This window comes from Robertmurraya sp. DFI.2.37 (genome assembly GCF_029211245.1).
Taxonomy (GTDB): domain Bacteria; phylum Bacillota; class Bacilli; order Bacillales; family Cytobacillaceae; genus Robertmurraya; species Robertmurraya methanolica_A.
In genome coordinates this window covers 1-56,484 of sequence record NZ_JARGEJ010000023.1, presented here as the reverse complement: position 1 = coordinate 56,484, position 56,484 = coordinate 1, and the positions used below count along the sequence as shown (strand labels likewise).

The window sequence follows — 56,484 nt, the reverse complement described above, 5'->3', positions numbered from 1 at the left end:
TATGGATCAACGGAGATTATCAGCTGCTTCAACCGAAAACGAAAAACTCATTCCGGAAGATTGGGCTGGATGATGAAACTTTTAATGTATTGGTTAAACTCATTGAATTGAACCGGCGCTTACGTGAGGAACACGGGAATCCAAATATCGAACCTTTCTTGTTTCCAAGACCGTCTGACCTGAAACCGATGCGGAGTGCATACCCGAATGAAACGCTGCATTCAACCTGTAAAAGATTTAAGATAAAAAATATTAAAGTACACGGTTTAAGGCACACACACGCCTCTATGCTGTTTGCAGCTGGTGCAAGGATGAAAGACATTCAGAAACGGTTGGGCCATTCGAGGATTAGTACAACGATGGATATTTACACGCATATTTCGGAAAAAGCAGATGGAGAACTTAGCAAAAAATTGGTGAGTTTTCTAAATAACGAAGATAATGAAAATCAAGACGAGAGGATCTGAAATTTTTTCATGAATAATTCCAGTCAGATTCCAGTCACGGGGCCATATTCAAGCAAAATAAAAGGCCCATTTGGGAACCTCTTGAAAAGTCCAAATGGGCCAAACCCTTGATATATATGGGTTATTAACGCTTTGAGAATTGTGGCGCGCGACGTGCACCTTTAAGACCGTACTTCTTACGTTCTTTCATACGAGCGTCACGAGTTAATAGTCCAGCACGCTTAAGAGTTGGACGGAATTCTGGGTCAGCTTGAAGTAACGCACGAGCGATACCATGGCGGATTGCGCCAGCTTGACCAGTGTAGCCGCCACCTTTAACGTTAACTAGAACATCATAGCTACCAAGCGTTTCAGTAGCGTTTAATGGTTGCTTCACTACTTCACGTAGTGCTTCGAATGGAATGTAATCTGTAATATCACGATCGTTAACAGTAATTTTACCATTGCCTGGAACTAAACGAACTCTTGCAACGGAACTCTTACGACGACCAGTACCAATATATTGAACCTGTGCCATTTATAAATCCTCCCTTAATTATCCGCGAAGTTCCCAAACTTCAGGTTTTTGTGCTTCATGTGGATGCTCTGCTCCAGCATAAACGTGTAATTTCTTGAACATTTGACGACCTAAAGAATTCTTTGGAAGCATACCTTTAATTGCAAGCTCAAGCATTCTTTCAGGGTAGTTTGTACGCATTTCAAGCGCCGTTCTAGTTTTTAATCCACCTGGGTGCATAGAATGACGGTAGTAGATTTTGTCAGTAAGCTTCTTACCAGTCAATTCGATTTGAGAAGCATTAATAATAATGACATGATCACCAGTGTCAACATGTGGTGTGAAAGTTGGTTTATGTTTACCACGTAGAATAGACGCTACTTCAGAAGTAAGACGACCTAAAGTCTTGCCTGCAGCATCTACTACGTACCATTTACGTTCGATATTGTTAGCGTTAGCCATAAACGTTGTACGCATGAGTTACCCTCCTAAAATTGTTCATTTTCAAAATTCATTTTCATATTCGTATATTCTTTATCACAATAAGTTCCGGGGCTTATCGTGGGATTAAAATACATACCATATTATGATAAAACACTGTACCCCATATGTCAAGAAATTATTTGACACCAGGACAAGTTGTTATACATTAATCATACATCACTTTCCACAAGTACAGTCCTTGTGGCGGCGCGGTCTTGCCTGCATAAATTCGGTCTCTTTTTGCAAGGACAACAGGAACCTCCGCCACTGCCATTTTCCCTGCTCCAACCTGTAGCAGCGTCCCTACCAAAATTCTAACCATATTGTAAAGGAAACCATTCCCAACAAAACGGAAAACAAGAAGCCCGTCTTCCTCCGTTACTTCAATTTCATACATTTCCCTCACTTTATCTTCAACCTCTGTTTTAGCTGAGCAAAAGCTCGAAAAATCATGAACGCCGAGCAAATGGCAACTGGCAGCCTTAATGGCTGTTATATCAATGGAATAGGGATAATGATAAACAAAATTACGGCGAAAAGGATCATGTGCTTGCTCTGTATAGACAAAATAACGGTATTCTTTTGCCGTCACATCAAAACGGGCATGGAAAGTAGACGCAACCTCTGTTACAGCAAGGATCGCGATATCGTCCGGAAGGAGCGTCTGTAGAGCGACACCCCATTTTTCCTCTGGGATCTGCAGCGGAGTGTCAAAATGAATGACCTGACCTCTGGCATGGACTCCAGCATCAGTGCGTCCTGATGCATACACCTTCACTTCCTGCCCTTTATGAAGCTTTTGTAATGCTTGTTCTAGCTCCCCTTGTACAGTACGCTTATTCGGCTGGATTTGATAACCTGAAAATGCTGAACCATCATAGGCAAGCTTACATTTTAACCTCTGCATATTTTTCCCTTCTCCCTATGATCTGAAAAAGAATAGCGCTACCGCGAGTACTGCAAGCAATACCAGCATTAGTGTGTCGACCAGTCCCCAACGGAGCTGACGGTACTTGGTGCGGCCCTCGCCTCCACGATAGCCTCTTGCTTCCATCGCAATCGCCAATTCCTCTGCCCGTTTAAAGGAACCGATAAACAACGGGATTAACAATGGGATAATTGCTTTGATTCGTTCCTTTACCGGCCCCCCAGAAAATTCCACTCCACGAGCTGTCTGGGCCTTCATAATCTTATCCGTTTCCTGCATCAGCGTAGGAATAAAGCGCAAGGAAATGGACATCATAAGCGCTAATTCATGAACAGGAAATTTTATCTTTTTCAACGGGTCAAGTAAAATTTCAATCCCGTCTGTAATCTCAATTGGGGTCGTCGTTAATGTTAATAGAGAAGTCATTAAGATTAACAGAAAGAATCTCAAAGAAATAAAGATCCCCTTCTTCAAGCCCTCTTCATAAATCATAACCCAACCCCATTGAAAAATGATCTCACCCTCCTTCGTGAAAAAAAGATGAAGGATTAAGGTAAATAAAACGAGCCATAATACTAGCTTCAATCCCCCGAGCAAAAAGCGGATCGGGACTTTTGAAGATAGAACCATAAATAATGTATAGACTATCAATAGGCCATACGTAATGGCATTATTAGCAATAAACACAACACACACAAATGCAAACACAAGAATGAGCTTTGATCTTGGATCCATTCGATGCAAGGGAGATTCCGCCGGGATATAACGACCAAAAATCATTTTATCCATCATAATAGTTGTCCCCCTTTAAACAGCTTTTCAATTTCCCCTGTCAGCTCTTCAATGGTTAAGCAAGTTTTACCTAGCTTTGTCTGAAAAGCTTTCTCCACCTTCTGCTGAAATCGAACGACTTCAGGGACGTCTAACCCAAGCTCAAGCAGCCCTTCAGGGGAATGAAAGATTTCTTGCGGTGTACCTTTTTTATATACTTGACCTTGATGCATAATCACAATTTGGTCCGCATATAAAGAAGCATCCTCCATGCTATGGGTCACAAGAACAGTGGATAAGTTTCGTTCTTTATGGAGCTGATAAAACATCTCCATAATTTCCTTTCGTCCGCGTGGATCTAGACCTGCAGTGGGCTCATCTAGGACGATCACATCGGGCTCCATCGCCAGTACCCCAGCGATTGCGACACGTCTCATTTGTCCACCTGAGAGATCAAATGGTGATTTTTGGAGAATTTCTTCTGATAATCCAACCTGCCTAATTGCTTCTTTGGCACGGATCTTTGCTGCTTCCTCAGCAACACCAAAATTCATCGGCCCAAAACAAATATCCTTTTCTACGGTTTCTTCAAAAAGCTGATGTTCTGGAAACTGAAAAACAATCCCGACTCTTTTTCGAATTTCTTTCAAATTCTTTTGCTTTTTCGCATTGGTCACTTCTCGCTCACCAATGACGACCTTTCCTTTTGTGGGCTTTAAAATCGCGTTTAAATGCTGAAGGATAGTCGATTTCCCAGAACCCGTATGGCCGATTATCGCAAGGTAAGTCCCCGACGGAATGTCAATGGAGACATTCTCAATAGCCAAACGTTCAAAGGGAGAGTTTGCTTGATAACGATATTCTACTTGCTGGAGTGAGATGTCCATAATTGTGCCACCAACGCTTCCTCTGATAAATAACTTTTGCTAACAGGAATGCCTTTTTCCCTCAGCATTTTGCTCATTTTCACTGGAAATGGTATATCTAAACCAAGCTTAACCAATTCCTCATCCAATTGAAAAATTTCCTCAGGCGTACCTTCACGATATAGTTGTCCACGATTTAAGACAATCATCCGATCTGCCTTCGCCGCCTCTTCTAAATCATGGGTAATGGAGATCACAGTCATATCGTGATCCTCCTTCAGTTCTCGAATAACATTGAGGACCTCTTCTCTTCCTCGTGGATCTAGCATCGAAGTTGCTTCATCTAATACAATAATTTGCGGGCGGAGCGCAATAACACTAGCAATGGCTACGCGCTGCTTTTGACCGCCTGACAACTGATGGGGCTCCTGTTGCAGAAATGCTTCCATTTGCACCTGCTTTAAAGAGCCTTCTACCCTCTCTACCATTACTTCCCGGGGAATACCGTTATTCTCTAAACCAAAGGCGACGTCATCCTGAACAGTTGTACCAACAAATTGATTATCTGGATTTTGAAAAACCATCCCGATCAATTTTCTTGTTTCCCAAACCGTATCTTCCGTCAATTCCAAATCTCCTATTTGAATTCTTCCTTTTTCAGGATATTGGAGACCATTTAATAGCTTCGCAAGTGTTGATTTTCCCGAACCATTATGTCCCACGATTGCAAGCCATTCACCGTCGTATATTTGTAAGGATACGTCCTTAAGAGCATATTCCTCTTGTCCTTCATATTTAAAATGCACATTCTCGATTGATACTAATGGTTTTTTCATAATATCCTCCTCTCAGCTCCGCTTCACTTCTCTATTCTTTTCTAAACTCTAACGAAATCTACTATACCATTTTTTAAATAAGGATTGGGTATTGAGGAGAAAAAAGAGGGGCAAAATGATGTTTCGTAGTTAATGAACAAAAGCGCATGGCGCCTTCAAAACAATTAAAGTTCAAATTGTTCCTTAGTGCTCTTCACCATATAAACAATAAAGAAATCTGCGGTTGATTTATCGTTTATTAGGCTTTGTGACTATACTAGAAGTAGATAAACTCATTACGCGAATTCTATCTCAACAACAGGATAATTTCTTTAAAAAGAAAACTCGCCATTTTGGCGAGCCTTTAGTATGCGAAGACAATTTAAAAATATAAATAAGTTCACTATTTTTCAAAACAAATGTCTTCCATTGGCTCTAGTGTATTACATAAAGCCTGCACCTCTTTAAAAACCCTTTCAAAGAGGTGCGTGAGCTAGACGTGACATGTAAAGCATAATTCCCGCTCATAAGTAAGGAGGAATTAGCGTAAAATAAAGATCCAAAAGATACATGCCCATCGTAACACTCTAGTAATGGCTTAGTTCAATCTTCTCTTACAGAAAAAGGGCAATGAACAAGTTTGTTCAAACTGTCCTATGCCCTTGTTTGGTAGAAAAGCGTCAGCGCCTTTCCACACCCAACAAGCACAAGATCAGCCCACCCTTAAATGATGGATTGATTTATGGCAAAGGAACGATCAAGTTCTTCCTTTTCGAGGGTGTAGACGCTGCAGCTAAACATGAAAAAGGATATTACACTAATTCGATAATGACCATTGGAGCACCGTCTCCACGACGTGGCCCAAGCTTCATGATACGAGTATATCCACCTTGACGCTCTTGGTAACGAGTAGCGATATCAGAGAATAACTTTTGTAGTGCATCTTGGTTTTCTTCAGCATTTGCAATCTCATTGCGAACGAAAGCAGCAGCTTGACGGCGAGCATGAAGATCTCCACGTTTTCCAAGTGTAATCATTTTTTCCACAACTGAACGAAGTTCTTTCGCACGAGCTTCAGTTGTTTCAATACGCTCATTGATGATTAAATCTGTAGCTAAGTCACGTAACATTGCTTTACGCTGAGCGCTTGTGCGTCCTAACTTTCTGTATCCCATGAAAGTTTCCCTCCTTTGTTGAAGTCCTAAAGCATTGGCATATCTCACCTTTAAGGGACTAATTAGTCATCCTTACGTAAGCCTAAACCAAGCTCCTCTAATTTATGTTTTACTTCTTCAAGAGATTTACGTCCTAAATTTCGTACCTTCATCATATCTTCTTCAGTCTTATTCGCTAATTCCTGAACAGTGTTGATGCCTGCACGCTTTAAGCAGTTATATGAACGAACTGATAAATCAAGTTCCTCAATTGTCATCTCAAGAACTTTTTCTTTTTGATCTTCTTCTTTTTCAACCATGATCTCAGCATTTTGCGCTTCATCCGTTAACCCAACGAAGATATTCAAATGTTCCGTAAAGATCTTAGCTCCTAATGCAACTGCATCTTGAGGACCTGTACTTCCATCTGTCCACACATCTAAAGTTAACTTATCATAATTGGTTAATTGGCCGACACGCGTATTTTCAACTTGGAAAGCGACACGTGAAACTGGAGTATAGATTGAATCGATTGGAATGACACCGATCGGTTGATCTTCTCTCTTGTTTTGATCAGCAGGCGTATAACCTCGACCCCTTTTAGCCGTTAATCGCATACGCAAATTACCGTTTTTACCTAGGGTCGCAATGTGAAGATCCGGGTTTAAAATCTCAACATCACTATCATGAGTGATATCGGCTGCTGTTACTACACCTTCACCTTGGACATCAATCTCAAGCGTCTTCTCTTCATCAGAGTAGATTTTAAGTGCAAGCTTTTTAATGTTTAAAATGATAGATGTAACATCTTCAACGACGCCTTCAATTGTTTGAAACTCATGAAGTACCCCATCAGCTTGAATCGATGTGACAGCGGCACCTGGGAGTGACGATAATAGGATACGACGTAAGGAGTTACCCAAAGTAGTACCATATCCACGCTCAAGTGGTTCTACGACGAACTTCCCGTACTTTGCATCATCGCTGATCTCAACCGTTTCGATTTTTGGTTTTTCTATTTCGATCATCAAATTACCCTCCTTCAAAACGTCGAAATCTCAGTTAAGAGTCCTAACTGAAATTCCCCCTGTATACGTTCCCGATTGTGCACAACAACTGGATGAATGATTCTGTATTTATTTGACAAAAAATATCTTACTTTTCCCATTATAGACAGGGATTTAAAATCTATACAGAAAAATTACACACGACGACGCTTAGGTGGACGGCAACCGTTATGAGGAACTGGAGTTACGTCTCTAATTGCTGTAACCTCAAGACCTGCAGCTTGAAGAGCACGAATAGCTGCTTCACGACCTGCACCAGGACCTTTAACTGTTACCTCAAGAGTTTTCATTCCGTGTTCCATAGAAGACTTCGCTGCTGTTTCAGCTGCCATTTGAGCTGCAAAAGGAGTAGATTTACGAGAACCTTTAAATCCTAATGCACCAGCACTGGACCATGCAATTGCATTTCCATGAACGTCTGTAATAGTTACGATTGTGTTATTGAAAGTAGAACGAATGTGTGCAACACCTTGTTCAATATTCTTTTTAACACGACGTTTACGTGTATTTGTTTTACGAGCCATTTAAAGTACCTCCTTTACCGATTATTTCTTCTTGTTAGCTACAGTTTTACGTGGGCCTTTACGAGTACGAGCATTGTTCTTCGTATTTTGACCGCGAACAGGTAAACCACGACGATGACGAAGACCACGGTAGCTTCCGATTTCCATTAGACGCTTAATGTTTAAAGATACTTCACGACGAAGATCCCCTTCAACCTTTAGCTTGTCAATGATGTCACGGATTTTATTTAATTCATCTTCAGTTAAATCGCGAACGCGAGTGTTTTCAGAAACACCAGCTTCAGCTAAAACCTTTTGTGCTGTACTTTTACCAATACCATAAATGTATGTTAGAGAAATCACTACACGCTTTTCACGTGGGACGTCTACACCAGCAATACGTGCCATTATATGCGCACCTCCTTAATATTAACCTTGTTTTTGTTTATGCTTAGGGTTTTCACATATAACCATAACTTTACCGCGTCTGCGGATAACTTTACATTTTTCGCAGATCGGCTTAACAGATGGTCTAACTTTCATTATCCTAACCTCCTTGATAGTACGGAGTGCAATAGATTTATTCAGTTCTTACACTCAATCTTGTTTGTAAAAATCCAAAAGCCGATTTTTACGTTAAAGTTCTTTGTATCCGCAATTAATATAGTACGCAGGCACTTTTCTCAGCCCTTACATACAATTTCATTCCTACTAATCATGAATACGATACTAACATGGCTTGGATTAGGAACAAAGATTGAGAAAAGAGCCTCACTTATTTAAAGCGGTAAGTAATTCTTCCGCGTGTTAAATCATATGGGGATAGCTCAACAGTTACTTTGTCACCTGGTAAAATACGAATAAAATGCATGCGAATCTTACCAGAAACATGAGCTAACACTGTATGACCATTTTCTAATTCTACCTTAAACATTGCATTCGGCAAAGTTTCAAGTACTGTACCTTCAATTTCAATTACATCATCTTTCGCCATCGAACTTAGTCTCCCTTCAAAGATTTATCATATTGTGGAGAAACCTTCGCCTTCCACGCTAGTGAACAAATCTTATTGATTATTGAATTCAAACTTTTTCAATGCATATCGCAGTTTTCCATTCGTTACGTGACCGGTTTCTAATAAACTTCTTTGAACTTCTAGAGATACATAATCAATTAGCTCGAGGTGTAATAGATTCTTCTTTTTCGGCCGGTCAAATTTCTTTTTATCGCCGTCCGCTACAAAAACAAAGCGATCATCTAACAACCTTACTATTATAGCATATTGTCCTGCATCTCGCCCGTGTGAAATTAAGACTATTTGACCTAATTTTGATCGAGAAGGATAGTCCATCCTTGGATCACCTTCTTAGACTATCGTTAGAATGTCATATCCGGTTTCCGTAATTGCAATCGTATGCTCAAAATGAGCACATCTCTTGCCATCTGTTGTTACTACCGTCCAATCATCAGCCAAAGTTTTAACAAAACGACTTCCCACATTCACCATCGGTTCTACGCAAAGTACCATTCCCGGTTTTAACAATGGACCTTTATTAGGTGGACCATAATGAGGAATTTGTGGGTCCTCATGTAAGTCTTGCCCTATTCCATGCCCAACATACTCACGCACGATAGAAAAACCATTCGATTCTACATACGTCTGAACGCTATTGGAGATGTTCGATAGACGCGCACCTGGACCAGCTTCCTTAAGACCATTGTACAAAGATTGTTCTGTTACGTCTAAAAGACGTGCAGATACTTCGTCAATTTTACCAACAGGGTAAGTCCACGCCGAATCACCGTGATAGCCTTCATATTTCGCACCGATATCAATGCTAATAATATCGCCCTCTTGTAAGACACGCTTACCAGGAATACCATGAACAAGTTCTTCATTCACAGATGCGCAAATGCTTCCAGAGAAACCATTATACCCTTTAAATGAAGGATATGCATGATGAGAACGAATAAATGCTTCGGCAATTTCATCCAGCTCTTTTGTCGTTATCCCAGGAGCAATATGTTTTTTCAATTCCTGATGGGTTAATGCTACAATCCGTCCAGCTTCACGCATGATTTCAATTTCCCTAGGGGTTTTACATATAATCATGCAGTTATGCCCCCGAGGAGATGATCTATATCAACAAACACTTTATTAATATCCTGTTTGCCGTCAATATTTCTCAAGTACCCTTTTGTTTCGTAGAAATCAAGTAATGGTTTCGCCTGTTCGATGTTTACCTGAAGGCGATTATTTACCGTTTCAGCATTATCATCTGCACGTTGGTACAGTTCCCCACCACAACGATTACATACACCCGCTACGGCAGGAGGATTGAATACTAAGTGATAAGTGGCACCACAGTTTTTACAAATGCGGCGTCCTGTTAATCGCTCCATTAAAATGCTTTGATCAACCTCAATATTCAAAACGAAATCAATCTTTTTCCCCAATTCAACCAGAATGGATTCCAGAGCCTCTGCTTGAGGAACTGTTCTTGGAAAACCATCCAACAAGAATCCATTTTGACAATCTTCTTTGCTTAACCGTTCTTTCACAATTCCGATTGTTACTTCGTCTGGAACAAGCGCTCCTTGATCCATAAAAGATTTAGCTTTTAAGCCTAATTCCGTACCTTCTTTCATTGCTGCACGAAACATGTCGCCTGTTGAAATATGAGGAATGCCGTATTTTTCGACGATTTTCTCGGCTTGTGTACCTTTACCGGCACCCGGAAGACCCATTAAAACTAAATTCACGTGAATTCCTCCTTAGGCTAAAACGGTATGGGAACCAGTTAGTTGTCCCCACGACCGAATTATTTAATAAAACCTTTATAGTGACGTTTAACAAGCTGAGCTTCAAGTTGTTTCATCGTTTCAAGGGCAACCCCAATCACGATAAGCAAACTTGTTCCACCGATTTGCGCAGACTGAGGCAAACCAGCAAAATTTACGAAAAACACCGGCAATATTGCAATAGCCGCTAAGAAAATCGCACCAACAAATGTTAAACGATATAAGACACGAGTTAAATATTCCTGTGTACTCTTCCCTGGACGAATACCTGGAATATAACCACCTTGTTTCTTCAAGTTATCAGCTACCTGTTCAGGATTAACTTGAATAAAGGCATAAAAATAAGTAAACGCAATAATTAGTGCGCTATAGATTACCATTCCGATTGGCTGTGAATAATCAAAAACACTTTGAATCCACAATGTAACATTGTTTTGTTCAAAAAACTGCGCAATCGTGGTAGGTGTTACAATAAATGAAATTGCAAAGATAACCGGAATAACTCCAGCAGCATTTACTTTTAACGGTAAATGTGTGGATTGACCAGTAGGCGTACGCCCCGCCACCATACGCTTCGCGTATTGGATTGGAATTTTACGTAACGCTTGGTTAACGAAAATAACTCCAACAATAATCGCAATGACAGCAACCAAAATAAGAAGCATGGTCACGATACGAATGAATAGCGCATCTCCAGCGTTTTCGAATTGTTGAGCATAAATTTGATTTAATGTTGAAGGGATTCCTGATACGATACCTGCAAAGATGATAATCGAGATTCCGTTACCAACACCCTTGGACGTAATTTGCTCGCCAAGCCACATTAAAAACGCCGTTCCTGCCGTTAAAACCGTAGCAATTAGCAAATAGCTAGCGATACCAGGGTTGTTAATTAACATTCCGCCAGCCATGTTGTTGAAACCATACGACATCCCAAAAGCCTGAATGAACCCTAGAACGATGGTGAAATAACGTGTAAATTGAGCTAATTTACGACGTCCCACTTCTCCTTGCTTAGACCATTCCGTAAACTTCGGTACAACATCCATTTGTAGCAATTGAATGATGATCGACGCTGTAATGTACGGCATGATTCCCATCGCTAAAATCGAGAAGTTCAATAATGCACCACCGCCAAACGTATTTAGTACACCAAATACATTTAGCTGATCCTGAGCTTTTAAAACTTCAGCATCCACTCCCGGTACGGGAATAAATGTACCGATTCGGAAAACAATCAACATTAAAAGGGTGAATATGATCTTTCGTCTTATATCACCCACGCGCATAAAATTGGAGATTGTCTGAAACATTAAATCACCTCTAGGTTACCGCCGGCAGCTTCAATTGCTTCCTTAGCAGCAGAGGAGAATTTATGAGCTTTAATTGTAAGCTTTTTCTCTAACTTGCCGTTAGCAAGAATCTTGATTCCTGCTTTTTCTTTGCTTACAATCCCTGTTTCGATAAGAAGTTCTGGAGAAACGACTGTACCGTCTTCGAAACGATTTAAAGCATCAAGGTTAACGATCGCATACTCTTTACGGTTGATATTTGTAAATCCACGTTTTGGTAAACGACGGAATAAAGGTGTTTGACCACCCTCAAATCCTGGACGTACGCCACCGCCCGAACGAGCATTTTGACCTTTATGACCTTTACCAGCAGTCTTACCATTACCAGACCCAATACCGCGTCCCTTACGCTTGCGTTCGTGACGAGATCCTTCTGCAGGTTTTAATTCATGAAGTTTCATGTTGGCACCTCCTTATTTAAGAAGAATTAAATTATATTTCTTTCACTGTTACTAAGTGAGCAACTTTGTTAATCATTCCACGGATAGCAGGATTATCATTCTTCTCAACTGTTTGATGCATTTTGCGAAGGCCTAATGCTTTAACAGTTTCCTTTTGATCCTGTGGGCGACCAATAACACTGCGAGTGAGGGTAATTTCTAATTTGTTAGCCATTTGATTTCCCTCCTTATCCTAACAGTTCTTCTACTGACTTACCACGTAATTTTGCTACGTCTTCAGCACGTTTTAATTGTTTTAATCCGTCCATAGTGGCACGAACCATATTAATTGGTGTATTTGTTCCTAAAGATTTAGAAAGGATATCACCAACACCAGCTAATTCTAAAACCGCACGAACTGGTCCTCCAGCGATAACTCCTGTACCTTCAGAAGCTGGCTTAAGAAGAATTTCACCAGCGCCAAAGTGTCCGATAACTTGGTGAGGAAGAGTAGATCCTACCATAGGCACTTCGATTAAGTTTTTCTTCGCATCCTCAATTGCTTTACGGATAGCATCTGGTACCTCTTGAGCTTTACCAGTACCAAATCCAACGTGACCGTTTTTGTCTCCTACTACTACAAGAGCAGAGAAACGAAAACGACGTCCACCTTTTACAACCTTCGCTACACGATTAACTGTAACTACGCGTTCTTCAAGTTCAAGTTTGTTTGGATCAATACGACGCATCTATTGTGTCCCTCCTTTGTCTCTTAAAATTCTAACCCATTTTCACGAGCTGCATCAGCTAAAGCTTTCACACGTCCGTGATATAAATAACCTCCACGGTCAAAAACAACAGCTTTTAAACCTTTTTCTACTGCGCGTTTTGCAACTAATTCTCCGACCTTAACTGCTGCATCAACATTTCCAGTAGATTCAAGACTAACTTCTTTATCTAAAGTTGAAGCACTAACTAAAGTAACTCCATTCACATCGTCAATGAGTTGCGCATAAATGTGTTTGCTAGAACGGAACACATTTAAACGAGGACGAGCTGCAGTACCAGAAAGTTTAGAACGCACACGTGCGTGTCTTTTCTTACGGGTTGCATTTTTATCAGCCTTCGTAATCATTTAGGTCACTCCTTTCGTTTACCTACGCGGCATTACTTACCTGTTTTACCTTCTTTACGACGAACATATTCGCCTTCGTAACGAATTCCTTTACCTTTATAAGGCTCTGGCGGACGAACATCACGGATGTTAGCTGCTAATGCACCAACACGCTCTTTGTTAATTCCTTTAACAGTAACCTTAGTGTTTGAAGGAACTTCAATCTCAAGACCTTCTTCAGGCTCGATTTCAACAGGATGAGAGTAACCAACGTTCAATACAAGTTTCTTTCCTTGCTTTTGAGCACGGTAACCGACACCGATAAGCTCTAAACTTCTTTCGAATCCTTTAGAAACACCTTCTACCATGTTTGCAAGTAGGGCACGAGTTGTACCGTGAATTGTACGATGTTCTTTAGATTCAGAAGGACGAACTACGTTAATTACGTTCTCTTCCATTTTAATTTCCATATCAGGGCTGAATGAACGACTCAATTCACCTTTAGGACCTTTTACAGTTACGACGTTGCCGTTAATAGTAACGGTAACACCTGCTGGAATTTCAATTGGTTTTTTACCTACACGAGACATTTATTGCACCTCCATTCTTTAAGAAACTCTATTACCAAACGTAAGCTAATACTTCTCCGCCAACTTGTTTAGCGCGAGCTTCTTTATCTGTAAGAACGCCTTGAGAAGTAGATACTAATGCGATACCAAGTCCGTTTAGTACACGTGGTACTTCGTTCGTTTTAGCATAAACACGAAGACCAGGCTTGCTGATACGTTTTAAACCTGTGATAACACGTTCGTTGTTAGCACCGTATTTTAAGAAAATACGAATGATGCCTTGCTTGTTATCCTCGATATATTCAACATCACGAATGAAACCTTCACGCTTTAAAATTTCAGCGATCTCTTTCTTAATATTAGAAGCAGGAACCTCTAATTTTTCGTGACGAACCATATTCGCATTACGGATGCGAGTTAGCAAATCTGCAATTGGATCTGTCATGACCATTGTTTTTTACCTCCTTCCCAGAAATGGGGTTTACCAGCTAGCTTTTTTCACACCAGGAATTTGTCCTTTGTATGCTAATTCACGGAAACAAATACGGCAGAGCTTAAATTTACGGTATACAGAATGTGGACGCCCACAACGTTCGCAGCGTGTATATTCTTGTACCTTGAATTTCGGCGTGCGTTTTTGCTTCGCAATCATTGACTTTTTAGCCACGTTTTCGCCTCCCTTATTTTAGCGATTACTTTTGGAATGGCATTCCAAATTGAGTTAAAAGTTCACGAGCTTCTTCATCAGTATTAGCTGTAGTAACGATAACGATATCCATACCACGAACCTTGCTTACTTTATCATAATCAATTTCAGGGAAGATTAACTGTTCTTTTACACCTAAAGTGTAGTTACCACGACCATCAAATGACTTCTTAGAAATACCGCGGAAGTCACGTACACGTGGTAAAGATACAGAAACTAATTTATCGAAGAATTCGTACATACGCTCACCACGAAGGGTAACTTTTGCACCGATTGGCATCCCTTCACGAAGGCGGAAACCAGCGATTGATTTCTTAGCGCGAGTTACAACCGGTTTTTGACCAGTAATTGTCGCTAATTCCTCAACTGCGTTATCTAATGCTTTTGCGTTTTGTACTGCATCACCAACACCCATGTTGATAACGATTTTTTCTAGCTTAGGCACTTGCATAACTGATTTATAGTTAAACTTGCTCATTAGAGCAGGAGTGATTTCTTTTTGATACTTTTCTTTTAGGCGGTTCATTCATTGTACCTCCCTTCTTCATTTGAACTATTTATCTAGAACTTCACCGGATTTTTTTGCAACACGTACTTTTTTGCCATCTTCCACTTTGTAGCCTACGCGAGTTGGTTCACCAGACTTCGGATCGATTGGCATTACGTTTGATACATGAATAGGTGCCTCCTGGCTGATGATTCCACCGTTGGGATTCACTTGGCTAGGCTTAGAGTGTTTTTTAACAATATTAACACCTTCAACTAAGACACGGCTTTGTTTTGGGTAAGCTGCTAAAATCACACCTGATTTGCCTTTATCCTTACCAGAGATGACCATTACTTTATCACCTTTTTTTACATGCATCTGTTCGCACCTCCTTAAAGGCAATTAGTTTTAAAATTATAGTACTTCTGGAGCTAATGATACAATTTTCATAAAGTTATTATCACGGAGTTCGCGAGCAACTGGTCCGAAAATACGTGTTCCACGTGGGCTCTTGTCGTCACGGATAATTACACATGCGTTTTCGTCGAAACGAATGTATGAACCATCAGCACGACGTGCTCCGCTCTTTGTACGAACAATAACAGCCTTTACAACGTCGCCTTTTTTAACAACGCCTCCTGGTGTTGCTTGTTTCACTGTACAAACGATAACATCACCAATATTAGCAGTTTTGCGGCCTGAACCACCAAGAACTTTAATGGTAAGTACTTCACGAGCACCTGAGTTATCAGCAACTTTTAAACGTGTTTCTTGTTGAATCATTTGTGTAACCTCCCTTCGGGATGAAAACTAATTCCGAGCATTATATAATGACAGCTTTTTCTACTACTTCTACTAAACGGAAACGTTTAGTTGCGGAAAGTGGGCGAGTTTCCATAATACGTACAACATCGCCGATTTTTGCTTGGTTCTGCTCATCATGAGCTTTGTACTTTTTAGAGTACTTAACGCGTTTACCGTATAATGGATGCTTCTTGTATGTTTCAACAAGTACAGTAACTGTTTTATCCATTTTGTCTGAAACGACACGTCCAGTGTAAACTTTGCGTTGGTTGCGTTCACTCATTGTGCGAACCTCCTCTCAAAGATTATCGATTATTGACGCCGATCTCTCTTTCACGAATAACAGTTTTCATGCGAGCAATCGCTTTGCGTACTTCACGGATGCGAGCTGTGTTTTCAAGTTGTCCAGTCGCCAATTGAAAGCGCAGGTTGAAAAGCTCTTCTTTTAATGATTTAACTTTTTGTTCTATTTCGGCAGTGGTAAGGTCACGAATTTCATTAGCTTTCATTTGATTCACCACCAATTTCTTCTCGTTTTACAAACTTACATTTTACAGGAAGTTTGTGTGATGCAAGTCGTAATGCTTCACGTGCGATTTCTTCAGAAACACCTGCGATTTCAAACATTACTTTCCCAGGCTTAACAACTGCAACCCATCCTTCTGGAGCACCTTTACCGGAACCCATGCGGACTTCAAGAGGCTTAGCTGTGTAAGGCTTATGCGGGAAAATTTTAATCCAAACTTTACCGCCACGTTTCATATAACGAGTCATCGCAATACGTGCAGCTTCAATTTGACGGTTTGTAATCCAAGATGCTTCAGTTGCTTGTAAACCGAATTCACCGAAAGTTACTTCAGTACCGCCCTTCGCTTGACCGCGCATTTTTCCACGGTGTTGACGACGATATTTAACGCGTTTAGGCACTAACATATTATTTGCCTCCTTCCTCAGTTTTCTTCTTAGTTGGAAGGACTTCTCCCTTATAGATCCATACTTTTACGCCAAGCTTTCCGTAAGTTGTATCTGCTTCAGCAGTAGCGTAATCGATATCAGCACGAAGAGTATGAAGTGGAACAGTTCCTTCGCTATAGCTTTCAGAACGAGCGATGTCAGCTCCGCCAAGACGACCAGATACCATAGTTTTGATACCTTGAGCTCCAGCGCGCATTGCACGTTGAATAACTTGTTTTTGAGCACGACGGAAAGATACGCGGTTTTCTAATTGACGAGCAATGTTTTCCGCAACTAATTTCGCATCGATATCAGCTTTTTTGATTTCAAGAATGTTGATGTGTACACGTTTGCCAGTAAGTGAGTTAAGAGCTTTACGCAACGCTTCAACCTCAGTACCACCTTTACCAATAACCATTCCTGGTTTAGCAGTATGGATAGTGATGTTAACGCGGTTAGCAGCACGCTCGATTTCTACTTTAGAAACAGAAGCATCACTTAAACGCTTAGTGATATACTCACGAACCTTTAGGTCTTCGTGTAAAAGATCAGCATAGTCTTTACCTGCGTACCACTTAGACTCCCAATCACGGATGACACCGATACGCAAACCGACTGGATTTACTTTTTGACCCACTGATTATCCCTCCTTCTTTTCTGTTAATACGATTGTAATGTGGCTAGTGCGCTTGTTGATGGCACTTGCACGACCCATTGCACGTGGACGGAAACGTTTTAAAGTTGGTCCCTCGTCAACGAAAACTTCCGAAACCACAAGGCTATTAACGTCCATTTCGTAGTTATGCTCGGCATTTGCCATAGCAGAATTTAATAATTTTTCAACGATTGGAGAAGCAGCTTTTGGCGTATGTTTTAATATCGCTACTGCTTCACCTACTTGCTTTCCTCGAATTAGATCTACAACTAAACGAGCTTTACGAGGCGCAATACGGACTGTTCTTGCAACAGCTTTTGCTTGCATCTGAATGCCTCCTCTCATTAACGTCTTGTTTTCTTGTCATCACTTGCATGACCTTTGTAAGTACGAGTTGGAGCAAATTCTCCAAGCTTGTGACCGACCATGTCTTCAGTGACGTATACAGGTACATGTTTACGACCATCATAAACAGCGATTGTGTGTCCGATGAATTGTGGGAAGATCGTAGAACGGCGTGACCAAGTTTTTACCACTTGTTTGCCTTCTGTTTCATTTAGCTTTTCGATCTTGTTCATTAAATGTTCATCAACAAAAGGTCCTTTTTTTAAGCTGCGACCCATGATTGAACCTCCCTTCGCGATTGCCCTACGGCTCTTAGTTGGAACCGTAGCCCAATCCCGTTATTTTTTACGACGACGTACGATAAATTTATCTGATTTATTGTTTTTCTTACGAGTTTTCGCACCAAGAGTTGGTTTACCCCATGGTGACATTGGTGACTTACGTCCGATTGGCGCACGTCCTTCACCACCACCGTGCGGGTGATCGTTAGGGTTCATAACAGATCCACGTACAGTTGGGCGTTTGCCTAACCAGCGAGAACGACCTGCTTTACCAATGTTGATAAGTTCATGTTGCTCGTTACCAACTTGACCTACAGTTGCACGACAAGTAGCAAGAATCATACGAACCTCACCAGAGTTTAAACGAACTAGTACGTATTTGCCCTCTTTACCAAGAACTTGTGCAGACGTACCTGCAGAACGTACTAATTGTCCACCCTTACCTGGCTTTAATTCAATGTTGTGTACGACTGTACCAACAGGAATATTTGCTAAAGGTAGAGCATTTCCTACTTTAATATCTGCTTCTGGTCCAGACATTACTTCCATACCTACTTCTAAATTCTTAGGAGCTAGGATGTAACGCTTTTCTCCATCAACATAATGAATTAATGCAATGTTTGCTGAACGGTTTGGATCGTATTCGATTGTAGCAACGCGGCCTGGAATGCCATCTTTGTTACGTTTAAAATCGATGATACGATATTGACGCTTATGACCGCCACCTTGATGACGAACTGTTAACTTACCTTGGTTGTTACGGCCACCCTTGCTTTTTAAAGGAGCAAGCAATGATTTTTCCGGCTTATCTGTTGTGATTTCTGCGAAATCAGATACCGTCATACCGCGACGACCATTAGAGGTAGGTTTATACTTTTTAATCGCCATTTGTTTTCCCTCCTCTTCTTCTTTTAATCAATTAAACCTCAAAGAATTCGATTTCTTTGCTGTCTGCAGTTAATTTAACGATGGCTTTACGACGTTTATTTGTATAACCGCCAAATTTACCCATGCGCTTAAATTTACCTTTATAGTTTTGAACGTTTACTTTCTCAACTTTAACACCGAAGATTTCTTCAACAGCATCTTTAACTTGAGTTTTATTCGCTCTAACGTCAACTTCGAAAGTGTACTTTTTCTCAGTCATTAAATCAGTTGAACGTTCAGTGATAACGGGGCGCTTAATGATTTCGCGTGCATCCATTATGCAAGCACCTCCTCTACTTTTTCAACCGCTGCTTTTGTCATGATTAACTTATCATGACCTAAAACATCCAATACGTTGATTCCACTAGCAGTTACAACTGTTACACCAGGGATGTTACGAGCAGATAATGCTACGTTTTCATCTAAATCAGCTGTAACGATAAGTGCTTTAGAATCAACAGAAAGACCTTTTAGGAAACCTTTGAAGTCTTTAGTTTTTGGAGTTTCGAAAGCAAGGCTTTCTAATACTAAAATGTTTTCTTCTACTACTTTAGAAGATAATGCCGATTTAATCGCTAAGCGACGAACTTTTTTCGGTAATTTATAGCTATAGCTGCGAGGTACCGGACCAAATACAGTACCACCTCCGCGCCATTGTGGAGAACGAATCGAACCTTGACGTGCACGACCTGTTCCTTTTTGACGCCATGGCTTACGACCACCGCCAGCTACCTCAGAACGAATTTTTGTTTTATGAGTTCCTTGACGTAAAGAAGCTCTTTGAGCTACAACAGCTTCAAATAACACATGGTTATTAGGCTCAATACCAAAGATGGAATCATTAAGTTCGATTTCACCAACTTGAGATCCAGCTTGGCTAAACAATGTTACTTTTGGCATTCTTGTTTCCTCCTTTCTGCCTTAATGATTATGCTTTAACCGCACTTTTAATTTTTAATAGAGCTTTTTTAGCTCCTGGTACGTTACCTTTGATTAATAATAGGTTACGTTCAACGTCAACCTTTACAATTTCAAGGTTTTGCACAGTGATTTGCTCGCCACCCATACGACCTGGTAGTGCTTTACCTTTAAATACGCGGTTTGGAGCTACAGGACCCATTGAACCTGGGCGACGGTGATAACGAGAACCGTGTGCCATTGGTCCACGAGATTGTCCATGGCGCTTGATAGAGCCTTGGAAACCTTTACCCTTTGAGATTCCTGTTACATCTACGATATCGCCTTCAGCGAATACATCTACTTTGACTTCCTGACCAACCTCTAACTCAGCTAAACCTTCTCCGCGGAATTCACGTACGAAGCGCTTAGGAGCAGTACTTGCCTTTGCGACATGTCCTTTTTCAGGTTTGTTTGAAAGCTTTTCACGCTTGTCATCAAAACCTAATTGCACGGACACATATCCGTCAGTTTCAACAGTTTTCTTTTGAAGAACTACGTTTGGAGTTGCTTCAACAACTGTTACTGGGATAAGATCACCATTTTCAGCAAACACTTGAGTCATACCGATTTTTCTTCCTAAGATTCCTTTGGTCATTACAGTCACACCTCCTATTAATTATCATCTTTTATTTCATGTTTGAAGTTTCTAAGTTACATCCTTATAGTTCAAAATTAAAGTTTAATTTCGATATCTACGCCAGATGGTAAATCTAAACGCATTAATGAATCAACAGTTTGTGGTGTTGGATTCACAATGTCGATTAGACGCTTATGAGTACGCATCTCAAATTGCTCACGAGAGTCCTTATACTTATGCACCGCACGAAGAATTGTATAAACAGATTTTTCGGTTGGTAACGGTATCGGACCTGATACAGCAGCACCAGAACGCTTTGCTGTTTCCACAATTTTTTCTGCAGATTGATCAAGAATTCTGTGATCATATGCTTTCAAACGGATACGAATCTTTTGTTTTGCCATTATTTTCCCTCCTTTTCGCCTATTTTAAAATAGACATTCTCCGTGAAAATTTCCCACACACTCGCCATGGCAAAGCGGCCGGGTGTGTCAGCAACCTTCCACATCATCGCAGTCAAAGACCAACATTGTCTATTATACAATGAATCATAAAGGAAATGCAATATAAAATTTCATTTCTTTATCAATCACACTTGTTCTATTATATAGACTACTACTGACGTTTTCAAGTAGACGGGAAATAGTCGAACTATTAAATGAACAAGACATCTAAATTAGTTCAGTTAGGAAAATATCAATGCTTTCACACATTGCTCAAATTGAATGTGCTGTTCTTCTTATAGAAAATGTATGAGCGCTTTTGACCCGACTGAATCTGATGGAATTTTATTTCATAATGGGGATTTTAGACATCATTGTGGATGTATGGTGTTTTTTCCGTCTGGCCATAACTTTGCTAATGATAGGCTCTTGGAGAAAAATAACTTGTTTTCTTCCAAGAGCTGTACTTTAAATAACCCTACGGCAAAAAATTATTCATAGAATGTAGTAAAAGACTCGACCGGCAACCTTGATGTCCCGAAAGCTGGAGCTTGGGCTTTTCCAAGAGCTATTAGCGTTATCGGAAATACGTTTGCTGGTAATTCAAAACGCTTTGCAAACTTTTCCTTATCAAAACCACCCATTGTCACTGTATCGTATCCACGATCTTTCGCAAGTAGCATGAACTGCATAGCAAATGCACCAGCATCATAGGCAGCAATTAGTTTTCTTGTTTCTTCAGGAACATTTGGATAAAAGTTTAACGTATTTTTAATCGTGTTATTGGCAATCTCTTGAGAAACATGGCCTTCTTCTACATTTTGATTGAAAATCTTCTCTGCGTTTTTGTAAGCTTCAGAATCACCAAGAATCGCAACAATCGCAGAAGATTCTTCAATTTGAGCCTGGTTGTTTCCAATTGCACGGAGCTCTTTTTGTAATTCCTTATTTTTAATTACCATAACACGCCATGGTTGTAAATTACTTGAAGATGGAGCTTCCGAAGCGAGTCGCAACAAATTTTCAATCTCTTCTTTAGAAATGACGTATTTCGGATCATAAGAACGAACAGACTTACGCTGTTGTACAATTTGATCAAGTTGTGACATTATGAATTCCCTCCTAAACTTACTATTTATTAGCTTTTATAACTTACCATTTGTAAGTTAACGAGTCAAGGAAGAGCTCTCATGTTATAATGCAAGTATTAATAAGACTAGGAGGAACATGAATGGAATCATCTCCAAATAACAACAAGACCCTGCTCGATCATAACGGACATCCTAGCAGCATTTGCGTGAATTATCAAAAAACCATTGAATTTATCGGTCAAAAATGGGTCGGTATGATCATTTATACTTTACTTGACGGACCGAAAAGATATTATGAATTAATGGAAATGATTGAAGGAATTTCAGACAGACTTCTAACCGAAAGATTAAATGAATTAGTAAAAGAAGGACTTGTCAAAAAGCAATATTTAGATGGTTCTTTAAAAAAGGTTCAATATGAATTAACCCCAAGCGGAAAAGGATTGCAAAATATTATTTCTGCCATTCACAAATGGATCGAACAAAAAGAAACGCTGAATAATAGGTAGATAGTAGAAAATAAACAAACAAAAAAGCAGATGGATCGTCATCCATCTGCTTTTTATATTCGTTAATAATTACTCAACGATTGTAGAAACAACGCCAGAACCTACTGTACGTCCACCCTCACGGATAGAGAATCTAGTACCATCTTCAATAGCGATTGGAGAAATAAGCTCAACGTTCATTTCAATGTTATCTCCAGGCATAACCATTTCTACACCTTCTGGAAGATTAACAACACCAGTTACATCAGTTGTACGGAAGTAGAACTGAGGACGGTAGTTTGAGAAGAATGGAGTATGACGTCCACCTTCGTCTTTTGATAATACGTAAACTTCAGCTTTAAACTTTGTGTGTGGTGTAATTGAACCTGGTTTAGCAAGTACTTGACCACGTTGGATTTCTTCACGAGCAACCCCACGAAGAAGTGCGCCAATGTTGTCTCCAGCTTCAGCATAATCAAGAAGCTTACGGAACATTTCTACTCCAGTTACTGTAGTAGATTTTGGCTCTTCAGCAAGACCGATGATCTCAACTACGTCACCAACTTTAACTTGGCCACGCTCAACACGACCAGTAGCAACTGTTCCACGACCAGTGATAGAGAATACGTCCTCAACAGGCATCATGAATGGCTTATCAGTTTCACGAGTTGGATTTGGAACATATTCGTCAACAGCATTCATTAATTCAATGATTTTTTCTTCCCAAGCTGCATCTCCTTCAAGAGCTTTAAGAGCAGAACCCTTGATTACAGGAATATCATCACCAGGGAATTCATATTCTGATAATAGGTCACGAACTTCCATTTCTACTAATTCAAGAAGCTCTTCATCGTCTACCATGTCACACTTGTTCATGAAAACAACAAGGTGTGCAAGACCTACGTTACGAGAAAGCAGGATGTGCTCACGAGTTTGTGGCATTGGACCATCAGCAGCAGATACTACTAAGATACCGCCGTCCATTTGAGCAGCACCAGTGATCATGTTCTTAACATAGTCAGCATGCCCAGGGCAGTCAACGTGTGCATAGTGACGGTTAGCTGTTTCATACTCAACGTGAGAAGTGTTGATTGTGATTCCACGCTCTTTTTCTTCTGGAGCGTTATCGATTTGATCATAGCCGCGTGCTTCACCGCCACCTGCTTTTGCAAGTACAGTTGTGATAGCAGCTGTTAAAGTTGTTTTACCATGGTCAACGTGACCAATAGTTCCGATATTAACGTGTGGTTTTGAACGGTCAAATTTTTCTTTAGCCATTAGGAAAATCCTCCTTTAAAATAGAAAAGTTTAAGTATATGGATGCTGTAGGAAAAAGTTATCCCTTCTCCTACAGCTTCGTACATAAGTAGTTATACTTTAAAGACAAGTGAAAATCAATTATTCACCTTTATTTTTCTTGATGATTTCTTCTGAAATTGATTTTGGTACTTCCTCGTAGTGGTCAAAATGCATAGAGAATACTCCGCGACCTTGAGTGCTTGAACGTAAAGTTGTCGCATAACCAAACATTTCAGAAAGTGGAACCATAGCACGGACAACTTGTGCATTACCACGAGCTTCCATACCTTCAACACGTCCGCGACGGGAAGTGATATTACCCATGATATCACCCATATATTCTTCAGGGATGATAACTTCAACCTTCATCATTGGCTCTAAAATAACAGGGTTACATTTTGATGCGGCATTTTTAAGAGCCATAGAAGCGGCGATTTTAAACGCCATTTCTGAAGAGTCAACGTCATGGTATGATCCATCAAATAATCTTGCTTTAATATCTACTACTGGATAACCTGCAAGAAGTCCTCTTTCAAGAGCATCTTCAAGTCCAGCTTGAACTGCAGGGATGTATTCACGTGGAACAACACCACCAACGATGCCGTTTTCAAATTCGAAGCCTTTACCTTCTTCGTTTGGAGAGAACTCAATCCAAACGTGTCCGTATTGACCGCGACCACCTGATTGACGCGCGAACTTTCCTTCTACTTGAGCAGATGTACGGATCGTTTCGCGATAAGCAACCTGTGGCGCACCAACATTAGCTTCAACCTTGAATTCACGCTTCATACGATCTACAAGGATATCTAAGTGAAGCTCTCCCATACCAGCGATGATAACCTGACCAGTTTCCTGATCAGTATGCGCACGGAATGTCGGATCTTCTTCTTGTAGTTTTTGAAGTGCAGTCGTCATCTTATCTTGGTCTGCCTTAGATTTAGGCTCGATAGATAATTGGATAACCGGCTCTGGGAATTCCATAGATTCAAGAATAACTAAATTCTTTTCATCACAAAGAGTATCACCAGTTGTCGTATCCTTTAAACCAACTGCTGCTGCAATATCTCCAGCGTATACCATTGAAATCTCTTCACGGCTGTTCGCATGCATTTGTAGGATACGTCCTACGCGCTCACGCTTACCTTTTGTGGAGTTTTGTACATATGAACCAGAGCTTAATGTACCAGAGTATACACGGAAGAATGTTAATTTACCAACATAAGGGTCAGTCATAACTTTAAATGCAAGTGCAGAGAATGGCTCGTTGTCGTCTGAATGACGTTCAACTGCTTCATCACTATCAGGAAGTGTACCTTTGATAGAAGGAACATCTAATGGTGATGGAAGGTAATCAATAACTGCATCTAGCATTTTTTGAACACCTTTGTTTTTGAAAGCAGAACCACAGATAACTGGGTATAATTCAACATTAACAGTACCTTTACGGATAGCCGCTTTTAACTCATCCGTAGTGATTTCTTCACCACCAAGGTATTTTTCCATTAAGTCTTCGTCAAGTTCTGACACTGCTTCAATTAACTTCTCACGGTATTCCTCAGCTTGATCCATATATTCAGCAGGAATTTCACGCTCTTCAATATCCGTTCCAAGGTCATTTCCGTAGAAAGTAGCTTTCATTTCTACAAGGTCAATGATTCCCTCGAACGCATCTTCTGCTCCAATTGGTAATTGGATTGCTACAGCGTTAGCTTGTAGGCGATCATGAAGAGTTTTTAAAGAATAAAGGAAGTCCGCACCTAGCTTATCCATTTTATTAACGAATACAACACGTGGAACTCCATAAGTTGTTGCTTGACGCCAAACTGTTTCTGTTTGTGGTTCAACACCAGACTGTGCATCAAGAACAGCTACAGCACCATCTAGTACACGAAGAGAACGTTCAACTTCAACTGTGAAGTCTACGTGTCCTGGTGTATCGATGATGTTAACGCGGTGACCTTTCCATTGTGCAGTTGTTGCTGCAGATGTAATTGTGATCCCACGTTCTTGCTCTTGCTCCATCCAGTCCATTTGAGACGCACCTTCATGTGTTTCACCGATCTTATGAATACGACCAGTGTAATAGAGTACGCGCTCAGTTGTTGTTGTTTTACCAGCATCAATATGTGCCATGATACCGATATTGCGAGTATTTTCTAAGGAGAACTCTCTTGCCATTCAGTTTTTCTCCTTCCATATGAGTGTATTTTTTATTATAAAGAGATTACCAACGATAATGTGCAAATGCTTTGTTTGCTTCAGCCATTTTATGTGTATCTTCACGCTTTTTCACTGATGCACCAGTGTTGTTAGCCGCATCAAGAATTTCGTTAGCAAGACGCTCTTCCATTGTCTTTTCACCACGAAGACGTGAATAGTTTACTAACCAGCGAAGACCTAGAGTAGTGCGGCGTTCTGGGCGCACCTCTACTGGTACTTGGTAGTTAGATCCACCTACACGGCGTGCTCTAACTTCAAGAACAGGCATGATGTTCTTAAGAGCTTGATCAAATACTTCCATTGGGTCTTTGCCAGTACGTTCACGAATAATATCAAATGATGAGTAAAGGATAGATTGTGACTTACCTCTTTTACCATCAACCATCATTTTGTTGATTAAACGAGTAATTAATTTTGAATTGTAAATTGGATCTGGTAATACGTCTCTTTTTGCTACAGGACCTTTACGTGGCATATTTCTTCCTCCTTTCAAAGAAGCTTATCATTTTAAGTTTTTATTTCTTTGCTGCTTTTGGTTTCTTCGTACCGTATTTAGAACGACCTTGCATACGGTTGTTTACTCCAGCTGTATCTAGAGCTCCACGAACAATGTGGTAACGTACCCCCGGTAAGTCTTTTACACGTCCGCCGCGAATTAATACTACGCTGTGCTCTTGTAGGTTGTGTCCGATACCAGGAATGTATGCAGTTACCTCAATGCCGTTTGTTAAACGTACACGAGCGTATTTACGTAACGCTGAGTTCGGTTTCTTCGGAGTCATTGTACCAACACGAGTACAAACACCGCGTTTTTGTGGAGATGATACATCAGTTTGTGCTTTTTTGAAGCTGTTATAACCTTTGTTAAGTGCTGGTGATTTTGACTTTTCCTCTTTTGATTTACGAGGCTTGCGCACTAATTGGTTAATAGTAGGCATTTATGTTTCCTCCCTTCACTTTTTCATTTAAGCCCACACATCCAGGTGGTTCATTTTGAAACAAAAAACAAAGTCCTTGCAGTTAATCTGCAAAAACAGTTTTTAATGGGTTATCGCAACGGTAGATGCGGCAACTTCAATGCCACAAGCTTTCCCTAGTGATTTCATAGAATCAACATAGATTACCGGGGTGTTTGTTTCTTTAGCTGCACTTACGACTGAAGCTGTCACATGGGGATCAGCATCAGACGCTACTAGTACTTCTTTTACGTTTCCGTTCCTCAGCGCTTTTACCGTCTGCTTTGTTCCTACTATAAAATTTTTCGCCTGCAATACTTTTTCATAAGACATCGATCATATCCTCCAAAGTAACAGGTAATAGGAGCACCTTTGCTATATTAGCATTTTCTAAAACCAATGTCAATAAAAGTTTAAAATTTTATTAGAGATGGTTTGTCATGATTCATTTTATCACGCTGCAACTTGAATTTTTAATATCCTCAACTCGTCCACGCTCACAACCATTTCAAAACTCATTCTAAAAATGCGGTACTCACCATTTGGTAAGCACCGCATTTTTTACTTTACTCAACCGTTACAATGTCTTCTGATTCTTCGATTGCAGCAACTGGTTCCGCTTTGCGGTAGCGTTGCATACCCGTACCAGCTGGAACAAGTTTACCAATAATTACATTTTCCTTTAATCCTAGTAACTCATCACGTTTTCCTTTAATCGCAGCATCTGTAAGAACTCTTGTCGTTTCTTGGAAAGAAGCAGCGGATAAGAAGGAATCCGTTTCAAGAGAAGCTTTCGTGATACCAAGCAATACCGGACGACCGGTTGCTGGTAATTTCCCTTCAAGCAAGGCTTTTTCGTTTGCATCTGTAAATTGGTGAATATCGAGTAAGGAACCTGGTAAAACATCTGTTTCCCCTGCATCGACGACACGGATTTTGCGAAGCATTTGACGAACCATTACTTCTACGTGCTTATCGCCAATTTCAACCCCTTGCATTCGATATACCTTCTGTACTTCTTTAAGCAAGTACTCTTGAACTGCTGTTACATCTTTTACTTTGATAAGCTCTTTCGGATCGATTGAACCTTCTGTGAGTTCTTGACCACGTTCTACACGGTCATTAACAGCAACCTTTAAGCGTGCAGTATAAGGAGCCGTATACGTACGTGATTCAATTTCCCCTTGAACAACGATCTCATGTTGACGATCTCGACCTTCGTTAATGCCTACGACCACACCATCAATTTCAGATATAACCGCTTGACCCTTTGGATTACGTGCTTCAAAGATTTCTTGAATACGCGGTAGACCTTGTGTAATATCGTCTCCAGCAACCCCACCTGTGTGGAATGTACGCATTGTTAACTGTGTACCTGGCTCACCGATTGACTGAGCTGCGATAATACCAACCGCTTCACCCACTTCAACTTCTTGGCCAGTTGCAAGGTTACGTCCATAACATTTTTTACATACACCATGGCGAGTATTACATGTAAAGGCTGAACGGATCCATACCTCTTCAATATTTGCTTCCATAATCTCTACAGCTAAATCTTCTGTAATAAGGCCATTTTCAGGAACGATAACTTCGTTTGTTTCCGGATGTTTGATCGCTCTTCTCGCGTAGCGACCAATTAAACGCTCATCTAAGGATTCAATAATTTCAGTTCCATCACGTAGAGCAGAAACTAACAATCCTCTATCTGTACCACAATCATCATCACGGACGATGACATCTTGCGCTACGTCAACAAGTCGGCGTGTTAAGTAACCAGAGTCAGCCGTTTTAAGCGCCGTATCTGCAAGACCTTTACGGGCACCGTGCGTAGAGATAAAGTACTCTAATACGGTTAAACCTTCACGGAAACTTGAGATAATCGGCAACTCAATGATACGTCCAGCCGGGTTCGCCATCAATCCACGCATACCAGCTAGCTGGGTGAAGTTTGATGCGTTACCGCGGGCACCTGAGTCACTCATCATAAAGATAGGGTTCGTCTTTTCTAATGATTTCATTAGTTTTGCTTGAATATTATCTTTCGCTGCACTCCAAATGGAAATTACACGATCATAGCGTTCATCTTCCGTGATTAAACCACGTCTGAATTGCTTCATCACGTTATCTACTTTGCTTTGTGCCTCTTCGATAATTTCTTGCTTTTCTTTCAATACAACGATATCTGCTACACCAACTGTGATACCAGCTTTTGTAGAGTATTTGAAACCAAGATTCTTCATGCGGTCAAGCATTTTAGATGTCTCAGTAATTTTGAATCGCTTAAATACCTCAGCAATGATATTCCCAAGAATTTTCTTCTTGAATGGGTCTACCAACGGTAATCCTTTAATGACTTCTTTTACATCTGCACCCTTTTCTACAAAGTACTTCTTCGGAGTTTCCTCCTCTAAATTAGCTTTTGTAGGTTCATTAATATAAGGGAATGATTCTGGTAAGATCTCATTAAAAATCAATTTACCTACTGTTGTAATAAGAAGCATATTATTTTGTTCTTCTGTAAATGTTTCGTTATTTAAAGACGCTGCATGCACAGCTACACGAGTATGCAGGTGAACATAGCCATTTTGGTAAGCAATTAATGCTTCATTCGTATCCTTAAAGACCATTCCTTCACCGACAGCATTCTCTCGCTCCAGCGTAAGGTAATAGTTACCAAGAACCATATCCTGCGATGGAGTAACAACCGGTTTCCCGTCTTTAGGGTTAAGAATGTTCTGTGCTGCAAGCATGAGAAGTCTTGCTTCCGCTTGCGCTTCAGAGGATAACGGAACGTGTACCGCCATTTGGTCACCATCAAAGTCCGCATTGTATGCTGTACATACGAGTGGATGAAGGCGAATGGCACGACCTTCTACAAGCGTTGGTTCAAACGCCTGAATCCCAAGTCTGTGTAAAGTAGGGGCGCGGTTTAAAAGTACCGGATGCTCCTTAATGACATCTTCAAGCACATCCCAAATCTCAGGGGATAAACGCTCGATTTTACGCTTGGCCGATTTGATATTATGGGCTAATCCTTTTTCAACAAGCTCCTTCATCACGAAAGGCTTGAATAATTCGATCGCCATTTCCTTCGGTAATCCGCATTGATACATCTTCAAATTCGGTCCAACTACGATAACGGAACGTCCTGAATAATCAACACGCTTACCAAGAAGGTTTTGACGGAAACGTCCTTGTTTCCCTTTAAGCATATGTGAAAGAGATTTTAACGGACGGTTACCCGGTCCAGTAACTGGGCGTCCACGACGACCGTTATCAATTAATGCATCGACAGCTTCTTGGAGCATACGTTTTTCATTTTGTACGATGATGCTAGGTGCTCCTAAATCCAATAGACGCTTAAGACGGTTATTGCGGTTAATCACTCGGCGATATAGATCATTTAAATCGGATGTCGCAAAACGTCCCCCATCTAATTGAACCATCGGGCGAAGTTCCGGTGGAATAACTGGAAGCACATCTAAAATCATCCAAGATGGCTCATTTCCTGAATTACGGAATGCTTCTAACACTTCAAGTCGTTTAATCGCTCTTGTGCGACGTTGACCTTGGGCTGTTTTTAATTCTTCTTTTAAGAAATCAACTTCTTTATCGAGATCGATATCAGTCAAAAGCTTTTTTATCGATTCTGCACCCATAGAAGCTTGGAACTTGTTACCGTATTTATCACGATATGCGCGGTATTCCTTCTCAGATAAAAGTTGTTTCTTTTCTAGCGGAGTATCACCTGGTTCAGTAACCACATAAGAAGCAAAATAAATGACTTCTTCTAAAGCACGTGGAGACATGTCTAAAATTAATCCCATTCTGCTTGGGATACCTTTAAAATACCAAATATGTGAGACAGGAGCAGCTAATTCAATATGTCCCATACGCTCACGGCGAACCTTAGCTCTTGTTACTTCAACACCACAACGATCACAAACAACGCCTTTATAACGAACACGTTTGTATTTTCCGCAATGGCATTCCCAGTCTTTTTGTGGTCCAAAAATGCGTTCACAGAAAAGACCATCTTTTTCTGGTTTTAATGTACGATAGTTGATTGTTTCTGGTTTTTTAACTTCACCAAATGACCAAGAGCGAATTTTGTCGGGTGAAGCTAGACCGATCTTCATATATTCAAAATTATTGACATCCAGCAAGGGGCCTACCTCCCTTTTGATCTACAGGTTTTACCCTTTTTGCTAATCTATGATTACAATTTTCCGCAGTTTCCCCCGTAGCAACCGAGAGAAACTGCGCATTTCATGAACTCGTACAGTTTAAATTATTCTTGTATCCCGACTTTTTCGGATTCGGTTTCCTCACTGACAGGAGCGACGGTTAATGATTCTGCCTGCCCCTCTTCATCATCCTCTAAATCACGCATTTCGATTTCCTTTTCATCGCCAGAAAGGATTTTAACATCCATTCCTAAGCTTTGAAGTTCTTTCATCAATACGCGGAATGATTCAGGGACACCTGGTTCAGGAACATTTTCACCTTTGACGATCGCCTCGTATGTTTTCACACGTCCAACGACGTCATCGGATTTTACGGTTAAAATTTCTTGTAGGGTATAAGCTGCACCATAGGCCTCTAACGCCCAAACTTCCATTTCTCCAAATCTTTGTCCACCAAACTGAGCTTTACCACCAAGCGGCTGCTGAGTAACAAGTGAATAAGGACCTGTTGAACGTGCATGGAGTTTATCGTCAACCATGTGAGCAAGCTTAATCATGTACATAACCCCAACAGAAACACGATTATCGAACGGCTCACCAGAGCGTCCATCATAAAGGATCGTTTTTGCATCGCGATCCATTCCAGCTTCTTCTATCGTTGACCACACATCTTCCTCACGTGCACCATCGAATACCGGTGAAGCAACATGAATGCCTAGCTGTCTCGCAGCCATTCCTAAATGAAGCTCTAACACCTGACCGATGTTCATACGAGAAGGAACCCCTAGTGGGTTTAACATAATATCAACCGGCGTCCCATCTGGTAAATACGGCATATCCTCTTCTGGTAAAATACGAGAGATAACCCCTTTGTTACCGTGACGTCCAGCCATTTTATCGCCTTCGTGAATTTTACGTTTCTGAACGATATAAACACGAACTAACTGGTTCACACCTGGAGGAAGTTCATCACCATCTTCACGGTTGAAAACTTTCACGTCATGGACAATTCCTCCGCCACCATGTGGTACACGAAGTGACGTATCACGAACTTCACGGGCTTTCTCACCAAAGATCGCGTGTAATAAACGTTCTTCTGCAGTAAGCTCCGTTACTCCTTTAGGTGTTACTTTACCGACTAGCAAATCCCCATCTTTTACTTCCGCACCGATGCGAATAATTCCGCGCTCATCAAGATTTCTCAGCGCATCTTCCCCAACGTTTGGAATGTCACGGGTGATTTCCTCCGGCCCCAATTTTGTATCACGAGACTCTGACTCATACTCTTCAATATGAATCGAAGTATAAACATCATCTTTAACTAAACGCTCGCTCATGATGATGGCATCCTCATAGTTATAACCATCCCATGTCATGAATGCGACTAACACGTTTCGTCCAAGAGCAAGTTCTCCAAGTTCCATTGAAGGTCCATCAGCAAGGATTTCCCCTTTTGTCACACGATCGCCAACAGCGACGATCGGGCGCTGATTGTAACAAGTACCTTGGTTTGAACGGACAAACTTTAACATCCGGTATTTATCAAGGTTCCCTTTTACTTCTTGACCATCTACAACAGTAATGCGGCGAACCCAAACTTCACGCGCTTCAACATGCTCAACAATACCTTCGTGCTTACAGATAACAGCAGCTCCAGAATCCTTACCGGAGACATACTCCATCCCTGTGCCGACACGCGGTGCCTCTGGTTGCATAAGTGGAACAGCTTGTCGTTGCATGTTCGCACCCATCAAGGCACGGTTCGAGTCATCGTTTTCTAAGAACGGGATACACGCCGTTGCAGCAGATACTACCTGTTTAGGAGAAACATCCATATAATCAATGCGTTCTCTTTTTACAACCGTGTTTTCCCCACGGAAACGCGAAATAATATCTTCATCTAAGAAGGAGCCATCTTCACCTAAACGAGCATTCGCTTGGGCGACAACATAGTTATCTTCCTCATCAGCAGTTAAGTAATCAATTTGATTGGTTACTTTTCCTGTTTCAGGATCAACGCGACGGTATGGAGTTTCAATGAAACCAAAGCGGTTCACCTTTGCATAGGAAGATAAGGAGTTGATCAAGCCAATGTTTGGTCCCTCAGGTGTTTCAATTGGACACATACGACCATAGTGGGAATAGTGAACGTCACGCACTTCCATCCCTGCGCGTTCACGCGTTAAACCACCTGGTCCTAATGCAGATAGACGACGCTTATGCGTAAGCTCCGCTAATGGATTCGTCTGATCCATAAATTGAGACAACTGTGAGCTTCCAAAGAATTCTTTAATAGAAGCGATCACTGGACGAATATTGATCAGTTGTTGTGGAGTAATCGTATTCGTATCTTGAATCGACATTCTTTCACGAACAACACGTTCCATACGAGACAACCCGATGCGGAACTGGTTTTGTAAAAGCTCACCAACTGAACGAAGACGACGGTTTCCTAAGTGATCGATATCATCTGTGTCCCCTACTCCGTAGAGCAAATTAAAGAAATAACTAATAGAAGCAATGATATCTGCCGGAGAAATGTTCTTGACAGCTTCTTCTACATAAGCATTTCCAATAACATTAATGACTTTCTCTCCGTCTTCATTTGGAGCATAAATTTTTATTGATTGAAGTAAAACATCGTTCTCAACGACACCACCAACAGGAGTGATCGTTTTAAAACCAATATTTTTCTCTAAATGTGGAATAATACGATCTAACGTACGTCGATCAAGCAGCGCTCCTTTTTCAGCAATGATTTCACCTGTTTCAGGATCGACAAGTGTTTCTGCTAAACGCTGATTAAATAAACGATTCTTTATATGAAGTTTCTTGTTGATCTTATAACGCCCTACATTTGCTAAATCGTAGCGCTTCGGATCAAAAAATCGAGAAACTAATAAGCTTTTCGCGTTCTCAACGGTTGGTGGTTCACCTGGACGCAGACGCTCATAAATCTCTAATAACGCTTTATCTGTACCTTCTGTGTTGTCCTTTTCGAGAGTATTACGAATGTATTCGTTCTCCCCGATTAAATCAAGAATTTCTTGATCAGAACCAAATCCGAGTGCACGCAAAAGAACCGTAACAGGTAATTTCCTCGTACGATCTATCCTTACGTAAACCACATCTTTGGCATCAGTTTCATACTCTAACCAAGCACCACGGTTCGGAATTACAGTGGCAGCGAAGCCTCTTTTACCATTTTTATCAACTTTTCCGCTATAGTACACACTTGGAGAGCGTACTAATTGCGAAACGATAACCCGTTCCGCTCCGTTAATAACAAAGGTTCCAGTTTCTGTCATCAAAGGAAAATCACCCATGAAGACATCCTGATCTTTCACCTCGCCCGTCTCTTTATTGACAAGACGAACTTTTACTCGCAATGGCGCTGAATATGTAACATCTCGTTCCTTCGATTCCTCAACGGAATACTTAGGTTCGCCAAGGCTGTAATCAATAAACTCAAGAGACAGATTACCAGTGAAGTCCTCGATCGGTGAAATATCTTGAAACATCTCACGCAATCCTTCATCCAAAAACCATTGATAAGAAGAGGTTTGGATTTCAATAAGATTTGGTAACTCTAATACTTCACTGATTCGTGCGTAACTTCTCCGCCTACGGTGTCGTCCATACTGAACTAGTTGACCTGTCAACTGATTCACCCCTCAAATCAAGCGTTATAGTGCATCTATTGCTGTCTTATAGAACGAAGGCGCCTTGATTGGCTAAAACAATCCAAAAGGCCTTTTCTTATAAGACAAAAAAGAAAAAGGGTTTTATTCTCAAAAACCACATTTTTCACATTACGAACTATTATTTTGTTAGTTTTTCCTTACTAAACCAACTTTATACAATTTTCGTTGAAATTAGTAATTACACCAGTTTATATTATGTTGGCATTGTATAATATTATCATAGCGAAAATGTCAAGTCAAATATTTTTTTGCATGTAAAATAAAATAACCTTTTTTCTTTTCAACCGTTTCCACTTCGCCAAAAAGCTCACTTATTTTTTCAATCGCCGAAGGAGCTCCTTGCTTTTTTTGAATGACAACCCAAAGCTCTCCCCCATCCTGCAAATAAGCAAAGCTTTGTTCAAAAATTTGATGAACGATTTTTTTACCAGCACGAATAGGCGGGTTCGTTAAGATCGCAGCAAATTGCTGATGCTTAACATTTGTAAGACAGTCACTTTCATAGATTGATACGTTCGATATTCCATTTATTTCAGCATTTTCCTTCGCCAGTGATAAAGCTCGTTCGTTGACATCAACCATATGGACGTGACGTCCTGTATCTTTTGCCAAGGCTAATCCGATCGGACCGTAACCGCAGCCAACATCCAAAAGTTCTCCCGCTATTTCCGGTAAACGAAACGATTCCACTAATAGCCTTGAGCCAAAATCGACCTCTCCTTTCGAAAAGACACCATTGTCCGTCTTAAATTTCAGATCACACCCTCGTAATGTACAGCTCCAATGCTTCGGATTGCTCTCAACCTTCTGTTCCCGTGAATAATAATGTTCAGACATCGTTCCACCTCTTTCTACATGCATTATAAAAAAGTTTATAATGAAACACAAAAAAAGCTCGCTGTATTAGCGAGCTTTTTATTCATAAATGAAATTACTTAACTTCTACGCCAGCTCCAACTTCTTCAAGCTTAGCTTTGATTTCTTCAGCTTCTTCTTTAGAAGCTCCTTCTTTAAGTGGTTTTGGAGTGTTATCAACAAGTTCTTTTGCTTCTTTAAGACCAAGACCTGTGATTTCACGAACAACCTTGATAACTTTGATTTTTTGATCTCCTGCAGAAGCAAGAACAACATCAAATTCAGTTTTTTCTTCAGCAGCGCCGCCAGCAGCAGCTCCACCCATAACAGCTACAGGAGCAGCAGCAGTTACGCCAAATTCTTCTTCAATAGCTTTTACTAGGTCATTTAATTCTAAAACAGTCATGTTTTTAACTGCTTCAATGATTTGTTCTTTAGTCATGATTTAATTTCCTCCTTGGAATGTTTTCGATTTATTTTTAAAACCCAATCAAAATTTCTAACTTATGCGCCTTGTTCTTCTTTTTGATCTGCCACAGCTTTTGTAGCAAGAGCAAGGTTGCGGATAGGTGCTTGAAGCACGCTGAGTAACATAGAAAGTAAGCCTTCGCGAGACGGTAGATCTGCAAGAGCTTTAATGTCATCAACTGTTGCCACATTTCCTTCGATAACACCTGCTTTAATTTCAAGAGCCTCATGCTTTTTCGCGAATTCATTAAGAATTTTCGCTGGTGCAACTACATCTTCTGTACTGAACGCGATTGCGTTTGGTCCTGTAAGAACCTCATTCAATCCAGTAAGTTCTGTAGCTTCTGCAGCACGGCGAGTTAAAGTGTTTTTGTACACTTTGAATTCGATTCCAGCTTCACGAAGTTGTTTACGAAGTTCAGTTACTTCTGCAACGTTTAAACCACGGTAATCAACAACAACTGTTGAAACACTTGATTTAAGTTTACCAGCAATTTCGTCAACGATTGTTTGCTTTTGTTCGATAGCGTTGCCCATCTTTACACCTCCTGTAGATTTCTACACTTATACCGATTCAAATGCGCCTTGGCGTATTTGCGCCCACTCAGTATGAATAAGGCATCCGCCGGAGACTTTATTTTATTCAGCCCGAGGTCAAATCCGGCTAAATAAAATAAAAACCTCCACATCAAACAGACATGGAGGAAGTATACAATAGTCGTAGTACAACTAATTCATTCATCTATCGTATGACCTCGGTAGGGAAGGTTTAAGCCGAAAGGCCCCTACTGTCTGCGGTACAAATGTTATTTATTTTTCACAACAGAATCTATTATATAAAATACGATCCTGATTGTCAATTTATATTTTAATTATTTTGCAACAGAAGAAGGATCAACCTTAACTCCTGGTCCCATTGTTGTCGTAACTGTTACATTTTTCATGTAAGTTCCTTTTGCTGCCGCTGGCTTCGCCTTCATCAATGTGTCGAAAATAGTGTTGAAGTTTTCAACTAATTTTTCGTTTTCAAATGAAGCTTTTCCAATTGGCACATGAACGTTACCAGACTTGTCAACGCGGTATTCAACTTTACCAGCCTTGATTTCATTTACAGCCTTCGTTACATCAAAAGTAACGGTACCAGTTTTAGGGTTTGGCATTAAACCTTTAGGTCCTAATACACGACCAAGTTTACCAACTTCACCCATCATATCTGGAGTTGCAACGATAACATCAAACTCGAACCAACCTTGATTGATTTTGTTGATGTACTCTGCATCTCCTACATAATCTGCACCAGCAGCTTCTGCTTCTTTCATTTTTTCGCCTTTAGCAAAAACTAATACACGTTGAGTTTTACCAGTTCCATTTGGAAGAACAACAGCTCCACGGATTTGCTGGTCAGCTTTCTTAGGATCAACTCCTAAACGAAATGCTGCTTCAACAGTTGCATCAAATTTAGCGAAATTTGTTTTCTTTGCAAGATCAATTGCTTCTTCTACAGGATAAGCTTTTAGACGATCTACAAGCTTTGTAGCTTCTAAATACTTCTTACCTTTTTTAGTCATTTTATTTCCTCCTTGAAATGTGGTTTTAGCGGAATAACCTCCCACTTAGAAAAGCGAGGCACCTTGACCAGCCCAGACAAGCACAAGACGAGCCGGAAAGAAGGTTGTTCTTAACCTTCACTCCGGATTGACTTATGACCAAGGGAAAATGCTTTTCAATTTTCCACTCGAGGGGCTAGGTGCCACAGCTAGACAAAACGAAAAGCGCAAGAGCCTCGTTCATGTGCGACAAGTATAAGACGAGCCGACATGGAGGTTGTTCTTTAACCTCCTTGACGGATTGGCTTATAACCTCGAGCCCATAGGCTCTGTTGCTAGTCAACCAAAGAACGCATAGCGCTTTTGACAGAACAAAGGTTGCGAGTGAAACCAAATTCAACGTCGCAACCCCATTTAATCAACCTTAAACTAAGCATGAATTAGTCTTCGATAACGATACCCATGCTGCGTGCAGTACCTTCAACCATGCGCATAGCTGCTTCAACGCTAGCTGCATTTAAATCAGGCATTTTTGATTCAGCAATCTCGCGTACTTTATCACGCTTAACTGTTGCTACCTTATTACGGTTCGGTTCACCAGAACCAGACTCGATTCCAGCTGCTTTCTTAAGAAGAACGGCAGCAGGCGGAGTTTTCGTAATAAATGTGAATGAACGGTCTTCAAACACCGTAATTTCAACAGGTATGATTAAACCAGCTTGTTCAGCTGTACGAGCGTTAAACTCTTTACAGAATCCCATGATATTAACACCTGCTTGACCTAGTGCCGGTCCAACTGGTGGTGCTGGATTCGCTTTAGCTGCAGGGATTTGCAATTTTACTACCTTAATTACTTTTTTAGCCACGAGACACACCTCCTTAAAGTCCGTGATGTGGTAATAGGGTGATTTTACGAATAAAATAAACCCTCCCACTCAACTAGTTGTCTTTATATTCACAAATAAAGAACTCGGCAATATTCCGTCTCTTTTTCGAGACATACTGACCTATGAAATATTAACACTTTTCAAACTCGATTTCAAGTTTTTTCGAAAAAGAAATAAAAGGGGAGGTCATGTTCCCCTTTCAAACATAAGCAGGTCAACCACCTGTCAAAAACCTGCTTGCTTAGTCTTACAAGCGATCATACCCAACAATGATATTGCTAGTTTTACAATAACAATTTATAATTTGTCAATTTGTGTGAATTCCAGTTCAACTGGCGTATCACGGCCAAACATATTTACAAGAACTCTCAACTTCGCTTTATCTTTATCGATCTCTTCGATAGAGCCTGTAAAGTTAGCAAATGGCCCCTCTTTAACACGGACTGTTTCCCCAATTTCGAAATCAATATCAATTCTTTTCTCTTCGACACCTAACGTCTTCAGGATGGAATTAATTTCTTCTTGTAAAAGCGGTGTTGGCTTGGATCCAGAGCCTGCGGAACCAACAAATCCGGTTACTCCTGGTGTGTTGCGGACAACATACCAAGAATCATCCGTCATGATCAATTCCACTAATACATAACCAGGAAACACTTTGCGCTTTACTGTTTTTTTCTTGCCGTTTTTAATATCCGTTTCTTCTTCCTCTGGCACAATCACACGGAAAATCTTATCTTGCATTCCCATCGTCTCAACGCGCTTCTCAAGGTTTGTTTTAACCTTATTCTCATAGCCTGAGTAAGTATGAACCACATACCAATTCTTTTCCATTTGTCAGGACGCTACGTCCTTCCCTCCCTACACAAATCAAATTCTCCTCAACGAGACTGCACCACTACAAGCACATTCTCCAAAGGCACTAACCCCAGTTAAATCTTGCGAACCTAAATACAAGCACTGCAACACTAGCATTTCAAACTCTCAAAACTTCACATCTGTCATTTTTTTACAAATTAAAAAACCCGTCACCGGGCTTTGAAAAAATTCCTATCACATTTTCCATTATACCATTAAGTCATGGGGGTTATTCAAGGAATTAGACGAATCAATTCAGAAATCCCCAAATCGATTACTGCGAAGAAAATGGTAAAGAAAATAACCGTAACTAAAACCGTAATAGTATAGCTCGTTAGCTCTTTCCTTTTAGGCCAACTAACTTTTCCCATTTCACGGCCGACATCTTTGAAAAAATTTACGATGCGTTGCATGAGTAGACCTCCAACTTTTTAAGGAATTGCTGTTCTAAGAAGAATAAATAATGACAATGCTCCATGATAAAACATGCGTGCCATTAGAAAAAAATCTATATCAAAATTCAGTTATTTCGTTTCACGATGAAGTGTATGAGCATTGCACGTATTGCAAAATTTCTTTAATTCTAAACGCTCTGCTTCCTTTTTACTTGCAGTTGAATAATTTCTAGTACCACAATGAGAACAGGCAAGAGCAACCTTCTTTGTCATCTTTGCCACCTACTTTTATATCTCTAAAACTGTATCACGGACAAGATACACTGTCAATATGTAATAAAAGCAAGCGTTGAGAAGCTCTATGGACACGACCTCACAAAGTCAACTCACGCACCTCTAAATATCTTTCTAGCTTTCTTTTGACACGTTGAAGTGCATTATCTATTGACTTCACATGGCGATTTAATTCTTCTGATATCTCCTGATAGGATTGTCCATCTAAATATAACGCTAAAACTTTACGTTCTAAATCACTTAGGAGCTCAGACATTTTAATCTCGATATGGTCAAATTCTTCTTGATTGATAATAAGCTCTTCAGGATCCATGACTTTCGCGCCAGAAATCACGTCCATCAACGTACGATCCGATTCTTCATCATAGATCGGCTTATCCAACGAGACATAAGAGTTTAGCGGAATATGCTTTTGCCTTGTTGCCGTTTTGATCGCCGTTATAATCTGCCTCGTAATACAGAGCTCTGCAAACGCTTTAAAAGAAGTAAGCTTGTCCTCTTTGAAATCACGTATAGCTTTATACAAACCAATCATGCCTTCTTGAACAATATCTTCCTTGTCTGCACCAATTAAAAAATAAGACCTAGCTTTTGCCCGAACAAAATTACGATACTTGTGAATGAGGAAATCCAAGGCCTCTCCTGCACCTTGATGAACCAACTCCACCAACTCTTCGTCTTCAAGCTGAACATAATTAATAAAGCTTTCGTTTTCTTTTGTTCCGTAGTCAGTACTCACTAGGATCCCCCCGACCGTACAAGCTAGTTAGCAATATTATACAGTAGCTTTTTTTGCCCCGTCAACCTGTCATCTCTCGCCTCTCCGCCATTTTTCGAAAATTTCTGCCACTTCCTTCGTAAGCGGTATCCTTGAATTCGGGCCCTTTTCTTGGATTTTTTTGACTCTCTTTTCAATTTTTTGCTCAATCGATTCCATCTCGATCAAAAGTTCTCTTGCTGATTTACGTAGGGCGCCTTGCCCAAAAATTGCCCATTGTTCTGTATAATCCGAAGTCGCCACATGGATTTGCGTCTTACGATTATTTAAGGAAATAGCTAACTTTTCAATCCTCTCATCCGCCGTTTCATTAGTTCGTGTGAAGATCACATCCACTTTAAAATTGCGGTATTTTCTTTCTGTTCCTTTAACATACTGAGCATCAAATACAACAATTACGCGAAACCCTGAATATGCTTGATATTCTGCCATCTTTTCTACTAAGCGATCACGAGCTGCAGCTAAGTCTTTATTTTTTAACTCTTTAAGTTCCGGCCAATCACCGATTATGTTATAGCCATCTACAATCAGGATGTCCATATTTTTCACCCAAGCGGGTAACGTTTTCGATATACTTCATACATAAGAAGTGCAGCCGCTACGGAAGCATTTAATGATGTTACCTTCCCTTTCATCGGCAAGCGAATGAGAAAATCACATTTATCCTTAATTAAACGACCCATGCCTTTTCCTTCGCTTCCAATTACTAGACCGAGTGGTAGCGTGCCGTCAAACTCACGGAAATCTTCTTTACCCTTTGCATCCGTCCCCGCAATCCAAACTCCGCGTTCTTTCAACTCATCAATTGTTCTTGACATATTCGTTACTCTTACGACTGGTATATATTCAATCGCTCCAGTCGACGCCTTTGCTACTGTCGCCGTCAATCCAACCGCTCTTCGTTTCGGAATGATAATGCCATGGGCACCCACCGCATCGGCTGTTCTCATAATTGAACCTAAATTATGGGGATCTTCAATTTCATCAAGGAGGAGAAAGAACGGAGCTTCATTCCTTTTCTCCGCGCGGGAAAACAAATCATCCAGCTCCGCATACTGATAGGCAGCAACCTGAGCAATGACGCCTTGATGATTCCCTTCAACCAAGCCATCAATTTTTTTCTTCGGTACAAACTGCACCATCACATTCTTTTCCTTCGCCAAGCCAATCACTTGTTGCATTTGCCCTTTTTGAGAACCTTCTGCAATCAATACTTTGTTCACATCACGATCCGATTTTAACGCCTCAATAACAGGATTTTTTCCAATAATGTAATCTTGACTCACTTAGGCTCCTCCTTTCTGATCATCAACAACGGCGAATGACTGCAGAACAATCTCATCTAACCGCTCTTCTTTTTTTAATAAATACAAATAGCCGATCAACGCCTCAAAGGCAGTACCGTACCGATACGTTTGCACATCCGTATTTTTCGGCACGGTTCCCGACTTTGCATTTCTCCCTCTCATCACTACGGCAATCTCTTCTTCCGTTAAGAGCCTTTGCTCAAGAAAATGGCGAATTATTTTAGCTTGTGCTTTTGCTGACACGTACTTTGTCGCCTCTTTATGAAGATGATGCGGCTTAACCCGTCCATTTTGGATAAGATGTTCACGTACATAAACCTCAAATACAGCATCACCCATATACGCTAATGCTAAACTATTTAATTGCTTCACTTCTAAGTTGCTTTCATATGGGAGCATTCCGTTAGCCTCTTTTCCAACGAGTACCTTGTGGAGTATCTTCTAGAATAATTTTCATATCTTTAAGCTGATCGCGAATCTCATCTGCTAACTGAAAATCCCGATCCTTCCGAGCCTGAATCCGTTTCTCAATCAACGCTTCAATTTCCTCGTCCAACAGGATATCATCCTCAAGCTTTAACCCTAATACATCGAACAACTCGTTAAATTCATTCATAAGAGCTGCGATTACTTCAACAGACGTATTTTTTTCCATAAGATACAAATTTGCCAGCTTAGCTAATTCAAACAAAACAGAAATAGCATTTGCCGTGTTAAAATCATCATCCATCGCCTCAATAAATTGGGAGCGCAACCCTTGAATTTGCTCAAGCCAACGCTGATTTTGATCCGTTAATTCAGCGCTTACCGCTTGGCGATGCTTTAAATTCTGATAGGATGTTTTCATTCGCTCCAACGCTGACGCGGTATTTACGAGCAGTTCCTCTGAATAATTGATCGGATTCCGATAATGAACTGACAGCATAAAAAAGCGCAGAACCTGCGGGTCATGTCTCTTAATAATGTCATGAACAAGGACAAAGTTCCCTAATGATTTAGACATCTTTTCATTATCAATATTAATATAGCCATTATGCATCCAGTATCGGGCAAACGCTTTTTCTGTTAGCGCCTCAGATTGCGCTATTTCATTTTCATGGTGAGGAAAAGCCAAGTCCTGTCCGCCAGCATGAATATCAATGGTATCCCCTAAATATTTTCTTGCCATTGCCGAGCATTCAATATGCCAACCTGGTCTTCCTTTTCCCCAAGGGCTTTCCCAAGAAATTTCACCAGGCTTCGCCGCTTTCCAAAGAGCAAAATCTAGCGCATCTTGTTTTTTCTCTCCAACTGCTATGCGCGCACCCACTCGAAGTTCATCAATTGATTGATGGGAAAGCTTCCCATACTCCTTGAACTTTCGTGTATGATAATAGACATCTCCATCTGATTCATAAGCATACCCTTTTGCCATTAACGTACTTATAAAATCAATAATGATATCCATATTTTCTGTTACTCGAGGATGAACATCTGCCTCTTGGCAACCTAAAGCATGGACATCTTCATGGTAAGCCTCAATAAAGCGATTAGCAATATCAGGAACCTCTTCTCCTAATTCATTAGCTACTCGAATAAGCTTATCATCAACATCTGTAAAATTAGAAATGAATTTCACATCAAAACCACGAAATTGAAAGTACCTTCTAACTGTATCAAATACGATTGCCGGACGTGCATTTCCAATATGAATATAATTGTATACAGTCGGTCCGCACACATACATTTTCACCTTTCCCTCTTCTAAGGGAATGAAATCTTCTTTTTTTCTTGTGAGCGTATTATACACTTTAATCGTCATTCTACATACTCCTTTCTCGCTGTAACTCATCTATTTCCTTCTGCAATTGCTTTATTTTTTCTTCTAACATTTTAAATCGGTCTGCAACAGGATCGGGAAGATCGGAATGATTTAAATCTTTGTTGAGCCTTACGCCATCTTGGATCACAACTTTACCCGGAATCCCCACTACTGTAGAATTCGGCGGAACCTCCTTCAATACGACAGAGCCAGCACCTATTTTAGAATTTTCCCCTACTGTAATCGAACCTAGTACTTTAGCTCCTGTGGCGATTAAGGCATTATCTTTAATGGTCGGATGACGTTTTCCTTTTTCCTTCCCAGTACCACCTAGCGTGACACCCTGAAACACAGTAACATTGTCACCAATCTCACATGTCTCTCCTATAACGACTCCCATGCCATGATCAATGAAAAAGCGGCGGCCTATTTTTGCACCAGGGTGAATTTCAATGCCCGTAAAAAAACGGCTAATTTGCGAAATAACTCGTGCAATAAAATAAAGTTTTCTTTTATAAAAGGCGTGCGCAATGCGGTGACTCCATATCGCATGCAACCCGGAGTAAGTTAAAATAACTTCAAGATAAGTCCTTGCAGCTGGATCTTGATCAAAGACAACCTCAATATCTTCCTTCAACATCTTAAACATTCTCTCTTCCCCCTTTCAAGTCTAACAGCATTTAGATTAACGCGGTATTAAACCATATTGTGCATAAACCAAAAATTAGTTTTGTGCGCTTTTCATCGTCAAAAAATCGTAACAACTAAAAAAATGCGCCCCTGTCCATAAGACAGAGACGCATTTTCGCGCGGTTCCACTCTGTTTAGGTTGAAAAGCTCAACCTCAACTTTTAAGCGTTTAACGGTCGCAACCCGCCCAAAATCTACTAAGGACAAACCCTTTCGAAATGAGACTCAGAGGCGCATTTCAGAAAAAGAGGGGCTTTAAACCAATCTCAGCTGAAAAAATCTCACATCGATTTTTCCTTGGTTCTCTCTTGAAAGCATCATTTTCCTACTTTTCCTCATCAACATTTTCCCTGTATTTTAAGCATTGATTCAATAATTTTACTTATACTATATTACATTTTCCCAAAACTGTTAACTAGTAGATTCCCACTAGTGAAAGAAATAAATCCATTTAACTTATAAAAGCTGCTTTAAACGACTTATTACCTTCTTCTGTCCTAATAAAGCTATCGCTTTTGGCAAGTCCGGTCCGTGAGTTTGCCCAGTTGTAGCAACACGAATAGGCATAAATAATTTCTTTCCTTTTTGACCCGTACTTTTCTGAACGGCTTTAATGGAAGCCTTAATCCCATCTGCGGTCAATTCATCTGCTTGCTCGACCTCTTGTAAAAAGGCAGCCAATACAGCTGGAACATCTTCATCAGCCAGAACCGCCTCGGCCTCATCATCTCTTGTCACTTCATCCTTAAAGAACAACTCAGAGAGCTCGACGATCTCTGCACCATAGCTCATTTGTTCCTGATAAAGAGCAATTAAATCATGAACCCATTGCTTTTCTGCTTCGGTCATATTTTCACTCACTCGACCTGCTTTAATTAGATGAGGCAATGAAATCTCTACCAGCTTATCAGTTTCTAGCTTTTTCATATACTGATTATTCATCCAAGCCAACTTCTGCTTATCAAACAATGCCGGTGATTTAGACAATCTTTCAGCATCAAATATGTTAATTAATTCATCCTTGGAGTAGATCTCCTCTTCACCAGCTGGAGACCAACCAAGCAATGCAATAAAGTTGAATAACGCTTCTGGAAGATATCCTAGCTCTTCGTATTGCTCAATAAATTGAATAATCGACTCATCGCGCTTGCTTAGCTTTTTGCGATTTTCATTAACGATGAGCGTCATATGTCCAAAAACAGGAGCTTGCCAGTTTAAAGCTTCATAAATCATCAACTGTTTAGGTGTATTGGAAATATGATCATCCCCACGTAAAACATGGGTGATGCTCATTAAATAATCATCGACCGCAACAGCAAAGTTATAAGTTGGCGTGCCATCCTTTTTGACGATAACAAAATCTCCTCCAACCCCATCAGAGTCAAAAGATACATTCCCTTTCACCATATCATCAAAAGCATATACTCGCCCTTCCGGTACACGAAAACGAATGCTCGGTTGTCTACCTTCTTTTTCAAATTGTTCTTTTTGTGCTTCTGTTAAATGACGGCACCGACCAGAATAACCAGCAATTTGCTTAGAATCGCTTTGCGCTTCTCTTTCCGCTTCTAATTCTTCTTCCGTACAATAGCATTTATAAGCTAGACCTTTATCAAGAAGCTCCTGGTAGTATTTAGCATAGATTTCATTTCTTTCAGATTGACGGTAAGGTCCATAACCACCATCTACATCTATGCTCTCATCCCATTCAACGCCAAGCCACTTTAAATACTTTAGCTGACTTTCTTCTCCTCCAGCTATATTGCGCTTTTTATCCGTATCTTCTATACGAATAATAAACTTCCCGCCTTGGTTGCGGGCAAATAAATAATTAAATAAAGCAGTTCGTGCATTTCCAATATGCAAATGCCCCGTTGGACTTGGAGCATAACGAACTCGAATATCGTTTGACATAATGTTCCTCCTATATGAATTCATGTCTCCTCATTGTAACATGAAAATCATTTCTCTTTCTGCAATAATACAACTGCTTGTGCAGCAATTCCTTCCCCTCTACCAGTGAAGCCAAGCTTTTCCGTCGTTGTTGCCTTCACATTAATTTGCCCAGGGTCACACTCTAATAACTCTGCGATTCTTACTTTCATTTGTTCTATGTAAGGGGCCATTTTTGGATTTTGGGCAATAATCGTACAATCTGCATTCACCAACGTATAACCCTTTTCCTTAATCATTTGCCAAATATGCACGAGAAGCTGCGCGGAATCAGCGTCCTTAAACGCTGGGTCAGTATCCGGAAAATGCCTTCCGATATCCCCTTCTCCAACCGCTCCTAGGCATGCGTCTGTAATCGTATGTAAAAGCACATCTGCGTCCGAGTGTCCAAGCAGCCCTTTTTCATGAGGAATTTCAATTCCTCCAATAATCAACGGCCTTCCCTCTGTTAATTGATGTACATCAAAGCCTTGCCCAATTCGAAACATCCCTTATCACCTTTCATCCATAGCCATCACCTCAATAGGCTCAAGCTTTCATCAACGCCCAGTCTTTCTCATAATTGCCTCTGCAAAATAGAGATCTTCTTTCGTAGTCAGCTTAATATTATCATAACTTCCTTCAACAATCTTTACTGGATAATGCAATTTCTCCACTAGGCTTGCTTCATCTGTTCCAAGAAAATTTATTTCAAGAGCATGCTCATGTGCTCTTTTAAGAATAGACATACGAAAAGCTTGTGGGGTTTGAATTGCCCACAAGCTTGATCGATCCACGGTCTCAACCACTTCGTTCTGTTGAACTCTCTTGATTGTATCCTTTACAGGAACCGCTGCTACCGCCGAACCATATTCATCCGCTATCGCCACCAACCGATGAATAAGCGCAATGTCAATGAAAGGTCTAGCGCCATCATGAACTAACACGACACCTTTGGTAGTGGCTGCTTGCAGCCCATTATAAACGCTATATTGCCGTTCCTCTCCACCGTAAACCATTGCTGCAACTTTGTGGATACCGTACTCTTTTAATAATTTTCTAAACGAGCTTTCGTCCTGTGGAGCTATCGCCAATATAATGCCAGCGCATTGTTCATCTTCCTCAAAAACCCTTAAAGTATGAATAAGAACAGGAATATCATTTATTTCTAAAAGAAGCTTGTTTTTCCCTGCCCCCATTCTTTTTCCTTGTCCGGCAGCAGGAATGATGACTTCATAAGCCATAATAAACTCCAATCCAGCTCTAATGAGCCCTACTAATAACTTAATTATTTATCTAGCTAAGCTCAACTATAGAGCTTTTTCTAATAATTTGGGCTTGGCAAAAATCATTCGTCCAGCAGATGTCTGAAGAACACTTGTTACCAACACCTCAATATGCTTGCCAATATAATCGCGACCACCTTCTACCACGATCATTGTTCCATCGTCCAAATAAGCAATTCCTTGATTTTGCTCTTTTCCATCTTTAATAACTTGAACGTTCATTTCTTCACCAGGCAGCACTACTGGTTTAACCGCATTGGCAAGATCGTTAATATTTAAAACCGACACCTTTTGCAATTCACACACTTTATTTAAGTTGAAATCATTTGTAACAACAACGCCATTTGTTAATTTTGCCAATTTGACAAGCTTGCTATCGACCTCTTGAACATCCTCAAAATCGCCTTCATAAATTTCCACATTCATCGAGAGCTCTTTTTGAATGCGATTCAAAATATCAAGTCCTCTACGTCCTCGGTTTCTCTTCAAAACATCAGAAGAATCGGCAATATGCTGTAATTCACCTAAAACAAATTGCGGGATGACAATCGTACCCTCAAGAAACCCTGTTTGACAAATATCAGCAATTCTACCGTCAATAATGACGCTCGTATCCAAAATCTTCAGGACATTCCGATCCCCTGCTTCTACATCTTCTTCAACAGGCTTCTTCTTATTTCGAGCTAACAACGCCATTAACTCATCTCGTTTTTTGTAACCCACTTGGAAGCCTAAATAACCGAATAATAATGTAATTAAAATAGGAGCCACAGTATTTACGATCGGTACCTCTATCATATTTAGTGCGAATCCTACTAGAAATGCAATAACAAGTCCAAACCCTAAACCAATACTAACCGCCAAAATATCTGTGATCGGGGCCTTAACTAATGATTCTTCAACCCACTTCACAAAATTAACAATATAATCAACTGCCCAAAAAGAAATAAGATAAAATATAATAGCACCAACTACCGCAGTTACGTAAGGATTGTTAATGACCACAATATCACCAAAACTGAGTAGATTCAATAAATCACCAATAAAAAAAATCCCAAGCGTTCCACCTGTAATAAGGAAGCAAGCTTGAATTATTCGCTTTAACATTCCTTCACCTCCTTTATACATTATAAACAAATTCTATAAATTGAAACCTAATATTACAGAGTTTTTTAACTTTGTTAGAAGAGTTTAACGCGTTTGTTATATTAGAAAAATGCAAACTCATTTTTCCTCTCCATCCACTCTTTTTTCATTCATTTAATACAATATAAGCGTAGCACCCTAAAAAAAAAGTGTCAAATGAGATGATTCGCTAATTTTGGGTAAAATAAACAAAAGACGAACAATCCATATAATAATCAAAATAATATTCGTATTAAATCGTGAGATTAGGTATATATTACCTAATTTTGTTCGTTTTATAGCATTAAACAGCCATTTAGACCTAATTAAGACAAACCGTTAATTCTAGCATATGAACAATTCGAATTCAATGGGTTTTTTAAAATCAGCCGTTCAGCAAACTTCAACCTGCTTTATACTTGCTTCAGCTTTTCCCGTTTCTCTATCGGTTGAGGCATGCGCCAAGGTCAATTTTCACCATCTAGATGGTTGCAAATGCCTTAGGCAAAATAAAACGCCATTATTAAAATGGCGTTGCGTTGAATACTTTATCAATTACTTCGGCTAATGTGTTACACGGGATCACTTCGATGTTTTTAAAAGCACTTTGGTTTCGTAAGGCATTTCTGGCAATATATACTTTTTTATAGCCCATTCGCTCAATTTCACGAATGCGCGCTTCTAAAGTAGGAACCTTCTTTAATTCCCCTGTTAATCCTATATCAGCAATAAAAACAACATCATTGGGAATTCCTTTTCCTTTATAAGAAGAGACAATACTCATAAGGACAGCTAGGTTGCTAGACGTTTCCTTTAACCGTATGCCTCCAGTTGTTTTAATAACGACATTTTGCGTCAGCATCTGTAAACCCGCGCGTTGCTCCAATATCGCAGTGAGCGTATTGATTTGATCCTTACGCATACACTCACCAATTCGAGATGGGTACGGAGTAAAGGTCGGAGATACTAAACTCTCCACCTCAACAATAATTGGCCTTGTCCCTTCCTTTATCACCGTAAGCGCACTTCCGCTCACGATTTCATTTCGTTGCGTAATGAAAAATTCAGAAGGATTATCAATCGCTCTTAGACCATCCTCTTCCATCGAGAAAAAGCCCATTTCCCCTGTGCTTCCATAACGGTTTTTGCTAGCGGAAAGCTGCTTTAGTTCTTCCCCATCTTCACCATCTAAAACAAGTACTGTATCAACTAAATGCTCCAATGCCCGTAATCCGGCTAACTCATTATCCTTTGTCATCTGTCCGACCATCATCACCGCTCTTGGCCGCTCTGCACTTTTTGCCACTTTCAGCATCGCGTTGGCACATTCCATCGTTTGCGTTGGGCTTCCAGGCCTTGAAGGGTATTCCTCTAGTACAAAGGTTTGAATACTGTCAATAATGACGACGTCTGCATCAACCGCTTCAATGATCCCTAACACATTGTTCATGCTCGTATCAGAATGAATCCAAATATTCTCATGAATGCTTGGTAAAATCCGCTCTGCCCGGTTTTTAATTTGACTCTCACTCTCCTCACCTGATGCGTAGAGAATTTTATAGCCCTTCGAAGCCAAATCCTGACTTACCTGTAGTAGCAGAGTGGACTTCCCAGCCCCAGGGACCGCTGTAATGATCGATAGGGAGTCCTTTACGATACCACCACCCATTACCCGGTTAAATTCGGAGATTGACGTTACGAGTCGATCACTTTTTGAAGAATTGGTCTCTAATAATCTTTTAACGGCCACATTGGTTCTCGCCACTCTTGGCTTTGTTTGCTTTGATTCACCACCGCCACTTGTTTGTTCCTCAAGGGTTCCCCGTTCTCCACAACCATTGCAAAACCCTTGCCATTTAGGGTGCTGGGTTTCACAGCTTGTACAAATATAAACTGTTTTTACTTTTTTCAAACCTGATCATCCTCATCCGTGAATCTACTTCTATTATCATACAAAATGGTAGAAATTTTTAAAAAAATGATTGCTTCCCACATCATCGTTACAATCTAACATATCTATTTTACCTCTAAAATTCCTATAAAGGGGCAAGGAAAATAATACATACTAGAAAATTTTACGAAAACAGTGAAAAAGAAATAAGGTATCCGCACCGTAAAATGCGAATACCTCTTATCCCATTTCAATTATTTATTAAGCTGTGGCGCGTTCGATTTCACGGTGAATTCACCATTTTCTACATCAATGATCACCGCTTGCCCTGTTAACACTGTACCCTTAAGCAGCTCTTCAGACAAGCGATCTTCAATATGCTTTTGAATCGCTCTTCTTAATGGACGCGCTCCGTATTCTGGATCATAGCCCTCAGCGGCAATCTTCTCTATTGCAGCAGCTGTCAGCTGCAATTTAATATCTTGTTCATTAAGACGTTTAATTAATTGGTCAGACATTAATGTAACAATATTTGTTAAATGTTTTTTCTCTAATGCATGGAATACGATAATTTCGTCAATACGGTTTAGGAATTCTGGACGGAATGCTCTTTTTAATTCCTCCATCACTTTTCCCTTCATATCTTTATAATCCTGCTCTCCATCTTGAAGATTAAAGCCGACATACTTGTTGCGTTTTAATGATTCTGCACCGACATTCGACGTCATGATTAACACCGTATTGCGGAAATCTACCGTTCTTCCTTTCGAGTCTGTCAAACGACCATCCTCAAGCACTTGAAGCAAAATGTTAAAGACATCTGGATGTGCCTTTTCGATTTCATCAAGGAGGATAACAGAATACGGCTTTCTGCGAACCTTTTCTGTTAATTGTCCACCCTCATCATAGCCAACATATCCTGGAGGCGAACCAACAAGTCTTGAAGTTGAGTGTTTCTCCATGTATTCAGACATATCTACTCGAATCATCGCATCTTCGTCACCGAACATCGCTTCAGCTAACGCACGGGCAAGTTCTGTTTTCCCAACCCCGGTAGGTCCCAAGAAAATAAATGAGCCAATCGGTCTCTTCGGATCCTTTAAACCTGCACGAGCTCTGCGCACCGCTTTGGAAATGGCATTAACCGCTTCTTCTTGACCAATAACACGAGAATGGAGGATTTCTTCAAGGTTAAGAAGCTTTTGTGTTTCCGTTTGAGCCAATTTAGAGACTGGAATACCGGTCCAGCTCGATACGACACTCGCGATATCTTCCACCGTTACTTCTGAATTCTCTTTACCTTGTTTTTCTTTCCACGTTTTCTTCGTCTCTTCTAATTGTTCACGCAGACGCTGTTCAGAGTCTCTAAGTGAAGCTGCCTTCTCAAATTCCTGACTTTGAACGGCCGCATCCTTCTCTTTTCGAACTTCCTCTAATTTCACCTCAAGTTCCTTTAAATTAGGAGGTGTTGTATAGGAACGAAGCCTTACTTTAGAACCTGCCTCATCAATTAAATCGATCGCCTTATCTGGTAAGAACCGATCGGAAATATAACGATCCGATAACTTAACCGCTGCTTCAATCGCTTCATCTGTAATCGAGACGCGATGATGGGCTTCATAACGGTCACGCAGTCCTTTTAAAATTTGCACAGATTCTTCAGATGTCGGCTCGTCAACCGTAATCGGTTGGAAACGACGTTCTAGCGCAGCATCCTTTTCAATGTATTTTCGATATTCGTCAAGTGTTGTCGCACCGATACATTGGAGTTCTCCACGAGCCAGTGAAGGTTTTAAAATATTCGACGCATCAATCGCTCCTTCTGCTCCACCGGCACCAATTAAAGTGTGCAATTCATCAATGAATAAGATGATATTTCCAGCCTGACGAATCTCATCCATAACTTTTTTCAAACGATCCTCAAATTCGCCGCGATACTTCGTGCCAGCCACTACTGTTCCCATATCTAATGTCATCACTCTTTTATCTCGTAAAATCTCAGGAACTTCATTATGGACGATTTGTTGAGCAAGACCTTCAGCAATGGCTGTCTTACCAACTCCCGGCTCTCCGATAAGAACAGGATTATTTTTGGTACGACGGCTTAACACTTCAATCACACGTTGGATTTCTTTGCTACGGCCAATAACCGGATCAAGACTTCCTTCACGGGCAATCGCTGTTAAATCACGAGCTAAACTATCTAATGTTGGTGTATTTGCACTTGCCGCAGAACCGCCTTGATGTCCTGCAGATTCATTGCTACCTAATAATTGGAGAACCTGCTGACGTGCCTTGTTTAAGCTAACACCTAAATTATTTAATACACGGGCTGCTACACCTTCACCCTCACGAATTAAACCAAGGAGAATATGCTCCGTTCCAACATATGAATGGCCTAGTTTCCGGGCCTCATCCATCGATAGCTCGATCACTTTTTTCGCTCTCGGTGTGTAGTGCGGCGTCTGCGAGGCATCTTGACCTCTGCCGATTAAGTTCTCCACCTCTTCTTGAATTTTGTCAGAACCTAATCCCAATGCATAAAGAGCTTTGGCAGCTATCCCTTCACCTTCGCGGACAAGACCTAGCAATACATGTTCCGTTCCAATATTGTTATGACCTAAACGATTCGCTTCCTCTTGCGCTAAAGCTAATACTTTTTGAGCTCTTTCTGTAAATCGTCCAAACATCATCGTCTATATCCTCCCTACCAAGTTAGGTTTATTAATGTTCCATATTCAATCTTTCTCTTATTAATGAAGCACGCCTTACATCCCGTTCATCTGGTCTTAAAGGACCCCCAGCATATTGTTGCAAAAATCCTGGCTGAGTGAGAATCATCAGTTCGTTCAAGATATTTTTAGAAATATTTTTAATGAATCCCATATCAATCCCTAAACGGACATCTGATAAACAGCTTGCCGCTTCTTTGCTTTCAATTACTCGACAATTAGACAGGACACCATATGAGCGAAAAACTTTGTCTTCTAATTGTATGTTTGAAGTTTTTGCTAATGCTTCTCTTGCTGATCTTTCCTCGGAAATTAATTGGGCCACGACACCTTGAAGATCTTCAACAATATCCTCTTCCGATTTCCCTAGAGTAATTTGATTGGATATTTGGAAAATATTGCCCAATGCCTCGCTGCCTTCACCATATATCCCTCTCACTACTAATCCAAGCTGATTGATCGCCGGTATAATCCGATTTAACTGATGGGTAAGGACAAGACCAGGCAAATGCATCATGACGGACGCTCTCATCCCTGTCCCTACATTAGTCGGACAGCTTGTTAAATAACCAATCTGTTCATCGTATGCATAATCTACTTGCTTTTCGATATGATCATCAATTTCATTGGCGACTTTCAATGCTTCTGAAATTTGTAGCCCAGGAAACAAACATTGAATCCGAATATGGTCTTCTTCATTCACCATGATGCTGACTTCTTCATTCTCTGAAAGAATACATGCACCTAATACAGCATTTTTCTCAAGATACGGACTAATTAAATGCTTCTCTACCAACACCCTTTTTTGCAACGGCTGAAGGTCATCCATCACTAATAATTCCAGAGTTCCAATCGAGGAAAATGGATGTCCACTTACACTTTGGTAAACAGCGTCAATTACTTTCTGTCCCTCTTCACTTGTAAATACTGTCGGAAATTTATAATCCTTGAAATTTCTAGCCAAACGTATTCGCGAACTTAATACAATGTCTGAATTGGGACCTTCCGCACTCATCCATGAGCTTACTGCTTGGTTTAAGAACCTCTCCAATGACATGTCAATATCCTCCCTCATTACTACGCTCTAATTGTTTTTCTAATAAGCGTATTTGATCGCGAATTTCTGCTGCTTTTTCAAATTCTTCACGAGAGATAAGTTCTTGAATCGTTTGCTTTAGATTTTCAATGTTTTTACGAACATGGAGGCTTCCTCCTATTCGCCTTGGTATCTTCCCATTATGCGTCCAATTTCCACTATGCAAACGTCTAATAATTGGATTTAATTGACCTTTAAAAGTTTCATAGCAATTTGCACAACCAAATCGACCTATTTTGACAAACTGCTCATAGGTCATCGAGCATTCATCACAACGCAAGCTATCCTCTTTATAAAGCGGTGCTTGCGCTTGCTTCGCTGGTTGAAAATTGTTTTGGAGATTGAACAAACCAGCCAATAAATTATTAATAGAAAATCCCCCTGTATTTACGATAAAGGCTTCCCCTTTTTCTTGAGCACACTTTTCACATAAATGCAGGACTGTTTTTTCTCCATTATTAACTTGTGTAAAATGCAAGGTTGCTTCTCTTTCTTGGCATTCTTGACACTTCATTGTCCTATCACCCCTTATACTCTCTTTATTTATATTTAAGAGTAGTGAGCATTGCTTTTATCATTCTTGAACGAAGCTCATCTCTATACGGTAAATCAATATATAATACCGAACGATCCATAACACTAAGCATAATCTTTGCTTCTCTTTTTGAAATAACTTCTTCTTCAACAAGTCGATATATCACATTTTCGGCACTATTTTGCGATATCCGATTATCAATAATCGATAATAGTTGGTCAATAAGGTCTGCATGATCATAAGATTGGACTCTCATGATCCGGATATAGCCTCCACCACCTCTTTTGCTTTCAACAATATAACCTTTTTCAATCGTAAATCGCGTATTGATCACATAGTTGATTTGAGATGGGACGCATTGAAACTTGTCAGCAATTTCACTTCTCTTAATTTCAACAATCTCTTTTTCGCTCATTTCCAATACTTGTTTCAAGTAATGTTCAATGACGTCGGAGATATTCCTCAAAAGACCCCCTCCTATCTGACTTTGACTATATTTGACTTTTATTATACATGAAGAAGACGCCAATTTGCAACGAAGGAACCTTGACAATTCATAGGGCGATTTTTTCTTTAATTACGGGACGTTTAAAAGGGTGCTCTCCTTTATTCACCTTACTAATTTTCCCCATTTTTTGTGACTTTCAAACGATATTAATGAAATAGATCGTTGAATGTTCCTTCCTAATATTATGATCAATCGCGCCCCCCTTTTTATAGATGCAGAAAAGCTTCATAAGGTAACTCTTTTCGTTCGTTTGTTCATACTCGACTGACGGTATGGTTTTTTGAGAACTGAGCTTTAGGCTGAATGCTCCCATCCGCTGGTGATTGCGCGCGATTTTGTGCTGATAAGTGTACGTTTGATTGGATTTTTGTTTACGTTGAGTTGTGGGGATTTGGTAAGGTTAAGTGGTTTCTGGCGTTGGATTGGGCTGATTTAAGGAATAATTGTGCGCACTTCAATGCTTATTGCGCATTTCGCCATCTATTTACACTCAGGAAAAAAAGAGTATCTTTCCGATACACCTTATAGGAACTCAGAGAAGTTAACGGAAGACGATCGATGGTACTTAGAGCGTTACTTAGGTTTTTCGAATGAATTACGGAAGGCTTATCATCTTAAGGAATGGTTTTCTCAATGGTTTAAAAAGGCGAA

Annotated in this window: 71 protein-coding genes and 2 other annotated features (1 of these 73 only partly in view); of the genes, 3 read left to right on the top strand and 68 right to left on the bottom strand. The window is 40.4% G+C overall.

Features of this window, described 5'->3' with window-relative positions:
• A protein-coding gene (locus tag PZE06_RS13745; protein WP_150916118.1) for a site-specific integrase crosses the window boundary here: on the top strand, positions 1-467 show its 3' portion. 715 nt of this gene lie to the left of the window's left edge; 467 of the gene's 1,182 nt are visible here — the last part of the coding sequence; the start codon falls outside the window, past its left edge; it ends in the stop codon at positions 465-467.
• 124 nt (positions 468-591) lie between these two features.
• Here PZE06_RS13745 and rpsI read toward each other — a convergent pair whose 3' ends face one another.
• The 38 genes from rpsI to PZE06_RS13555 form a co-directional block, all read right to left on the bottom strand.
• The gene (rpsI, locus tag PZE06_RS13740) at positions 592-984 is read right to left on the bottom strand and encodes a 30S ribosomal protein S9 (RefSeq protein ID WP_019157118.1); all 393 of its coding nucleotides are present in this window, start codon (positions 982-984) and stop codon (positions 592-594) included.
• 18 nt (positions 985-1,002) lie between these two features.
• Positions 1,003-1,440: a 50S ribosomal protein L13 gene (gene rplM, locus PZE06_RS13735; RefSeq protein ID WP_137744323.1), complete on the bottom strand. Its 438-nt coding sequence runs from the start codon at positions 1,438-1,440 to the stop codon at positions 1,003-1,005.
• A 172-nt stretch (positions 1,441-1,612) separates the two neighbouring features.
• Complete coding sequence (gene truA, locus PZE06_RS13730; RefSeq protein ID WP_150916120.1) at positions 1,613-2,353, bottom strand: tRNA pseudouridine(38-40) synthase TruA; 741 nt, start codon at positions 2,351-2,353, stop codon at positions 1,613-1,615.
• A 15-nt stretch (positions 2,354-2,368) separates the two neighbouring features.
• Positions 2,369-3,166 carry an energy-coupling factor transporter transmembrane component T family protein gene (locus PZE06_RS13725; protein ID WP_150916122.1) on the bottom strand — a complete coding sequence of 266 codons (798 nt, stop codon included), beginning with the start codon at positions 3,164-3,166 and terminating at the stop codon, positions 2,369-2,371.
• Positions 3,163-4,032, bottom strand: coding sequence for an energy-coupling factor ABC transporter ATP-binding protein (locus PZE06_RS13720; protein ID WP_150916124.1), 870 nt, complete (start codon positions 4,030-4,032; stop codon positions 3,163-3,165). The genes PZE06_RS13725 and PZE06_RS13720 overlap by 4 nt, the downstream gene beginning before the upstream one ends.
• A complete protein-coding gene (locus tag PZE06_RS13715; protein WP_150916126.1) occupies positions 4,008-4,847 on the bottom strand; it encodes an energy-coupling factor ABC transporter ATP-binding protein in 840 nt (279 codons plus the stop codon). The genes PZE06_RS13720 and PZE06_RS13715 overlap by 25 nt, the downstream gene beginning before the upstream one ends.
• Before the next feature lie 791 nt (positions 4,848-5,638).
• Complete coding sequence (rplQ, locus tag PZE06_RS13710; protein ID WP_019157112.1) at positions 5,639-6,001, bottom strand: 50S ribosomal protein L17; 363 nt, start codon at positions 5,999-6,001, stop codon at positions 5,639-5,641.
• 62 nt (positions 6,002-6,063) lie between these two features.
• Positions 6,064-7,008 carry a DNA-directed RNA polymerase subunit alpha gene (locus PZE06_RS13705; RefSeq protein ID WP_095313764.1) on the bottom strand — a complete coding sequence of 315 codons (945 nt, stop codon included), beginning with the start codon at positions 7,006-7,008 and terminating at the stop codon, positions 6,064-6,066.
• Between the two features lie 173 nt (positions 7,009-7,181).
• Positions 7,182-7,571 (bottom strand): 30S ribosomal protein S11, encoded by a 390-nt coding sequence (gene rpsK / locus PZE06_RS13700; RefSeq protein WP_019157110.1) that lies wholly within the window; start codon positions 7,569-7,571, stop codon positions 7,182-7,184.
• A gap of 21 nt (positions 7,572-7,592) precedes the next feature.
• A complete protein-coding gene (rpsM, locus tag PZE06_RS13695) occupies positions 7,593-7,958 on the bottom strand; it encodes a 30S ribosomal protein S13 (RefSeq protein ID WP_095313762.1) in 366 nt (121 codons plus the stop codon).
• A 21-nt stretch (positions 7,959-7,979) separates the two neighbouring features.
• Positions 7,980-8,093: a 50S ribosomal protein L36 gene (gene rpmJ, locus PZE06_RS13690; protein ID WP_000868344.1), complete on the bottom strand. Its 114-nt coding sequence runs from the start codon at positions 8,091-8,093 to the stop codon at positions 7,980-7,982.
• Positions 8,094-8,325: 232 nt separating this feature from the next.
• Positions 8,326-8,544 carry a translation initiation factor IF-1 gene (gene infA, locus PZE06_RS13685; RefSeq protein WP_019157108.1) on the bottom strand — a complete coding sequence of 73 codons (219 nt, stop codon included), beginning with the start codon at positions 8,542-8,544 and terminating at the stop codon, positions 8,326-8,328.
• Between the two features lie 72 nt (positions 8,545-8,616).
• Positions 8,617-8,901 (bottom strand): KOW domain-containing RNA-binding protein, encoded by a 285-nt coding sequence (locus PZE06_RS13680; RefSeq protein ID WP_137744326.1) that lies wholly within the window; start codon positions 8,899-8,901, stop codon positions 8,617-8,619.
• 15 nt (positions 8,902-8,916) lie between these two features.
• The gene (map, locus tag PZE06_RS13675; protein WP_137744327.1) at positions 8,917-9,663 is read right to left on the bottom strand and encodes a type I methionyl aminopeptidase; all 747 of its coding nucleotides are present in this window, start codon (positions 9,661-9,663) and stop codon (positions 8,917-8,919) included.
• Positions 9,660-10,313, bottom strand: coding sequence for an adenylate kinase (locus PZE06_RS13670; protein WP_150916128.1), 654 nt, complete (start codon positions 10,311-10,313; stop codon positions 9,660-9,662). The genes map and PZE06_RS13670 overlap by 4 nt, the downstream gene beginning before the upstream one ends.
• A gap of 59 nt (positions 10,314-10,372) precedes the next feature.
• On the bottom strand, positions 10,373-11,665 hold the full coding sequence (gene secY / locus PZE06_RS13665) for a preprotein translocase subunit SecY (protein ID WP_150916130.1): 1,293 nt from the start codon (positions 11,663-11,665) through the stop codon (positions 10,373-10,375).
• Complete coding sequence (gene rplO / locus PZE06_RS13660; RefSeq protein WP_137744330.1) at positions 11,665-12,105, bottom strand: 50S ribosomal protein L15; 441 nt, start codon at positions 12,103-12,105, stop codon at positions 11,665-11,667. The genes secY and rplO overlap by 1 nt, the downstream gene beginning before the upstream one ends.
• Before the next feature lie 31 nt (positions 12,106-12,136).
• Positions 12,137-12,319 carry a 50S ribosomal protein L30 gene (gene rpmD, locus PZE06_RS13655; RefSeq protein ID WP_095313750.1) on the bottom strand — a complete coding sequence of 61 codons (183 nt, stop codon included), beginning with the start codon at positions 12,317-12,319 and terminating at the stop codon, positions 12,137-12,139.
• 13 nt (positions 12,320-12,332) lie between these two features.
• The gene (rpsE, locus tag PZE06_RS13650; RefSeq protein ID WP_150916132.1) at positions 12,333-12,833 is read right to left on the bottom strand and encodes a 30S ribosomal protein S5; all 501 of its coding nucleotides are present in this window, start codon (positions 12,831-12,833) and stop codon (positions 12,333-12,335) included.
• 23 nt (positions 12,834-12,856) lie between these two features.
• Positions 12,857-13,219 (bottom strand): 50S ribosomal protein L18, encoded by a 363-nt coding sequence (rplR, locus tag PZE06_RS13645; RefSeq protein ID WP_095313746.1) that lies wholly within the window; start codon positions 13,217-13,219, stop codon positions 12,857-12,859.
• Positions 13,220-13,251: 32 nt separating this feature from the next.
• Positions 13,252-13,788 carry a 50S ribosomal protein L6 gene (gene rplF / locus PZE06_RS13640; RefSeq protein WP_150916134.1) on the bottom strand — a complete coding sequence of 179 codons (537 nt, stop codon included), beginning with the start codon at positions 13,786-13,788 and terminating at the stop codon, positions 13,252-13,254.
• A 31-nt stretch (positions 13,789-13,819) separates the two neighbouring features.
• Positions 13,820-14,218 (bottom strand): 30S ribosomal protein S8, encoded by a 399-nt coding sequence (gene rpsH, locus PZE06_RS13635; protein WP_095313741.1) that lies wholly within the window; start codon positions 14,216-14,218, stop codon positions 13,820-13,822.
• A 30-nt stretch (positions 14,219-14,248) separates the two neighbouring features.
• On the bottom strand, positions 14,249-14,434 hold the full coding sequence (rpsN, locus tag PZE06_RS13630; protein ID WP_001085700.1) for a 30S ribosomal protein S14: 186 nt from the start codon (positions 14,432-14,434) through the stop codon (positions 14,249-14,251).
• 25 nt (positions 14,435-14,459) lie between these two features.
• Entirely contained in the window at positions 14,460-14,999 is a 540-nt protein-coding gene (rplE, locus tag PZE06_RS13625) for a 50S ribosomal protein L5 (RefSeq protein ID WP_095313737.1), read from the bottom strand.
• A 27-nt stretch (positions 15,000-15,026) separates the two neighbouring features.
• Positions 15,027-15,338: a 50S ribosomal protein L24 gene (rplX, locus tag PZE06_RS13620; RefSeq protein ID WP_019157095.1), complete on the bottom strand. Its 312-nt coding sequence runs from the start codon at positions 15,336-15,338 to the stop codon at positions 15,027-15,029.
• Between the two features lie 36 nt (positions 15,339-15,374).
• Entirely contained in the window at positions 15,375-15,743 is a 369-nt protein-coding gene (rplN, locus tag PZE06_RS13615; protein WP_126410598.1) for a 50S ribosomal protein L14, read from the bottom strand.
• 40 nt (positions 15,744-15,783) lie between these two features.
• Positions 15,784-16,047, bottom strand: a complete 264-nt coding sequence (gene rpsQ, locus PZE06_RS13610; protein WP_019157093.1) for a 30S ribosomal protein S17 — start codon at positions 16,045-16,047, stop codon at positions 15,784-15,786.
• A gap of 22 nt (positions 16,048-16,069) precedes the next feature.
• The gene (rpmC, locus tag PZE06_RS13605; protein ID WP_003351417.1) at positions 16,070-16,273 is read right to left on the bottom strand and encodes a 50S ribosomal protein L29; all 204 of its coding nucleotides are present in this window, start codon (positions 16,271-16,273) and stop codon (positions 16,070-16,072) included.
• On the bottom strand, positions 16,263-16,697 hold the full coding sequence (gene rplP / locus PZE06_RS13600; protein WP_136833678.1) for a 50S ribosomal protein L16: 435 nt from the start codon (positions 16,695-16,697) through the stop codon (positions 16,263-16,265). The genes rpmC and rplP overlap by 11 nt, the downstream gene beginning before the upstream one ends.
• Before the next feature lies 1 nt (position 16,698).
• Positions 16,699-17,355, bottom strand: a complete 657-nt coding sequence (gene rpsC / locus PZE06_RS13595; RefSeq protein ID WP_019157091.1) for a 30S ribosomal protein S3 — start codon at positions 17,353-17,355, stop codon at positions 16,699-16,701.
• Between the two features lie 3 nt (positions 17,356-17,358).
• On the bottom strand, positions 17,359-17,700 hold the full coding sequence (gene rplV / locus PZE06_RS13590) for a 50S ribosomal protein L22 (protein ID WP_095313732.1): 342 nt from the start codon (positions 17,698-17,700) through the stop codon (positions 17,359-17,361).
• A 17-nt stretch (positions 17,701-17,717) separates the two neighbouring features.
• A complete protein-coding gene (gene rpsS, locus PZE06_RS13585) occupies positions 17,718-17,996 on the bottom strand; it encodes a 30S ribosomal protein S19 (RefSeq protein WP_095313729.1) in 279 nt (92 codons plus the stop codon).
• Between the two features lie 60 nt (positions 17,997-18,056).
• Positions 18,057-18,887: a 50S ribosomal protein L2 gene (rplB, locus tag PZE06_RS13580; RefSeq protein WP_095313727.1), complete on the bottom strand. Its 831-nt coding sequence runs from the start codon at positions 18,885-18,887 to the stop codon at positions 18,057-18,059.
• 31 nt (positions 18,888-18,918) lie between these two features.
• Entirely contained in the window at positions 18,919-19,203 is a 285-nt protein-coding gene (gene rplW, locus PZE06_RS13575) for a 50S ribosomal protein L23 (RefSeq protein ID WP_095313724.1), read from the bottom strand.
• Positions 19,203-19,826, bottom strand: coding sequence for a 50S ribosomal protein L4 (gene rplD, locus PZE06_RS13570; RefSeq protein ID WP_095313723.1), 624 nt, complete (start codon positions 19,824-19,826; stop codon positions 19,203-19,205). The genes rplW and rplD overlap by 1 nt, the downstream gene beginning before the upstream one ends.
• 28 nt (positions 19,827-19,854) lie before the next feature.
• Positions 19,855-20,481 (bottom strand): 50S ribosomal protein L3, encoded by a 627-nt coding sequence (gene rplC, locus PZE06_RS13565; RefSeq protein ID WP_150916136.1) that lies wholly within the window; start codon positions 20,479-20,481, stop codon positions 19,855-19,857.
• A gap of 77 nt (positions 20,482-20,558) precedes the next feature.
• The gene (rpsJ, locus tag PZE06_RS13560) at positions 20,559-20,867 is read right to left on the bottom strand and encodes a 30S ribosomal protein S10 (RefSeq protein WP_003354783.1); all 309 of its coding nucleotides are present in this window, start codon (positions 20,865-20,867) and stop codon (positions 20,559-20,561) included.
• Positions 20,868-21,397: 530 nt separating this feature from the next.
• The gene (locus PZE06_RS13555; RefSeq protein WP_150916138.1) at positions 21,398-22,015 is read right to left on the bottom strand and encodes a nitroreductase family protein; all 618 of its coding nucleotides are present in this window, start codon (positions 22,013-22,015) and stop codon (positions 21,398-21,400) included.
• Between the two features lie 122 nt (positions 22,016-22,137).
• On the opposite strand from PZE06_RS13555, the gene PZE06_RS13550 reads away from it, so the two are divergent.
• Positions 22,138-22,506 carry a winged helix-turn-helix transcriptional regulator gene (locus tag PZE06_RS13550; RefSeq protein ID WP_150916140.1) on the top strand — a complete coding sequence of 123 codons (369 nt, stop codon included), beginning with the start codon at positions 22,138-22,140 and terminating at the stop codon, positions 22,504-22,506.
• Positions 22,507-22,575: 69 nt separating this feature from the next.
• Here the strand turns inward: PZE06_RS13550 and tuf are convergent, their stop codons facing one another.
• From tuf to PZE06_RS13400, 30 genes are all read right to left on the bottom strand, one after another.
• Positions 22,576-23,763, bottom strand: a complete 1,188-nt coding sequence (gene tuf / locus PZE06_RS13545; protein WP_150916142.1) for an elongation factor Tu — start codon at positions 23,761-23,763, stop codon at positions 22,576-22,578.
• 120 nt (positions 23,764-23,883) lie between these two features.
• On the bottom strand, positions 23,884-25,962 hold the full coding sequence (gene fusA / locus PZE06_RS13540) for an elongation factor G (protein WP_150916144.1): 2,079 nt from the start codon (positions 25,960-25,962) through the stop codon (positions 23,884-23,886).
• Positions 25,963-26,008: 46 nt separating this feature from the next.
• Positions 26,009-26,479, bottom strand: coding sequence for a 30S ribosomal protein S7 (rpsG, locus tag PZE06_RS13535; RefSeq protein ID WP_019157082.1), 471 nt, complete (start codon positions 26,477-26,479; stop codon positions 26,009-26,011).
• A 40-nt stretch (positions 26,480-26,519) separates the two neighbouring features.
• Positions 26,520-26,942, bottom strand: a complete 423-nt coding sequence (gene rpsL, locus PZE06_RS13530; RefSeq protein ID WP_150916146.1) for a 30S ribosomal protein S12 — start codon at positions 26,940-26,942, stop codon at positions 26,520-26,522.
• Between the two features lie 102 nt (positions 26,943-27,044).
• A complete protein-coding gene (locus PZE06_RS13525) occupies positions 27,045-27,293 on the bottom strand; it encodes a 50S ribosomal protein L7ae-like protein (RefSeq protein WP_150916148.1) in 249 nt (82 codons plus the stop codon).
• A 233-nt stretch (positions 27,294-27,526) separates the two neighbouring features.
• Positions 27,527-31,126, bottom strand: a complete 3,600-nt coding sequence (gene rpoC / locus PZE06_RS13520) for a DNA-directed RNA polymerase subunit beta' (RefSeq protein WP_150916150.1) — start codon at positions 31,124-31,126, stop codon at positions 27,527-27,529.
• Positions 31,127-31,251: 125 nt separating this feature from the next.
• Positions 31,252-34,809, bottom strand: a complete 3,558-nt coding sequence (gene rpoB / locus PZE06_RS13515) for a DNA-directed RNA polymerase subunit beta (protein ID WP_150916152.1) — start codon at positions 34,807-34,809, stop codon at positions 31,252-31,254.
• A gap of 273 nt (positions 34,810-35,082) precedes the next feature.
• Entirely contained in the window at positions 35,083-35,688 is a 606-nt protein-coding gene (locus tag PZE06_RS13510; protein WP_150916154.1) for a class I SAM-dependent methyltransferase, read from the bottom strand.
• 94 nt (positions 35,689-35,782) lie between these two features.
• Complete coding sequence (rplL, locus tag PZE06_RS13505; RefSeq protein WP_095313699.1) at positions 35,783-36,148, bottom strand: 50S ribosomal protein L7/L12; 366 nt, start codon at positions 36,146-36,148, stop codon at positions 35,783-35,785.
• A 62-nt stretch (positions 36,149-36,210) separates the two neighbouring features.
• On the bottom strand, positions 36,211-36,711 hold the full coding sequence (rplJ, locus tag PZE06_RS13500) for a 50S ribosomal protein L10 (protein WP_095313695.1): 501 nt from the start codon (positions 36,709-36,711) through the stop codon (positions 36,211-36,213).
• Between the two features lie 128 nt (positions 36,712-36,839).
• Positions 36,840-36,990, bottom strand: a sequence feature (ribosomal protein L10 leader region).
• Between the two features lie 56 nt (positions 36,991-37,046).
• The gene (gene rplA, locus PZE06_RS13495; protein WP_444544519.1) at positions 37,047-37,787 is read right to left on the bottom strand and encodes a 50S ribosomal protein L1; all 741 of its coding nucleotides are present in this window, start codon (positions 37,785-37,787) and stop codon (positions 37,047-37,049) included.
• A gap of 374 nt (positions 37,788-38,161) precedes the next feature.
• Positions 38,162-38,587 (bottom strand): 50S ribosomal protein L11, encoded by a 426-nt coding sequence (gene rplK / locus PZE06_RS13490; protein ID WP_019157072.1) that lies wholly within the window; start codon positions 38,585-38,587, stop codon positions 38,162-38,164.
• A gap of 318 nt (positions 38,588-38,905) precedes the next feature.
• Positions 38,906-39,439 carry a transcription termination/antitermination protein NusG gene (gene nusG / locus PZE06_RS13485; RefSeq protein WP_095313688.1) on the bottom strand — a complete coding sequence of 178 codons (534 nt, stop codon included), beginning with the start codon at positions 39,437-39,439 and terminating at the stop codon, positions 38,906-38,908.
• 257 nt (positions 39,440-39,696) lie between these two features.
• Positions 39,697-39,876, bottom strand: coding sequence for a preprotein translocase subunit SecE (secE, locus tag PZE06_RS13480; RefSeq protein ID WP_150916156.1), 180 nt, complete (start codon positions 39,874-39,876; stop codon positions 39,697-39,699).
• Between the two features lie 111 nt (positions 39,877-39,987).
• Positions 39,988-40,131, bottom strand: coding sequence for a 50S ribosomal protein L33 (gene rpmG, locus PZE06_RS13475; RefSeq protein WP_095313683.1), 144 nt, complete (start codon positions 40,129-40,131; stop codon positions 39,988-39,990).
• Between the two features lie 100 nt (positions 40,132-40,231).
• A complete protein-coding gene (gene sigH / locus PZE06_RS13470; RefSeq protein WP_095313679.1) occupies positions 40,232-40,891 on the bottom strand; it encodes an RNA polymerase sporulation sigma factor SigH in 660 nt (219 codons plus the stop codon).
• A 69-nt stretch (positions 40,892-40,960) separates the two neighbouring features.
• On the bottom strand, positions 40,961-41,470 hold the full coding sequence (locus PZE06_RS13465) for an NYN domain-containing protein (protein ID WP_150916158.1): 510 nt from the start codon (positions 41,468-41,470) through the stop codon (positions 40,961-40,963).
• A gap of 5 nt (positions 41,471-41,475) precedes the next feature.
• Complete coding sequence (rlmB, locus tag PZE06_RS13460) at positions 41,476-42,216, bottom strand: 23S rRNA (guanosine(2251)-2'-O)-methyltransferase RlmB (RefSeq protein WP_150916160.1); 741 nt, start codon at positions 42,214-42,216, stop codon at positions 41,476-41,478.
• Positions 42,217-42,636, bottom strand: coding sequence for a Mini-ribonuclease 3 (locus PZE06_RS13455; RefSeq protein WP_150916162.1), 420 nt, complete (start codon positions 42,634-42,636; stop codon positions 42,217-42,219). It abuts the gene before it with no gap.
• A gap of 4 nt (positions 42,637-42,640) precedes the next feature.
• A complete protein-coding gene (gene cysS, locus PZE06_RS13450; protein WP_150916164.1) occupies positions 42,641-44,038 on the bottom strand; it encodes a cysteine--tRNA ligase in 1,398 nt (465 codons plus the stop codon).
• A gap of 1 nt (position 44,039) precedes the next feature.
• A complete protein-coding gene (gene cysE / locus PZE06_RS13445; protein ID WP_150916166.1) occupies positions 44,040-44,687 on the bottom strand; it encodes a serine O-acetyltransferase in 648 nt (215 codons plus the stop codon).
• A 141-nt stretch (positions 44,688-44,828) separates the two neighbouring features.
• Positions 44,829-45,079, bottom strand: a binding site (T-box leader).
• 105 nt (positions 45,080-45,184) lie between these two features.
• A complete protein-coding gene (gene gltX, locus PZE06_RS13440; RefSeq protein ID WP_150916168.1) occupies positions 45,185-46,642 on the bottom strand; it encodes a glutamate--tRNA ligase in 1,458 nt (485 codons plus the stop codon).
• A 47-nt stretch (positions 46,643-46,689) separates the two neighbouring features.
• On the bottom strand, positions 46,690-47,169 hold the full coding sequence (gene ispF / locus PZE06_RS13435) for a 2-C-methyl-D-erythritol 2,4-cyclodiphosphate synthase (RefSeq protein ID WP_150916170.1): 480 nt from the start codon (positions 47,167-47,169) through the stop codon (positions 46,690-46,692).
• Positions 47,170-47,220: 51 nt separating this feature from the next.
• Positions 47,221-47,904 (bottom strand): 2-C-methyl-D-erythritol 4-phosphate cytidylyltransferase, encoded by a 684-nt coding sequence (gene ispD, locus PZE06_RS13430; protein ID WP_150916172.1) that lies wholly within the window; start codon positions 47,902-47,904, stop codon positions 47,221-47,223.
• Between the two features lie 66 nt (positions 47,905-47,970).
• Positions 47,971-49,053: a PIN/TRAM domain-containing protein gene (locus PZE06_RS13425; protein WP_150916174.1), complete on the bottom strand. Its 1,083-nt coding sequence runs from the start codon at positions 49,051-49,053 to the stop codon at positions 47,971-47,973.
• A 541-nt stretch (positions 49,054-49,594) separates the two neighbouring features.
• The gene (gene radA / locus PZE06_RS13420) at positions 49,595-50,983 is read right to left on the bottom strand and encodes a DNA repair protein RadA (RefSeq protein WP_150916176.1); all 1,389 of its coding nucleotides are present in this window, start codon (positions 50,981-50,983) and stop codon (positions 49,595-49,597) included.
• A gap of 233 nt (positions 50,984-51,216) precedes the next feature.
• Positions 51,217-53,655, bottom strand: coding sequence for an ATP-dependent protease ATP-binding subunit ClpC (gene clpC, locus PZE06_RS13415; protein ID WP_150916178.1), 2,439 nt, complete (start codon positions 53,653-53,655; stop codon positions 51,217-51,219).
• A gap of 31 nt (positions 53,656-53,686) precedes the next feature.
• A complete protein-coding gene (gene mcsB / locus PZE06_RS13410; RefSeq protein WP_150916180.1) occupies positions 53,687-54,751 on the bottom strand; it encodes a protein-arginine kinase McsB in 1,065 nt (354 codons plus the stop codon).
• Between the two features lies 1 nt (position 54,752).
• Positions 54,753-55,304 (bottom strand): protein-arginine kinase activator protein McsA, encoded by a 552-nt coding sequence (gene mcsA, locus PZE06_RS13405; protein WP_150916182.1) that lies wholly within the window; start codon positions 55,302-55,304, stop codon positions 54,753-54,755.
• A 25-nt stretch (positions 55,305-55,329) separates the two neighbouring features.
• The gene (locus PZE06_RS13400; RefSeq protein WP_095313643.1) at positions 55,330-55,791 is read right to left on the bottom strand and encodes a CtsR family transcriptional regulator; all 462 of its coding nucleotides are present in this window, start codon (positions 55,789-55,791) and stop codon (positions 55,330-55,332) included.
• A 487-nt stretch (positions 55,792-56,278) separates the two neighbouring features.
• Here PZE06_RS13400 and PZE06_RS13395 point away from each other — a divergent pair.
• Positions 56,279-56,484, top strand: a 206-nt coding sequence (locus PZE06_RS13395) for a transposase (protein ID WP_275791697.1), incomplete at its 3' end; no start/stop codon positions are given.

What these genes read in the sequence shown, in the direction of transcription:
- rpsI (WP_019157118.1), bottom strand. Translation starts at nt 984, where the DNA reads ATGGCACAGGTTCAATATATTGGTACTGGTCGTCGTAAGAGTTCCGTT.
- rplM (WP_137744323.1), bottom strand. Translation starts at nt 1,440, where the DNA reads ATGCGTACAACGTTTATGGCTAACGCTAACAATATCGAACGTAAATGG.
- truA (WP_150916120.1), bottom strand. Translation starts at nt 2,353, where the DNA reads ATGCAGAGGTTAAAATGTAAGCTTGCCTATGATGGTTCAGCATTTTCA.
- PZE06_RS13725 (WP_150916122.1), bottom strand. Translation starts at nt 3,166, where the DNA reads ATGATGGATAAAATGATTTTTGGTCGTTATATCCCGGCGGAATCTCCC.
- PZE06_RS13720 (WP_150916124.1), bottom strand. Translation starts at nt 4,032, where the DNA reads ATGGACATCTCACTCCAGCAAGTAGAATATCGTTATCAAGCAAACTCT.
- PZE06_RS13715 (WP_150916126.1), bottom strand. Translation starts at nt 4,847, where the DNA reads ATGAAAAAACCATTAGTATCAATCGAGAATGTGCATTTTAAATATGAA.
- rplQ (WP_019157112.1), bottom strand. Translation starts at nt 6,001, where the DNA reads ATGGGATACAGAAAGTTAGGACGCACAAGCGCTCAGCGTAAAGCAATG.
- PZE06_RS13705 (WP_095313764.1), bottom strand. Translation starts at nt 7,008, where the DNA reads ATGATCGAAATAGAAAAACCAAAAATCGAAACGGTTGAGATCAGCGAT.
- rpsK (WP_019157110.1), bottom strand. Translation starts at nt 7,571, where the DNA reads ATGGCTCGTAAAACAAATACACGTAAACGTCGTGTTAAAAAGAATATT.
- rpsM (WP_095313762.1), bottom strand. Translation starts at nt 7,958, where the DNA reads ATGGCACGTATTGCTGGTGTAGACGTCCCACGTGAAAAGCGTGTAGTG.
- rpmJ (WP_000868344.1), bottom strand. Translation starts at nt 8,093, where the DNA reads ATGAAAGTTAGACCATCTGTTAAGCCGATCTGCGAAAAATGTAAAGTT.
- infA (WP_019157108.1), bottom strand. Translation starts at nt 8,544, where the DNA reads ATGGCGAAAGATGATGTAATTGAAATTGAAGGTACAGTACTTGAAACT.
- PZE06_RS13680 (WP_137744326.1), bottom strand. Translation starts at nt 8,901, where the DNA reads ATGGACTATCCTTCTCGATCAAAATTAGGTCAAATAGTCTTAATTTCA.
- map (WP_137744327.1), bottom strand. Translation starts at nt 9,663, where the DNA reads ATGATTATATGTAAAACCCCTAGGGAAATTGAAATCATGCGTGAAGCT.
- secY (WP_150916130.1), bottom strand. Translation starts at nt 11,665, where the DNA reads ATGTTTCAGACAATCTCCAATTTTATGCGCGTGGGTGATATAAGACGA.
- rplO (WP_137744330.1), bottom strand. Translation starts at nt 12,105, where the DNA reads ATGAAACTTCATGAATTAAAACCTGCAGAAGGATCTCGTCACGAACGC.
- rpmD (WP_095313750.1), bottom strand. Translation starts at nt 12,319, where the DNA reads ATGGCTAACAAATTAGAAATTACCCTCACTCGCAGTGTTATTGGTCGC.
- rpsE (WP_150916132.1), bottom strand. Translation starts at nt 12,833, where the DNA reads ATGCGTCGTATTGATCCAAACAAACTTGAACTTGAAGAACGCGTAGTT.
- rplR (WP_095313746.1), bottom strand. Translation starts at nt 13,219, where the DNA reads ATGATTACGAAGGCTGATAAAAATGCAACCCGTAAGAAAAGACACGCA.
- rplF (WP_150916134.1), bottom strand. Translation starts at nt 13,788, where the DNA reads ATGTCTCGTGTAGGTAAAAAACCAATTGAAATTCCAGCAGGTGTTACC.
- rpsH (WP_095313741.1), bottom strand. Translation starts at nt 14,218, where the DNA reads ATGGTCATGACAGATCCAATTGCAGATTTGCTAACTCGCATCCGTAAT.
- rplE (WP_095313737.1), bottom strand. Translation starts at nt 14,999, where the DNA reads ATGAACCGCCTAAAAGAAAAGTATCAAAAAGAAATCACTCCTGCTCTA.
- rplX (WP_019157095.1), bottom strand. Translation starts at nt 15,338, where the DNA reads ATGCATGTAAAAAAAGGTGATAAAGTAATGGTCATCTCTGGTAAGGAT.
- rplN (WP_126410598.1), bottom strand. Translation starts at nt 15,743, where the DNA reads ATGATTCAACAAGAAACACGTTTAAAAGTTGCTGATAACTCAGGTGCT.
- rpsQ (WP_019157093.1), bottom strand. Translation starts at nt 16,047, where the DNA reads ATGAGTGAACGCAACCAACGCAAAGTTTACACTGGACGTGTCGTTTCA.
- rpmC (WP_003351417.1), bottom strand. Translation starts at nt 16,273, where the DNA reads ATGAAAGCTAATGAAATTCGTGACCTTACCACTGCCGAAATAGAACAA.
- rplP (WP_136833678.1), bottom strand. Translation starts at nt 16,697, where the DNA reads ATGTTAGTGCCTAAACGCGTTAAATATCGTCGTCAACACCGTGGAAAA.
- rplV (WP_095313732.1), bottom strand. Translation starts at nt 17,700, where the DNA reads ATGCAAGCAAAAGCTGTTGCAAGAACAGTCCGTATTGCGCCTCGTAAA.
- rpsS (WP_095313729.1), bottom strand. Translation starts at nt 17,996, where the DNA reads ATGGGTCGCAGCTTAAAAAAAGGACCTTTTGTTGATGAACATTTAATG.
- rplB (WP_095313727.1), bottom strand. Translation starts at nt 18,887, where the DNA reads ATGGCGATTAAAAAGTATAAACCTACCTCTAATGGTCGTCGCGGTATG.
- rplW (WP_095313724.1), bottom strand. Translation starts at nt 19,203, where the DNA reads ATGGATGCACGCGAAATCATTAAGCGCCCCGTTATCACTGAACGTTCA.
- rplD (WP_095313723.1), bottom strand. Translation starts at nt 19,826, where the DNA reads ATGCCAAAAGTAACATTGTTTAGCCAAGCTGGATCTCAAGTTGGTGAA.
- rplC (WP_150916136.1), bottom strand. Translation starts at nt 20,481, where the DNA reads ATGACCAAAGGAATCTTAGGAAGAAAAATCGGTATGACTCAAGTGTTT.
- rpsJ (WP_003354783.1), bottom strand. Translation starts at nt 20,867, where the DNA reads ATGGCAAAACAAAAGATTCGTATCCGTTTGAAAGCATATGATCACAGA.
- PZE06_RS13555 (WP_150916138.1), bottom strand. Translation starts at nt 22,015, where the DNA reads ATGTCACAACTTGATCAAATTGTACAACAGCGTAAGTCTGTTCGTTCT.
- PZE06_RS13550 (WP_150916140.1), top strand. Translation starts at nt 22,138, where the DNA reads ATGGAATCATCTCCAAATAACAACAAGACCCTGCTCGATCATAACGGA.
- tuf (WP_150916142.1), bottom strand. Translation starts at nt 23,763, where the DNA reads ATGGCTAAAGAAAAATTTGACCGTTCAAAACCACACGTTAATATCGGA.
- fusA (WP_150916144.1), bottom strand. Translation starts at nt 25,962, where the DNA reads ATGGCAAGAGAGTTCTCCTTAGAAAATACTCGCAATATCGGTATCATG.
- rpsG (WP_019157082.1), bottom strand. Translation starts at nt 26,479, where the DNA reads ATGCCACGTAAAGGTCCTGTAGCAAAAAGAGACGTATTACCAGATCCA.
- rpsL (WP_150916146.1), bottom strand. Translation starts at nt 26,942, where the DNA reads ATGCCTACTATTAACCAATTAGTGCGCAAGCCTCGTAAATCAAAAGAG.
- PZE06_RS13525 (WP_150916148.1), bottom strand. Translation starts at nt 27,293, where the DNA reads ATGTCTTATGAAAAAGTATTGCAGGCGAAAAATTTTATAGTAGGAACA.
- PZE06_RS13510 (WP_150916154.1), bottom strand. Translation starts at nt 35,688, where the DNA reads ATGTCTGAACATTATTATTCACGGGAACAGAAGGTTGAGAGCAATCCG.
- rplL (WP_095313699.1), bottom strand. Translation starts at nt 36,148, where the DNA reads ATGACTAAAGAACAAATCATTGAAGCAGTTAAAAACATGACTGTTTTA.
- rplJ (WP_095313695.1), bottom strand. Translation starts at nt 36,711, where the DNA reads ATGGGCAACGCTATCGAACAAAAGCAAACAATCGTTGACGAAATTGCT.
- nusG (WP_095313688.1), bottom strand. Translation starts at nt 39,439, where the DNA reads ATGGAAAAGAATTGGTATGTGGTTCATACTTACTCAGGCTATGAGAAT.
- secE (WP_150916156.1), bottom strand. Translation starts at nt 39,876, where the DNA reads ATGCAACGCATCGTAAATTTTTTCAAAGATGTCGGCCGTGAAATGGGA.
- rpmG (WP_095313683.1), bottom strand. Translation starts at nt 40,131, where the DNA reads ATGACAAAGAAGGTTGCTCTTGCCTGTTCTCATTGTGGTACTAGAAAT.
- PZE06_RS13465 (WP_150916158.1), bottom strand. Translation starts at nt 41,470, where the DNA reads ATGGACATCCTGATTGTAGATGGCTATAACATAATCGGTGATTGGCCG.
- PZE06_RS13455 (WP_150916162.1), bottom strand. Translation starts at nt 42,636, where the DNA reads ATGCTCCCATATGAAAGCAACTTAGAAGTGAAGCAATTAAATAGTTTA.
- cysS (WP_150916164.1), bottom strand. Translation starts at nt 44,038, where the DNA reads ATGACGATTAAAGTGTATAATACGCTCACAAGAAAAAAAGAAGATTTC.
- cysE (WP_150916166.1), bottom strand. Translation starts at nt 44,687, where the DNA reads ATGTTTAAGATGTTGAAGGAAGATATTGAGGTTGTCTTTGATCAAGAT.
- gltX (WP_150916168.1), bottom strand. Translation starts at nt 46,642, where the DNA reads ATGTCAAACGATATTCGAGTTCGTTATGCTCCAAGTCCAACGGGGCAT.
- ispF (WP_150916170.1), bottom strand. Translation starts at nt 47,169, where the DNA reads ATGTTTCGAATTGGGCAAGGCTTTGATGTACATCAATTAACAGAGGGA.
- ispD (WP_150916172.1), bottom strand. Translation starts at nt 47,904, where the DNA reads ATGGCTTATGAAGTCATCATTCCTGCTGCCGGACAAGGAAAAAGAATG.
- PZE06_RS13425 (WP_150916174.1), bottom strand. Translation starts at nt 49,053, where the DNA reads ATGTTAAAGCGAATAATTCAAGCTTGCTTCCTTATTACAGGTGGAACG.
- clpC (WP_150916178.1), bottom strand. Translation starts at nt 53,655, where the DNA reads ATGATGTTTGGACGATTTACAGAAAGAGCTCAAAAAGTATTAGCTTTA.
- mcsB (WP_150916180.1), bottom strand. Translation starts at nt 54,751, where the DNA reads ATGTCATTGGAGAGGTTCTTAAACCAAGCAGTAAGCTCATGGATGAGT.
- mcsA (WP_150916182.1), bottom strand. Translation starts at nt 55,304, where the DNA reads ATGAAGTGTCAAGAATGCCAAGAAAGAGAAGCAACCTTGCATTTTACA.